This is a genomic window from Stenotrophomonas sp. YJH_SMC_54, assembly GCF_059368435.1.
In genome coordinates, this window is record NZ_JCAFRS010000010.1 from 113,880 (window position 1) to 171,550 (window position 57,671).

At 67.8% G+C, this 57,671-nt stretch carries 43 protein-coding genes (1 of these 43 only partly in view); 17 read left to right on the plus strand and 26 right to left on the minus strand.

What is annotated here, in order from left to right; all coding sequences use genetic code 11:
* From gspD to purL, 14 genes are all read right to left on the minus strand, one after another.
* Positions 1-91: the 5' portion of a type II secretion system secretin GspD gene (gene gspD / locus AC5P5S_RS13125; protein ID WP_033834384.1), read on the minus strand. Its footprint begins 2,111 nt before the window's first position; only the first 91 of its 2,202 coding nucleotides appear in the window; it begins with the start codon at positions 89-91; its stop codon lies off the left edge, out of view.
* A 9-nt stretch (positions 92-100) separates the two neighbouring features.
* Positions 101-895, minus strand: coding sequence for a type II secretion system protein, XpsN-like (locus AC5P5S_RS13130; RefSeq protein ID WP_005408032.1), 795 nt, complete (start codon positions 893-895; stop codon positions 101-103).
* Positions 885-1,598, minus strand: a complete 714-nt coding sequence (gene gspM / locus AC5P5S_RS13135) for a type II secretion system protein GspM (RefSeq protein ID WP_062607829.1) — start codon at positions 1,596-1,598, stop codon at positions 885-887. The genes AC5P5S_RS13130 and gspM overlap by 11 nt, the downstream gene beginning before the upstream one ends.
* Complete coding sequence (locus tag AC5P5S_RS13140; RefSeq protein WP_062607831.1) at positions 1,573-2,718, minus strand: PilN domain-containing protein; 1,146 nt, start codon at positions 2,716-2,718, stop codon at positions 1,573-1,575. Before AC5P5S_RS13140 ends, gspM begins: the two co-directional genes overlap by 26 nt.
* Positions 2,715-3,578, minus strand: coding sequence for a type II secretion system minor pseudopilin (locus tag AC5P5S_RS13145; protein ID WP_062607834.1), 864 nt, complete (start codon positions 3,576-3,578; stop codon positions 2,715-2,717). Before AC5P5S_RS13145 ends, AC5P5S_RS13140 begins: the two co-directional genes overlap by 4 nt.
* A complete protein-coding gene (locus tag AC5P5S_RS13150; RefSeq protein WP_062607837.1) occupies positions 3,575-4,207 on the minus strand; it encodes a type II secretion system protein J in 633 nt (210 codons plus the stop codon). Before AC5P5S_RS13150 ends, AC5P5S_RS13145 begins: the two co-directional genes overlap by 4 nt.
* Complete coding sequence (gene xpsI, locus AC5P5S_RS13155) at positions 4,204-4,629, minus strand: type II secretion system protein XpsI (protein WP_005408027.1); 426 nt, start codon at positions 4,627-4,629, stop codon at positions 4,204-4,206. Before xpsI ends, AC5P5S_RS13150 begins: the two co-directional genes overlap by 4 nt.
* The gene (gene xpsH, locus AC5P5S_RS13160) at positions 4,626-5,120 is read right to left on the minus strand and encodes a type II secretion system protein XpsH (RefSeq protein ID WP_062607838.1); all 495 of its coding nucleotides are present in this window, start codon (positions 5,118-5,120) and stop codon (positions 4,626-4,628) included. Before xpsH ends, xpsI begins: the two co-directional genes overlap by 4 nt.
* A 6-nt stretch (positions 5,121-5,126) precedes the next feature.
* Positions 5,127-5,570 carry a type II secretion system major pseudopilin GspG gene (gene gspG, locus AC5P5S_RS13165; RefSeq protein WP_004142831.1) on the minus strand — a complete coding sequence of 148 codons (444 nt, stop codon included), beginning with the start codon at positions 5,568-5,570 and terminating at the stop codon, positions 5,127-5,129.
* Positions 5,571-5,619: 49 nt separating this feature from the next.
* Positions 5,620-6,840, minus strand: coding sequence for a type II secretion system protein XpsF (gene xpsF, locus AC5P5S_RS13170; RefSeq protein ID WP_005408025.1), 1,221 nt, complete (start codon positions 6,838-6,840; stop codon positions 5,620-5,622).
* 24 nt (positions 6,841-6,864) lie between these two features.
* Entirely contained in the window at positions 6,865-8,586 is a 1,722-nt protein-coding gene (gspE, locus tag AC5P5S_RS13175; RefSeq protein ID WP_005408024.1) for a type II secretion system ATPase GspE, read from the minus strand.
* 137 nt (positions 8,587-8,723) lie between these two features.
* The gene (locus AC5P5S_RS13180) at positions 8,724-10,616 is read right to left on the minus strand and encodes a S8 family serine peptidase (RefSeq protein ID WP_012479111.1); all 1,893 of its coding nucleotides are present in this window, start codon (positions 10,614-10,616) and stop codon (positions 8,724-8,726) included.
* A gap of 157 nt (positions 10,617-10,773) precedes the next feature.
* Complete coding sequence (locus AC5P5S_RS13185; RefSeq protein WP_062607839.1) at positions 10,774-17,955, minus strand: ESPR-type extended signal peptide-containing protein; 7,182 nt, start codon at positions 17,953-17,955, stop codon at positions 10,774-10,776.
* Between the two features lie 439 nt (positions 17,956-18,394).
* Positions 18,395-22,279, minus strand: a complete 3,885-nt coding sequence (purL, locus tag AC5P5S_RS13190; RefSeq protein WP_495276324.1) for a phosphoribosylformylglycinamidine synthase — start codon at positions 22,277-22,279, stop codon at positions 18,395-18,397.
* Positions 22,280-23,119: 840 nt separating this feature from the next.
* Here purL and AC5P5S_RS13195 point away from each other — a divergent pair.
* The gene (locus AC5P5S_RS13195; RefSeq protein ID WP_043033864.1) at positions 23,120-25,219 is read left to right on the plus strand and encodes a glycosyl hydrolase family 18 protein; all 2,100 of its coding nucleotides are present in this window, start codon (positions 23,120-23,122) and stop codon (positions 25,217-25,219) included.
* A gap of 60 nt (positions 25,220-25,279) precedes the next feature.
* On the opposite strand, the gene AC5P5S_RS13200 is transcribed toward AC5P5S_RS13195, so the two are convergent.
* Together AC5P5S_RS13200 and xerD are read right to left on the minus strand one after the other, a co-directional pair.
* Positions 25,280-26,062, minus strand: coding sequence for a DsbC family protein (locus AC5P5S_RS13200; RefSeq protein WP_024958538.1), 783 nt, complete (start codon positions 26,060-26,062; stop codon positions 25,280-25,282).
* Between the two features lie 100 nt (positions 26,063-26,162).
* A complete protein-coding gene (gene xerD / locus AC5P5S_RS13205) occupies positions 26,163-27,140 on the minus strand; it encodes a site-specific tyrosine recombinase XerD (protein WP_024958537.1) in 978 nt (325 codons plus the stop codon).
* A 56-nt stretch (positions 27,141-27,196) separates the two neighbouring features.
* Between xerD and AC5P5S_RS13210 the strand changes: the two genes are divergently transcribed.
* Positions 27,197-27,688: an RDD family protein gene (locus AC5P5S_RS13210; RefSeq protein ID WP_005408017.1), complete on the plus strand. Its 492-nt coding sequence runs from the start codon at positions 27,197-27,199 to the stop codon at positions 27,686-27,688.
* A gap of 92 nt (positions 27,689-27,780) precedes the next feature.
* Here AC5P5S_RS13210 and AC5P5S_RS13215 read toward each other — a convergent pair whose 3' ends face one another.
* From AC5P5S_RS13215 to lptF, 3 genes are read right to left on the minus strand one after another with little or no spacing between them, the layout of a single operon-like run.
* On the minus strand, positions 27,781-28,653 hold the full coding sequence (locus tag AC5P5S_RS13215; protein ID WP_062607843.1) for a hypothetical protein: 873 nt from the start codon (positions 28,651-28,653) through the stop codon (positions 27,781-27,783).
* Between the two features lie 54 nt (positions 28,654-28,707).
* The gene (lptG, locus tag AC5P5S_RS13220) at positions 28,708-29,814 is read right to left on the minus strand and encodes an LPS export ABC transporter permease LptG (protein WP_005408015.1); all 1,107 of its coding nucleotides are present in this window, start codon (positions 29,812-29,814) and stop codon (positions 28,708-28,710) included.
* Positions 29,811-30,893: an LPS export ABC transporter permease LptF gene (lptF, locus tag AC5P5S_RS13225; protein WP_005408014.1), complete on the minus strand. Its 1,083-nt coding sequence runs from the start codon at positions 30,891-30,893 to the stop codon at positions 29,811-29,813. The genes lptG and lptF overlap by 4 nt, the downstream gene beginning before the upstream one ends.
* Before the next feature lie 104 nt (positions 30,894-30,997).
* On the opposite strand from lptF, the gene AC5P5S_RS13230 reads away from it, so the two are divergent.
* The 4 genes from AC5P5S_RS13230 (at position 30,998) to AC5P5S_RS13245 (ending at position 36,857) form a co-directional block, all read left to right on the plus strand.
* On the plus strand, positions 30,998-32,476 hold the full coding sequence (locus tag AC5P5S_RS13230) for a leucyl aminopeptidase (protein WP_005412193.1): 1,479 nt from the start codon (positions 30,998-31,000) through the stop codon (positions 32,474-32,476).
* Positions 32,477-32,558: 82 nt separating this feature from the next.
* The gene (locus AC5P5S_RS13235; RefSeq protein WP_005408012.1) at positions 32,559-32,984 is read left to right on the plus strand and encodes a DNA polymerase III subunit chi; all 426 of its coding nucleotides are present in this window, start codon (positions 32,559-32,561) and stop codon (positions 32,982-32,984) included.
* Positions 32,985-33,056: 72 nt separating this feature from the next.
* Positions 33,057-35,885, plus strand: coding sequence for a valine--tRNA ligase (locus tag AC5P5S_RS13240; protein ID WP_062607845.1), 2,829 nt, complete (start codon positions 33,057-33,059; stop codon positions 35,883-35,885).
* Between the two features lie 150 nt (positions 35,886-36,035).
* On the plus strand, positions 36,036-36,857 hold the full coding sequence (locus tag AC5P5S_RS13245) for an EamA family transporter (protein ID WP_043033868.1): 822 nt from the start codon (positions 36,036-36,038) through the stop codon (positions 36,855-36,857).
* A gap of 104 nt (positions 36,858-36,961) precedes the next feature.
* Here AC5P5S_RS13245 and rimI read toward each other — a convergent pair whose 3' ends face one another.
* The 3 genes from rimI to pssA are packed head-to-tail and all read right to left on the minus strand — an operon-like array spanning position 36,962 to position 38,738.
* Complete coding sequence (gene rimI, locus AC5P5S_RS13250; RefSeq protein ID WP_032964690.1) at positions 36,962-37,459, minus strand: ribosomal protein S18-alanine N-acetyltransferase; 498 nt, start codon at positions 37,457-37,459, stop codon at positions 36,962-36,964.
* A complete protein-coding gene (locus AC5P5S_RS13255) occupies positions 37,456-37,965 on the minus strand; it encodes a hypothetical protein (protein ID WP_062607847.1) in 510 nt (169 codons plus the stop codon). Before AC5P5S_RS13255 ends, rimI begins: the two co-directional genes overlap by 4 nt.
* Positions 37,962-38,738, minus strand: coding sequence for a CDP-diacylglycerol--serine O-phosphatidyltransferase (gene pssA, locus AC5P5S_RS13260; protein WP_059036242.1), 777 nt, complete (start codon positions 38,736-38,738; stop codon positions 37,962-37,964). Before pssA ends, AC5P5S_RS13255 begins: the two co-directional genes overlap by 4 nt.
* An 80-nt stretch (positions 38,739-38,818) precedes the next feature.
* Between pssA and AC5P5S_RS13265 the strand changes: the two genes are divergently transcribed.
* The 3 genes from AC5P5S_RS13265 (at position 38,819) to AC5P5S_RS13275 (ending at position 42,183) form a co-directional block, all read left to right on the plus strand.
* Positions 38,819-39,193, plus strand: coding sequence for a DUF4124 domain-containing protein (locus AC5P5S_RS13265; protein ID WP_005408006.1), 375 nt, complete (start codon positions 38,819-38,821; stop codon positions 39,191-39,193).
* A 679-nt stretch (positions 39,194-39,872) separates the two neighbouring features.
* Positions 39,873-41,576 (plus strand): proline--tRNA ligase, encoded by a 1,704-nt coding sequence (locus AC5P5S_RS13270; protein WP_062607850.1) that lies wholly within the window; start codon positions 39,873-39,875, stop codon positions 41,574-41,576.
* Between the two features lie 223 nt (positions 41,577-41,799).
* Positions 41,800-42,183, plus strand: a complete 384-nt coding sequence (locus tag AC5P5S_RS13275; RefSeq protein ID WP_005408004.1) for an H-NS histone family protein — start codon at positions 41,800-41,802, stop codon at positions 42,181-42,183.
* A gap of 80 nt (positions 42,184-42,263) precedes the next feature.
* Here the strand turns inward: AC5P5S_RS13275 and AC5P5S_RS13280 are convergent, their stop codons facing one another.
* Entirely contained in the window at positions 42,264-43,523 is a 1,260-nt protein-coding gene (locus tag AC5P5S_RS13280) for a threonine/serine exporter family protein (RefSeq protein ID WP_059036240.1), read from the minus strand.
* A 93-nt stretch (positions 43,524-43,616) separates the two neighbouring features.
* Between AC5P5S_RS13280 and AC5P5S_RS13285 the strand changes: the two genes are divergently transcribed.
* The 4 genes from AC5P5S_RS13285 to AC5P5S_RS13300 are packed head-to-tail and all read left to right on the plus strand — an operon-like array spanning position 43,617 to position 47,135.
* Positions 43,617-44,738, plus strand: a complete 1,122-nt coding sequence (locus AC5P5S_RS13285) for an ABC transporter permease (protein WP_005408002.1) — start codon at positions 43,617-43,619, stop codon at positions 44,736-44,738.
* Between the two features lies 1 nt (position 44,739).
* A complete protein-coding gene (locus AC5P5S_RS13290) occupies positions 44,740-45,567 on the plus strand; it encodes an ABC transporter ATP-binding protein (RefSeq protein WP_062607852.1) in 828 nt (275 codons plus the stop codon).
* Between the two features lie 3 nt (positions 45,568-45,570).
* Positions 45,571-46,497, plus strand: a complete 927-nt coding sequence (locus AC5P5S_RS13295; protein WP_005408000.1) for an MlaD family protein — start codon at positions 45,571-45,573, stop codon at positions 46,495-46,497.
* The gene (locus AC5P5S_RS13300; protein ID WP_005407999.1) at positions 46,494-47,135 is read left to right on the plus strand and encodes an ABC-type transport auxiliary lipoprotein family protein; all 642 of its coding nucleotides are present in this window, start codon (positions 46,494-46,496) and stop codon (positions 47,133-47,135) included. Before AC5P5S_RS13295 ends, AC5P5S_RS13300 begins: the two co-directional genes overlap by 4 nt.
* A gap of 4 nt (positions 47,136-47,139) precedes the next feature.
* Here the strand turns inward: AC5P5S_RS13300 and AC5P5S_RS13305 are convergent, their stop codons facing one another.
* Positions 47,140-47,727, minus strand: a complete 588-nt coding sequence (locus tag AC5P5S_RS13305; RefSeq protein WP_005407998.1) for an alpha-ketoglutarate-dependent dioxygenase AlkB family protein — start codon at positions 47,725-47,727, stop codon at positions 47,140-47,142.
* 125 nt (positions 47,728-47,852) lie between these two features.
* Here AC5P5S_RS13305 and AC5P5S_RS13310 point away from each other — a divergent pair, with 125 nt between their 5' ends.
* Positions 47,853-49,913 carry a glycoside hydrolase family 99-like domain-containing protein gene (locus tag AC5P5S_RS13310; RefSeq protein ID WP_062607854.1) on the plus strand — a complete coding sequence of 687 codons (2,061 nt, stop codon included), beginning with the start codon at positions 47,853-47,855 and terminating at the stop codon, positions 49,911-49,913.
* Between the two features lie 10 nt (positions 49,914-49,923).
* On the opposite strand, the gene AC5P5S_RS13315 is transcribed toward AC5P5S_RS13310, so the two are convergent.
* Positions 49,924-50,556, minus strand: coding sequence for a CoA transferase subunit B (locus AC5P5S_RS13315; protein WP_062607856.1), 633 nt, complete (start codon positions 50,554-50,556; stop codon positions 49,924-49,926).
* A 1-nt stretch (position 50,557) separates the two neighbouring features.
* Positions 50,558-51,289, minus strand: coding sequence for a CoA transferase subunit A (locus AC5P5S_RS13320; RefSeq protein ID WP_062607858.1), 732 nt, complete (start codon positions 51,287-51,289; stop codon positions 50,558-50,560).
* Between the two features lie 157 nt (positions 51,290-51,446).
* Between AC5P5S_RS13320 and AC5P5S_RS13325 the strand changes: the two genes are divergently transcribed.
* From AC5P5S_RS13325 to AC5P5S_RS13335, 3 genes are all read left to right on the plus strand, one after another.
* A complete protein-coding gene (locus tag AC5P5S_RS13325; RefSeq protein ID WP_495276325.1) occupies positions 51,447-54,764 on the plus strand; it encodes a DEAD/DEAH box helicase in 3,318 nt (1,105 codons plus the stop codon).
* Positions 54,765-54,860: 96 nt separating this feature from the next.
* Complete coding sequence (locus tag AC5P5S_RS13330) at positions 54,861-56,207, plus strand: phosphohexomutase domain-containing protein (RefSeq protein WP_012479089.1); 1,347 nt, start codon at positions 54,861-54,863, stop codon at positions 56,205-56,207.
* 11 nt (positions 56,208-56,218) lie between these two features.
* On the plus strand, positions 56,219-57,622 hold the full coding sequence (locus AC5P5S_RS13335) for a mannose-1-phosphate guanylyltransferase/mannose-6-phosphate isomerase (RefSeq protein ID WP_062607863.1): 1,404 nt from the start codon (positions 56,219-56,221) through the stop codon (positions 57,620-57,622).
* Positions 57,623-57,671: the final 49 nt, after the last annotated feature.

A 57,671-nucleotide genomic window follows, 5' to 3' on the forward strand; every position in this document is an offset into this window, starting at 1 on the left:
TGCCCTTGCGCTGCACATGCGGCGCGGACACGGTGCTGCAGCCGACCAGCAGCGCGAGGGCAAAGGACCAGGGAAGAAAACGCAGGCTCATGCATTCACTCTATCGGTTGGTGCCATCGCCCGGGGGCGGCGACGGTTGTTGCTGCTGTTGTTGCTGCAGCTGGCGGCGACGGGCCTGGATGCGTTCGCGGATGGCCTGCATCTGCGCTTCGCTGGGGCCATTGGTGTTGGCAGGAGGTGCCGCGGCGGCGGCTGATGGCACGCTGCTGGCGGGCTGCGGCTGCGCGGTTGCGGTTGCAGCAGCCGGAGGTGGGGATGGCATCGGCGGTGCGCCCGCCGGCGGTGGCACAACGACCGCACCCGCCGGCGGCGCGCCATTGGCACCCCGCAGTACGGTGGGCGGCTCGCCGCCCTGGCCATTGAACACGGCCAGTTCCAGCACCTGGCTGCCGCTTGGGCCGATCACCGTGGCCTGGCGCGGCGCAAGCCCCACAAGTTGCCAGCCGTCCACCGCTTCGCCGTTGAGGCGCAGCCGCAGCGAACGGTTCTGTTCGGTGGTGAAGGTGGCCATGCCGAAGTCGCCGGTCAGCAGCACGCCGGTCAGGCGCAGCGCGGCGCTGGCGGCCGGCTCGCTGCCACCGAGCAGGTAGGGCTTCGGCCTGCGGTCCTCGGCGAACAGCGGTCGCTCACCGATCGCGCTGTAGCTGTCGGCGCTGGGCATGCGTTCTGCGGCCAACGGCGGCAGCACCGGCAGCGAAGGCACCGCATCGGCATCGCCATCCGCACCTGGCAACTGGCTACCCAGACCGAAGCCGGTGGCCAGCCAGACCGCCGCAGCCCAACCGGCCAGGGCCAGCAGGAAACCGGTGCGCAGGCTGATCTGCTCAAGTTTCATCAGCGACCTCCTGTCCCTCGACCGGCGCCGCCGGTGCGGGGGCGGGTGGCGCTGAAGCCGGCTGCGGCGCGGACACCGGTTCGGCGGCAGGCGTCGGCGCACTGCCATCGGCAGCAGCCCCCGGCAGCAGGTAACCAGCCAGTTCGAATGACACATCCAGGCCGAGCCCGGATTCATTCGGCGACTGCTGGAAGCGCTGCGCGATCAGGTTGAGGTTGTCGACGAACAGGCGCGGGCTGCCGGTCTCCAGGCTGTGCAGCACCGTGGCCAGTTCGGCCACGCCACAGCGCAGGCGCACCTGCATGGCGACGCGCACGAACTCGGCGTCGCGGCGGTTGTCGGTGAGCGGCGTGCGGTTGCTGATGGTGCAGCTGCGGTTGCCCGGGCTGGCCATCGCCACCGCATCCTGCAGCTTCGCGCCGAGCGCAGCGGCTGCAGCCTCGGCGGTGGCCTCGCGCAGGAAGCCCGGCCGCTGCTGCAGTGCCTCGCGGGTGGCACGCAGGCGCTGCTCGATCTGCGGCTGCTGCTGCAGCTGCGCCTGCACGCGCTGCTCGCGCTCGCGCAGGGCGGCGACATCAGCATCGATTTCGCGCAGCGGCCGGGTGAACCAGGGGTGCACCAGCAGCAGGTAGGCCAGGCCCAGCACTGCCAGCAACAGTGCCAGTGCCAGCCAGCGGTCACGGCGTGCGCTTGGCATCGGCATCGGCCGCCTCCCGGTTCGGGGCTACCGCCGGCAACGGCTGCAGTTCAGCGGTCATGGTGAAGCGGTCGCGGCCACTGGCGGCGCCGTCGGCCTGCAGTACGCCGGTCAGGTTGACCTTGCGCCACTGCGGCGCATCCTGCAGCAGCTGCACCAGCTGCGAGGCCTCGCGGCTCAGGCCGATCAGCTGCAGGTTGTTGTTCTCGATGGCCAGTTTTTCCAGGTACGTTCCCTCCGGCAGGCGCCGGGTCAGTTCGTTCCAGATCTCCACCGTACCCGCGCGCTGGCCGCGCTGCTTTTCGAGGAACGCGGCACCGTCGATCAGCGCCTGCAGCTGGGCACGTTCGCTGGCCACGCCACGTGCACTGCGCGCGCTGCGCTCCACCTGGGCACGCAGTTCGTCGGCTGCCGCGCGGCGATTGTCCAGCACCTGCAGGCCAGACAGCACCAGCATCACCACCGCGGCCACGGCCAGCAGAAGGTTCCAGCGCCGCATCGGGTCGGCCTGCAGCTGACGCTGCGCGGGCGGCAGCAGGTTCACCTGCAGGATGTTGCCCTGCGCGTCAATGGCATCGACACCGGACAGTGCATCGGCCCATTGGCCCACGTTGCTGCGCCAGGCCTCGAGCTGCCGCAACGGCCAGGCCACCAGTTCGACCTGCAGCTGGCCCTCGCCCGCCGCGCCACGTTCACGCACGTCATAGCTGACCTGGCTGGATTCAAAAGGCGTCTGCCGGTCGATCTCGAAACCGACCACCGCACGCAGGCGGTCAGCCGCCGCCGCCGGCAGGCGCAGCTGCCGGCGCAGCACATCGCTTGCCGGCAGCAGCCACACCCGCGGCAAGCTGCGCAGGCGGGCTTCCAGCACGCGATCCAGTTCGGCCGGGGACAGCGGCCACGGCAGCCGTACGACCGGTTCGCGGCGCTCCCCCGCCTCACGCCAGACCTGAAGGTGGTCGCCTTCGCGCTGCAGCAGCAGGCGCGCCTGTGCCCAGCCCAGTGCCCACTGCCAACGTGCCGGCACCCAGGCCAGCAGCGATTGCCGCCACCAGCGCAGGAAACGGCCGGCGCCAGGGCCGATCCGGCCCTGTACCTGCCGCACACTGTCCTGCCATGCCGTCATCTTGCTGTCATTCCCTGCTCCCAGCGAAGCACTGTGTAGGACCGCCCGGGAACCCCGCCCGAGCCATTGCGTACCACTGCCTGCAACACCGACCGGCGTCCACTGTCGTCGGTTGCACGAGACTCGATACTATAGGTGCCGCTGCTGCTGGCAAGCGTTGTCGCACCGCCAGCGGTATCTGCGTCACGCTCCTGCTGTGCGCGCTGCGCCAGCACGGTATCCGCATCCAGGCCCAGTGCGGTCAGCACCGGCGCGGTGGCAAACTGGGGATCCGGGCGCGCCTGGCGGCTGTACAGGGTCAGGTGCGGCAGCATGGCCTGGTACAGCGGGCCGCGCATGCCGAGTACCCGCTGCAGCTCGCCCAGCGTCTCGAAACGCTTGTTGCGGGGGCCATAGGGCAGGCCTGCTGCGGCATAGTCGGGCGCTTCGGCACCGCCGCCGGGCTGCAGCAGGCTGTCTTCGTCGCGCCAGTCGACGATCGCGCCGGCCAGCTGGCGGGCCTGCGCTTCGTCCTCACCCAGCGCCTTGAGGAAGGCGCTCAGCAGGGCCACGTCGGCCAGGTTCAGGTTGATCTTGCCGTTCTCGTCCAGCACCTTGATCTCGATGCTGGCGTCATCGAACTGCCAGCGATAGACACGGCCATCGGCGCGCCAGGGCGCCCGCTGCGGATCGGCGGACAGGCGCGTCAGCGCGTACTCAAGTCCCGCCCGTGCACGCTCCTGGCCACGCGCATCATCATCCAGCGCCCGCTGCTGCAGATGCTCGACCCGCGCGCTCAACGCGAACGCGCCCACCAGCGCCGTCATCAGGGCGATCAGCCACAGGACCAGTACCAGCGCCGCGCCGTGCGCCCGGCTCATCGCGCTCCTCCACTGCCGCCCGCGCGCGGAGCGACGACCAGTGCAGGCCAGGGAGCGCCCTTGGCGGGCACGATCTGGATCTCCACCAGCATCGGCAGGCGCCGGGTGTCATCCCAGCGCGGCGTCCAATCAGTCACCTGCCCGGTGCTGGCATCGATGCCGCGATAGCGTAGTTGCACCGACTTGAGGTTCTCCACCAGCACCTCCGGTGGGCGCGGCGGAGTTTCGGAGATGCGCTCGCCCTCCTGCAGCAGCACCAGGTCGAGCAGGAGGCGTTGCTGGCCGCTGCGGCCATCCACCTGCAGTGCGTGCAGGTAGGCACCGCCACGGCCCAGATAGCCCGGTAGATCGGCCGCGAACAGCATGCGTTGCTCTTCGCCCTGGAAGAAGATCGGTTCGCGGGTGGGATCGGGCACTTCCAGCGGCGTGCGCAGCGCACCGGCCAGCTGCCGCCGCAGCAGAGCCTCGACCGCACGCATGCGTTCGCTCTCGGCGGCAATCTGCTCGCCACGCTGGCTCACCGCCATCGCCGAGCGCACGCTGGCAAAGGCCAACGCCAGGCCACCGGCCAACAGCACCGTGGCCAACATCACTTCCACCAGGGTAAAGCCTGCGGCGCGTCGCTTCATCGCGCGCTCTCCAGGTCCGGCGGCAGCAGGCGCAGGCTGCGCCAGCGCAGTTGTTCGCGTTCGCCCTCGCCCCAGCGCACCTGAAGCTGCAGCTCGGCCAGCCAGGGAGCCCCCGGCGATTGCGCCTGTGCCTGTACTGCGTTGGCGGCACGCGGCTCGACCCATGGCTGTACCTGCAGCTCCCAATGGTATCGGCCCTGTTCCCAGTCGCCCTGCTGGCTGCCCACCTGCAATGGCGCGGCGACACCGGCTTCGGCCAGCAGCGACTGCGCATGCAGCACCGCACGCGTGCGCAGCTCGGCCTCTCGGACCTGTTTCGCGCCACCTGACAGGCTGCCCAGAAGCAGCGTCAGCGCCAGGCCCAGCAAGGCGAAGGCGATGATCACTTCCAGCAACGTAAAACCACGCGCCTGCCGCTTCATGGCGCCTGCCACGGGCCGGAGCGGACCTCGCCGGTCAGCCAGCCGACATCGATGCGCCATTCGGCGCCCTCACGTTGCAGGCGGATGCGGCCACCACTGGAACCACCGTCGGGATGGAACTCGATCACGCCCTGCCCCGGCGCGGTGGCCAGCTGCGCGGCGCCTTCGAACTGCACCTGCAGCTGCGTCGGCACATCGCCCTGCCGCTGGTTGGCCCCCTGCCAACGGTGACGCGCCGGCTCGATCACGAAGCGCTGCGGCTCACCGCGCGCGATGGCCTGGGCGCGCACCATGCGCAGCTGGTTGGCGATGTCCTTGCCGGCGCTGCGCAGCTGCATGCCGGCAAAGCCGCGCGACAGACCCGCAGCGGTGATCAGGCCGATCGCGGCGATCAGCGCGATCACCAGCAGCATTTCCAGGAGCGACAGGCCCGCTGCGCGCCTGCCGTGCAGGCGCGGGCGAGGCAGCCGGCGCGGCAGGAAATGCATCATGCCTGGTTACGGCTGGTAGCGGATGTCAGCGTCGACGCTGCTGCCGCCGGCCTTGCCGTCCTTGCCCAGGCTGATCAGTTCATACGGCTGGCCTTCGCCCGGCGCGCGGTACTCCAACGCGTGGCCCCACGGGTCATTCAGGTCGGCCGGCTTGGCGTACGGGCCCAGCCAGCCACCGACACCTGCTGGTGCGGTCACCAGATCGTTGAGCGAGCCAGGCAGCTTGCCGGTATCGATCTGGTAGTTGTCGACCTTGGAGGCAACGGTCTGCACCTGGGCCTTGGCGATGTTCGCCTTGCCACGATCGGCACCGCCCAGCACGCGGCTGGCGACCAGGGTCAGCACCGCGCCGATCAGCACGATGACGATGATGATTTCCAGCAGGCTCATGCCCGACTGGTTGCGCGCGGCAGTGAAGGAAAGGCGGATCGGTCGACGGGAAGCAATCATGGTCGGTCCTTTCAGTTGCGGAGTGTCGGGGTTGCGTAGGGAGCCATCATCAGCCGATGGCATTGGTCAGGTCGTACAACGGCACCAGCACGGCCACGATCACCGCACCGACCACCGAGGCCAGCACCAGGGTGATCGCCGGCACCATCGCGGCCAACAGGCGGTCGATGCGACGGGCGCTGTCCTGTTCAAACGTGTCGGCAGCTTTCAGCAGCATGGTATCGAGGGCACCGGATTCCTCGCCGACCTGGATCATCTGCAGGGCCAGGCGTGGGAAACGCTTGCCGCGTGACAGTGCCAGCGACAGGCCGGCACCGTTCTTCACTTCGTCGGCGGCCGCTTCCACATCAGCGGCCAGCGCGCGGTTGCCCAGCACGTTGCGTGCGATGCCCAGCGCCCCGAGCAGCGGCACGCCATTGCGCAGCAGGGTGCCCAGCGTGCGCGCCAGCCGCGCGGTTTCCAGTTCGCCCAGCAGGCGGCCGATGCCGCGACGCTGCAGCAGCCATCCATCCAGCGCCAGCCGGAACGCCGGTTGCCGTACCTTGCGTTCGAAGAACAATGCCAGCAGTGCGGGCACCACCAGCAGCAGCACCCACCAGTCGCGCACGAACAGGCCCAGCTGCAGTACCGCATTGGTGAACCACGGCAGCGCCACGTCCAGGCTTTCGTACATCTGCGCGAACTGTGGCACCACGTAACCGAGCAGGAACAGCAGCGCACCGCCCACCACCACCAGCAGGATGGCCGGATAGACCAGTGCGTTGATCACCTTGCCCTGCAGCGCGCGGCTGCGTTCGAGGTAGTCGGCCAGCCGCTGCAGGGTCTCGTGCAGGCTGCCACCCGCCTCGCCGGCACGCACCATGTTCACGTACAGGCGCGAGAACAGGCCGTGCTGGCGCTCCAGCGCGGTCGACAGCGGCGCACCGCCGCGCACCACGTCGCGAATGTCGGTGATCGCACGCCGCGAGCGTTCGTCTTCCGGAAGCCCGAGCAGGATCGACAGTGCACGGTCCAGCGGCTGGCCGGCACCAAGCAGGGTCGCCAGCTGCTGGGTGAACTGCAGCAGCGCCGCGCCCTGCAACGGGCGCTGGCGCAGCAGCGTGCGCCAGCTGCTGCCGCCGACCACGCCGCCGTCGGCCAGCTGGGTCTCCATCGGCAGGTGGCCCTGATCCTGCAGGCGCGCGACCAGTTCGGCCTCGCTGGCGGCTTCCATCTGCCCGTCGAAGATCTCGCCGTGCGAATTGAGCGCTTTGTAGCGGTAGTTCGGCATGTCAGCCCCGGCGTCCTGCGCGCATCAGCTTTCCTCGGTCACGCGCAGCACTTCCTCGATGGTGGTCTGGCCGCTGAGTGCTTTGGCCAGGCCATCCTCGTACATGGTGCGCATGCCGGCTTCACGGGCGATGCGTTCGATCTCGCCCATGCCATCGCGGCGCATCACCGCACGCCGCAGCGCGTCGTTCATCACCAGGAATTCCATGATGGTGGTGCGGCCCAGGTAACCAGTCGGCGCCAGTGCCGAGGGCTTCGGGCGGTATAGATGGATCGGCCCTTCCGGCTGCAGGCGGCGCAGCTCGAAACGCTCGATCTCCTCCGGCGAGGCTTCATAGCGCTCGGCGTGGGTCGGCTCCAGCCGACGCACCAGGCGCTGGGCCAGGATGCCGTTGATGGTGGACGTGAGGAGATAGTCCTCCACGCCCATGTCGAGCAGGCGGGTGATGCCGCCGGCCGCATTGTTGGTGTGCAGGGTGGACAGCACCAGGTGGCCGGTCAGCGCCGACTGGATCGCGATGCGCGCGGTTTCCAGGTCGCGCATTTCGCCGATCATGATGATGTCCGGGTCCTGGCGCACGATGCTGCGCAGTGCGTTGGCGAAGTCCAGGCCGATCTGCGGCTTGGCCTGGATCTGGTTGATGCCCTCGATCTGGTACTCGACCGGATCTTCCACCGTGATGATCTTGACGTCGGCGGTGTTGAGCTGGCTCAGCGCGGTGTACAGCGTGGTGGTCTTGCCCGAACCGGTCGGGCCTGTGACCAGCAGGATGCCGTGCGGTTGTTCCAGCACTTTGCGGAACTGCGGCAGGAACGCATCGGTAAAGCCGAGACGATGGAAATCGAACACCACCGTTTCGCGGTCGAGCAGGCGCATCACCACGCTCTCGCCGTGCGCGGTCGGCACCGTGCTCACGCGCAGGTCCAGCTCCTTGCCCTGCACGCGCAGCATGATGCGGCCATCCTGCGGCAGGCGGCGCTCGGCGATGTTGAGGCGGGCCATGATCTTGATGCGGCTGATCACCGCTGCGGTGAGGTTGGCCGGCGGGCTTTCGCCCTCCACCAGTACGCCATCGACACGGTAACGCACCTTCAACCGGCTCTCGAACGGCTCGACATGGATATCCGAAGCGCGCAGTTCCACCGCACGCTGGATCACCAGGTTGACCAGGCGGATCACCGGCGCTTCCGAGGCCAGGTCGCGCAGGTGCTCGATATCGTCGACCGCGCCGCCCTCGCCGTCTGCGGTTTCGACAATCGCGCCCATCGCGCTGCGGCCCTGGCCGAACCAGCGCTCGACCAGATCATCGATCTCCGCACGCATGCCCAGCACCGGAGTCACCGGTACGCCAAGTGCCAGCTGCACAGCCTGCTGCGGATAGGGATCGTGGGCATCGGCCAGCCACAGCCGTACACCCTGTTCATCCAGCGCCAGCGGGCATACATGGAACTGTTTGAGGAAACGCAGGGACAGCGGCAGGCCCTCGGCCAGACCCTGGGGCGGTGAATCCGGCAGCTGCTTGCCATCCAGCAGCGGCAGGCCCAGCACCTCGGCGCTGGCCTGCGCCTGGTCACGTTCGGACACCAGCCCCAGCCGCACCAGCAGGCCAAGCAGGCTGCCGCCGGCCTCCGCGTGCAGCGGCCGTGCCCGTGCAAGATCGCTCTCCTTGAGGCGGCCACGCGCCAACAACGCATCCAGGATGCGGCCTTCGGCGTCGTCGGCAGCGGTTGCAGCAAGGGCGTTCACGTGACTCTCCTGTCAATCGGCTCGACTTTAGCAGTTACGTCGTGATTTCCGTCGCCCCGCCGCCCGCTTTCGTAAAAAGACGAAGCCCGTCACATGCGGGTGACGGGCTTCGGCCATTCAACTACCGCACTGCGCGCTTACTGCGTGGCGAGAATGCTCACACCGCTGTAAGCCGCCTCGCCCACCACCTTGATGTAGTAGGTGCCGGCAGTCGGTGCCGTCACCCGCACCGTTTCCGAGGTGCCCGGGCGGGTCGAGCGCGCATCGTTGTCGGTGGCACTCGGCTCGCGGCCCTTGGCCAGGTAGACCGACACGTTGCCGGTGCCACCATAGGTGATGACGCTGAGCTGCTTGCCTGCCGCGGCTTCGAAGCTGTAAAGCACGCTGCTGCCGGCGGCACCACTCAACCCGCCGATGGCCACCTTGTTGGTCAGCGGCTTCGCCACCGGCCCGCAGTTCTCGGTGCACGGCTCTTCCAGGGCCTTGTCCAGCGCGGCCTTGGCATCGACGATGCCGGTACCGATCGGGGTGGCGGACGGAATGCTGACCGGGAACGGACGTGCCGTTTCCTTCAGCAGGGTACGCATGCCCGCCGGCGCGAGCGGGTCGCGGTTGGCGGCGATCAGCGCGCTCTGCACCAGCGCGGCGACGGCAGCCACATGTGGCGCCGCCATCGACGTGCCGGCCTTGCCGCCAAGGGTGTAACCCTCGGTGGAACCGGCTGCCGGCGGCGACGTCTTGCTGCTGGACACCGCCTGCCAGACATAGCCGTTCGGATTGCCGTCGGTGACGCCACCGCCCGGGCCGGACAGATCGATGCGGGTACCGAAGTTGGAGTAGTAGGCCATGGCGCCTGTGATGCCGGTCGCGCCGACCGAGACCACGCCATCGCAGTTGGCCGGGCGGGCGTTGGCAACATTCATCGAGTCGTTGCCGGCTGCCACCACCACCAGGGTACCGCGGTTGGTGGCACCGGTGATGGCCGCCTGGTAGGCCGGATCGCAGCTGCCGGAGCCGCCCAGGCTCATGTTGATGATCTCGGCCGGATTCTGGTTGGCAGGGATGCCGGCCACGGTACCGCCCGAGGCCCAGGTGATGGCGTCGGTGATGTCCGACAGGGTGCCACCGCAGTAGCCGAGCACGCGCACCGGCAACACCTTGGCCTTGTAGGCCAGGCCGGCAGTATGCAGGCCGTTGTTGGTGGCCTCGGCGATGGTGCCGGTCACATGGGTACCGTGCCAGCTGCTGTCGCGTACCGGCGAACCGTCGTAGCAGGCATTGGCGGTGGGCATCCAGTCACCGTAGTCGAGTGCACCCGGCACGCGGCCATCGGCGGCACGACGCGAGCGGCTGGCCTGGCTGATGAAGTCGTAGCCCTCCAGCAGGGTGCCGGCGGCGAAATCCGGGTGCTCGGGCAGGATGCCGGTATCGAGCACGGCCACCACGACGCCCTCGCCCTGCGAGACGTCCCATGCGGCCGGTGCGTTCACGCCACCGACCGGGTTGTGGAAGTGCCAGTTGTGGCTCTGGTAGTACGGATCGTTGGGCACGAAGCTGGGCGACGCATCGGACTTCGCGACGGCGTCCGCACGCGGCGACGACGCAGCATCGATCGGATACATGATGGCGTCGGCCACCGCATATTCGACGGTCGGGTCAGCCTTCAGTTCGCCCAGCACCTTGTCCAGTTCGGCGCGCGCGATCCCTCCCTGCAGGCGGATCAGATCGGCACCGATGCCCAGCTTGCGGGCCACCTGCGGGCGCAGCGCGGCACTGCGCGCAGCCGCGTTGGTACCTGCCGGCACGGCGCGGGCGATGGCCGAGTTGACCACGGCCAGCTTGGCGTTCGCATCGGCAGCTGCGGCGCTGCCAGCGCGGTACTTCACGATGATGCCATCCACCTGCTGCGTCTTCGGGCCGGACAACGGCGCATTTGCTTTCAGGTCGGCGGCCTGTGCCAGGCCAACACCGGTCAGCGACAGCACGGCGGCTGCCAACACATTGATGCGAAGGTTCTGCTTCTTGATCACGTCGAATTCCTCTTCTGGGTCATGGATCGAACCAACACTGCGGCCATCATTCCTTGACGACTCCCGGCCGGCCCAGCCGGGATTGCCGTGACCTCCCCCCAGGCCCTCGTTGCAGGTGCTGCGCCGGCGTGGGTGGCCGCCGGCGCGATGGAGTGGCTTACCAGCCGAAGCCGGCACCGACGCCGACCGAGCTGTCGTCGCTGCTGAAGGCGCCGCCGAACGTCACCGTGGCGCGATCGCTGATCGCACGCTGGTAACCCAGCGACAGTGCCGATTCACCGCCCTGGAAGCCGATGCCGACGCCGACCCGGTTCTGGGTACGGATGCCGGCAGCACTGGTGGCCATGTTGAGCATCGCCGCGCTCATCGCGCCCTGGCGGTCGATGCGGCGATCCATGTGGCGCAGGCGTCCGTCGACCTCGCCCTTGAACACATCGAAGCTGTCGGCGACGGCCTGCACGCGGCTGTCGGTGTAGCTGTTGGCGGTAGCCATGCCACGATCGAGCTGGCCCTTGTTGACCGCATCGGTGGCGGTGGTACCGGCTGCCACGTTGGTGACCTGGCGTTCGTTGCCTTCGCTGCCCACCGAGACCGTGTTGGCACGATCAGCGACCGAGCCCTGGCCCAGCGCCACCGCGTTCGCAGCGGTGGCATTGGCACCCTGGCCGATGGCGGTGGACGAGGCGCCGCTGGCCACTGCGCCGTCGCCCATGGCGACCGCGTTGAGGCCCGATGCCGGGGTGCCCACCGGGATGCCCGCACCCGCCGCCGCAGCGGTCGGCGTGCCCTGCACGCGTGCGCTGCTGGCCGGTGCCGCATCGGCCGCCGCCGGTGCTTCGGCAACGCTGGCCAGTGCGCTTTCATCCAGCGAGGCACTCATTGCGCGCAGGCTGGCGGCACCTGCACGCGTGCCACCCGCAGTACGGCGGTCAATCTCACTGACCTTGCGGTCCAGCGCACCCAATGCATCGCCGACGTTGCTGTAGGTGGCGCCCTGGATCACATAGTTCGGTGCCACGAATACGCCCTGCATGCCGACGCTGGCACCGCCGCCGAGGAAGCTGGCGGCATCGCTGAGCGACTGGAACAGCTGGCCGCCATTGATCGCCTGGCGGCTGCCAGCGGCGATGCTGCCGGCACCGACATTGTCGATGGTGGTGCCCTGGAAGCCGGACAGGGTCAGGCGGTCACGACTGGCGTCGTCGTAGCCGACCGCACTGGCCGCCGTGGTCTCCACGGTGGCGATGCGCGAATCGAAATCACCGACGCGGGTTTCCACCGCGCCCACGCGCTGGTTGGTGACATTGAGCTGGGAACCGGTCACCGCGTCACTGCTGCCGGCAGCGATGCGGCCATCAGCCACGTTGACGATGCGGCGGGTGGCCGGGCCATCGGTGGGGTTGCCACTGCCCACCGACACAACATTGGCATCCAGCGCACGCGCTCCAGCACCGATTGCAACCGAGTTGACGCCGACCGCACCCGCACCGGCGCCAACGGCCAGTGCGCCGGAGGCAGACACCGTGGCATTGGCACCCAGCGCGATGCTGCGTGCGCCCGCCGCATTGGCCACCGAGCCCATCGCTACCGAATCGGTACCGATGGCGTTCGCGGTTCCCGTGCCATTGGCGCGGAAATATCGGTTGGTGGTGTTGGCGGTGAACGCAACGGCGTCCAGCTGCCCGCGATTCACTGCGTCATTGATTTCGGTACCGTTGGCGACATTGGTGACCTGCCGGTTGTTGACGGCACTGCCGACGGACACGGTATTGGCACGATCGGCCACCGAGCCTCCACCCAGTGCGACACTGCCGGCAGCCGAAGCGTTGGCACTGACACCCACCGCCGTGGCATTCAAACCGGTGGCCTTGCTGCCGTAACCGACCGCGGTACCCAGGCGGCCGCTGGCTTCGGCATAGCTGCCCAGCGCCGAAGCGCCATCGGCCGAGGCACTGGCGCGGAAACCATTGGCCTGCGACTGCGTGCCGGTAGCCGTGGCCTGCGCACCGTTGGCCGTGCTGTAGGGGCCCTTGGCCTGGGCCCCGGCGCCAGTGGCGCTGGCGCCGGTTTCACTGGCGCTGGCGCCGCTGCCCAGCGCAACGCTGTCGACACCACTGGCCTGCGCAGCATTGCCCAGTGCGGCAGCGTTGTTGCCGGTGGCCAGTGCATCGAAGCCAACCGCCGTGGCGTTGGTGGCCATGGCGTTGGCGCCGCTGCCCAGCGCGGTGGCGCCGTTACCGATGGCGTTGGCCGCGTTTCCGGCAGCCAGGGCGTTGTCACCGTCGACCAGTGCACCGGCCTCGCCATCGGCATTGCCGCTGGCCTGGAACTGCCGGCTGGTCTTGTCGGCGACACTGGCAACGGCGTCGAGCTGGCCCTTGTTCACCGCATCGGTGGCTTCGGTACCGGCTGCAACGTGGGTGACCTGGCGTTCGCTGCCGGCCTTGCCAACGGCCACCGTGTTGTCGCGGTCAGCCTTGGAACCGGCACCGAGCGCAACGCTGTTGCTGCCATTGGCGGTGGCATTGGCACCGAGCGCCGTGGCGTTGCTGCCTGCCGCCCAGGCATTCCAGCCGATGGCGGTAGCGTAATCCTCGGTGGCCCATGCACCGGCACCGAATGCTGCCGCACCGGTGCCACTGGCGCGCGACGGAATCAGGCCGAAGAAGGTGCTGCCGCCGATCGCCACGCTTTCCGCACCGCTGGCTTCACTCGACTGACCCACCGCAACCGCGCCGGTACCCGCCGCCGCGGCCCCGAAGCCCACCGCCGTGGTGTTGGCACCGCTGGCAGCCGAGCCGTAGCCGAGTGCGGTGCCAAGGCGACCGGTTGCTTCGGCATAGCCACCCACCGCTGTGGTGCCATCGGCGGAGGCCGCGCTGCGGAAGCCGCTGGCAAGGGACTGTGCGCCACTGGCGTTGGATTCGGTACCGTTGGCGGTGCTGTAGACACCGCTTGCCTGTGCACGCGCGCCCGCCGCGCTTGTCCCCACTTCGCTGGCGCTGGCACCGCTGCCCAGGGCCAGGCTGTCCTCGCCGGTGGCCTGTGCGGTGCTGCCCAGTGCCGCCGCGTTGGTGCCGGTTGCCAGCGCATCGATGCCGACGGCGGTGGCGTTGGCGGCCAGCGCATTGGCACCACTGCCGAGCGCAGTGGCACCGTTGCCGATCGCGTTGGCCGCATCACCTGCTGCCAGCGCATTGTCACCCTCCACCAGTGCGCCGGTTTCACCATCGGCATTGCCACTGGCCTGGAACTGCCTGCTGGTCTTCTCCGCAGCGGCGGCTACGGCATCGAGCTGGTTCTTGTTGACCGCATCGTTGCCCTGCGTGCCATCGGCCACGTTGGTGACCTGGCGGGTGTTGCCGCCGCCGCCCACCGATACGGTGTTGTCGCGGTCCGCAATCGAATCCGCACCGAGCGCCACGCTGTTGGCCGCGCGCGATTCCGCCGCATTGCCCAGCGCGGTGCTGTTGATGCCCCCCGACCAGGCGCCACCGCCCACCGCCGTGGAGTAGTTGCCCGAGGCTTCGGTCGCCAGCACGCCGAACAGCGAGCCGCCGACGGCGACGCTGTTGGTGCCGGTGGCCAGGCTGCCCTGGCCGGTGGCGGTGCTGTAGGCGCCGGACGCTTGCGAATCACCGCCCAGGGCCACGCTGTTGGAACCCGAGGCGTTGGCGAAGTTGCCGAAGGCGGTGGCATTGAAGGCCGAGGCCTGTGCGTAGCCGCCGATGGCGGTGCTGTAACCACCGGTGGCTTCGGCACCGATACCGAACGCTGCCGCAGCCGTGCCGCTGGCCACGCTCTCGCTGCCGACCGCGGTGGCACCACTGCCACTGGCATTGCTGAAGTAGCCCACGGCTACGGCTTCTTCGCCGGAGGCTTCGGACAAGGCACCGCTGGCGGTGCTGCCTGCGCCGCTGGCGATGCTGGCCGCGCCGAACGCTGCACTCTGCTCACCGCTGGCTTCGCTTTCCGCACCCTGCGCGGTGGCGTATTCGCCGGTGGCCTGTGCATTGGCGCCTACGGCACTGGCATTGGCGGCGGTCGCCAGCGCGTTGAAGCCGATCGCCTGCGCGTTGCCGGCCAGCGCATTGGCACCGCTGCCAAGCGCGGTGGCGCCATTGCCGATGGCGTTGGCTGAATCACCTGCGGCCAGTGCGTTGTCGCCCTCCACCAGCGCACCCGCCACATCGTCGCCGTTGCCGCTGGCCTGGAAGAAGCGGCTGGTGGTTGCTGCGGTACTTGCCACCGCATCCAGCTGTGCCTTGTTCACCGCATCGGTGGCCTGGGTACCGGCGGCGACGTTGGTGACCTGGCGCTCGTTGCCGCTGCTGCCCACCGACACCGTACGTGCGCGGTTGGCGACCGACCCTGCGCCGAGTGCGACGGCATTGCTGGCACTGGCATTGCTGCCCGCACCCAGCGCGATCGCACTTTCGCCGCCGGCCACCGTGTTGGTGCCGATGGCGATGCTGTTGATGCTGTTGCCCAGTGCCTGGAAGCCCAGCGCCACGCTGTTGTCGCCATAGCCGAAGGCACCACGGCCGACTGCGGTGGCGCTGGTTCCGTTGGCCCAACTGTTGTAACCGATCGACGTGGCGCCAGCGCCGCTGGCCCACGCCGCGTTGCCGAACGCCGAGGCATTGGTGGCGGTCGCCCACGCACCGGAACCAAAGGCGCTGGCGCCGCTGGCGGTGGCCCAGCTGTAGCCGCCCACCGCGGTACTGTCATCGCTGCTGGCAAACGCACTGTCACCCACCGCCACCGCATACGCGCCGGTGGCGCGCGACTTGCCGCCGGCGGCGAAGCTGTTGTCACCACTGGCCTTGGCCGCATTGCCGAAGGCGCTGCTGGCTGCACCGCTGGCCTGCGCAGCGCTGCCGACCGCCGTGGCATCGGCCACGGCCGTGGTACCCACCTGCTGCGCCTTGCCATCTGCACCGATGATGGGTTGGTTGAACTCGTCGTAGGCCTGGCCCAGGCCACCGATGGCGACACCGCCATTGCCGGTGGCCGTGCTGTTGCGGCCCACCGCCACGCTGTCATCGCCGATGGCCGACGCGGCCGCGCCATGTGCAACCGCGCCGGCACCAATCGCATTGCTCGACGAACCGGCCGCGATGGCACCCTCGCCTTCCGCCAGCGCACCGGCATCACTGCCAGCTTCAGGCTGGGCCTGGAAGAAGCGCGCGGTGCTGTCGGCGGTGCTGGCCACCGCATCCAGCTGCGCCTTGTTCACCGCATCGGTGGCTTCACTGCCGGCTGCAACGCTGGTGATCTGCCGCTCGTTGCCGGCACTGCCGACGGCCACGCTGTTGGCACGCACCGCTTCGGAGTTCGCGCCCAGCGCGACGCTGTTGGCGCCGCGTGCCGTAGCGTAGTAGCCCACTGCGGTGCTCTGCGCACCACTGGCCCAGGTCTGCGCGCCAAGCGCGCTGGCGTTCTCGCCCGGCGCATAGGCGAAGTAGCCCACCGCGGTGGCTTCGGCGCCGGAGGCTTCGCTGAGGCTGCCGTTGGCCACGGCACGGTCGCCGCTGGCGATGGCGCCGGCACCCACCGCGGTCGCGGCTTCACCACTGGCCTGTGTCTGTACGAAGAAGCCCAGGCCGGGAATCAGGTCGGCCGGGCCACCAATGGCGACGCTGCTGGTGCCCGTGGCATTGCTCTGCGTACCCAATGCCGTGGAGTAATCACCGATGGCATTGGAGACCGCACCGAACGCCGACGCCTGCGCGCCGGACGCATAGGCCCCCACGCCATAGGACGACGCGGCAAAACCGCTTGCATCGGCACTGGCGCCGACGGCCGTGCCACCCACGCCGGCACTGGTGGCGCCGGTGACCACCGGCACGCCACCACTGGTGATCAGCGGGTTGCCGTTGGCATCCACCGCAGCGCCACCGACGGCCACGCTGCCCGGTCCGTTGGCCTGCGCGTTGTTGCCGAATGCTGCGCTGTTCTGGCCCGAGGCCAGCGCGTTGTTGCCCACCGCAGTCGCGTTCTGCGCAACGGCAGTGGCACCGGCACCGACCGCCGTGGTGCCAGTGCCGATGGCATTGGCGGCCTCGCCTGCGGCCAGCGCGTCGTCACCTTCAGCCAGCGCACCGGCATCGCTGTTGCTGCTGCCGGTGGCCTGGAAGCGCTTGGCGGTGGCATCGGCCACCGCGGCAACATCCTTCAACTGGCCAACGTTGACCGCATCGGTATCTTCGGTGCCGGCGGCAACGCTGGTGATCTGGCGGGTCAGGCCATATCCGGCGGCACCGACGGACACGGTATCGACACGGTCAGCCAGCGAACCGGCGCCCAACGCCACGCTGCCGGTAGCGACCGCGGCCGAATTGGAGCCCAGCGCGGTGCTGTATTCACCGACGGCCGTGCTGAACGCACCGACTGCAATCGAGGCTTCGTTGGCAGCCGTGGCGCCGCGGCCCAATGCGGTACTGCCGGGGCCCATCGCTACGGCACCGCCACCGACGGCGGTCGCGCCATCGGCGGTGGCTTCGGACAGTGCACCCAGTGCCGTTGCTGCACCGTTTTCGCTGGCGGCGTACGCGCTGGCACCGACGGCGGTATCGCCAAGGCCGAAGGCTGCTGCGCTTTGCCCGACCACCACGCTGGCATCGCCGATCGCCAGCGCGCCCTGGCCGAATGCGCTGGCGCCGATGCCTGCGGCAATGGCCTGGGTACCGATGGCAGTGGTGGCGTTGGCCAGCGACTGCGCACCGGCACCGGCGGCCAGTGCGCCCTCGCCCTCGATCTTCGCCGCGTCGCTGTCATCGCCTGCGCCGTCGGCCTTGAAGTACCGGTTGCCGTCGGCGGCCACGTCGGCCAGCGCGGCCTGCGTGGCGCGCGCCTGCGCGTCCAGCTGCGCCTTGTTCACTGCGTCGGTCGCCTGCGTGCCTGCGGCGACATTGGTGACCTGCCGTTCCTTGCCGGCATCGCCGACGGAAACGGTGTTGGCACGCGTGGCTTTGGAGCCGGCGCCCAGCGCCACGCTGTTGGCCGCACTGGCACTGCTGTTGCTGCCAATCGCCACCGCATTGCTGCCCTTGGCCGTGGCCGAGCCTTCGATCAGGCACTTTTCGAGCAGCTTGCCGCTGAATGCCACGCAGGTGGCGCTACCGCCGATCTGCACCGACTGTGCGGTGGCAGAGCCACTCATGCCCAATCCCAATACCAGGCCCAGTGCCACCGCCAGCAGTGCGGGCGTGGCCTGTGTCGCACCGCGGCGCTGGTCGACGACCCCACCGCTGCTGCTGTCGGAGGAAGCCAGTTCCGAGGCCACCACCAACTGACCCAATGCTTTGTTCCAGACCTTGCGATAAATCCGATTCATCGGTACGGCTCCTGATTGGACTGGTTTTGGGCAAAGCAACGCCACCGCTGGGCTTTCCGGCCCAACGTCCCCTGGGGGCGTTTATTCGCGTGATTTACTGCGGGGTATTGCCGAACGGCGCGCAGCGACAGAAAACCGAGCGCGTGCGCCAACCGGTTACTGCGAAATGAATGATTCTGAAACGGGGTTCAAGTGTTAACGGCAACTTTGCAGATCGTCAAGACTTTGACACGACAAATCCTATTGCCGTGAAGCAGTTCACTCTTTTCCCTGTTTATGAAAGGATTTTGTTAGCGACGCGTGACGTAACCCTGTCGCCTGAAAATCCATGTAACTCGCGGGTACATCAGGATTTTCACACGCGCAAAGAAAAAACCCGCCGATCAACGGCGGGTTTTTCCATACGCGACGGCATTGATGCCTGCGCGGTGTGGTGCGATCAGCCGCACCACACCCGCGCGTTGCGGAACATGCGCATCCACGGCGAATCACCCTGCCACTCGGCCGGGGCCCAGCTCATGTTGAGCGCGCGCGGGGTGCGTTCCGGGTGCGGCATCATGATGGTCACGCGGCCGTCGCTGCTGGTCAGGCCGGTGATGCCGTCCGGCGAACCGTTCGGATTCAGCGGGTACTGGCTGGCCACGTTGCCGTGGCCATCGATATAGCGCAGCGAAACACGGGCCGCGGCCTGGTCGACCGCGTTGTCGAACACCGCCTGGCCTTCGCCATGCGCCACTGCCACCTGCAGGCGCGAACCGGCCATGCCACGCAGCAGGATCGACGGAGATTCCACCACTTCCAACAGCGCGGTACGGGCTTCGAACTGCTCGCTGGCATTGCGGCGGAACTGCGGCCAGTGTTCGGCACCGGGAATGATGTCCTTCAGCTGGCTCATCATCTGGCAGCCGTTGCACACGCCCAGGGCGAAGCTGTCCTCGCGCGCGAAGAACGCGGCGAAGGCATCACGCAGCGCGCTGCGCTCCAGGATCGAGGTGGCCCAGCCACGGCCAGCGCCAAGCACGTCGCCGTAACTGAAGCCACCGCAGGCGACCAGGCCGGTGAAGTCCTGCAGGGCGACGCGGCCTTCGATCAGGTCGCTCATGTGCACATCGAAGGGCCGGAAGCCGGCACGTTCGAAGATGTTCGCCATTTCGATCTGGCCGTTGACGCCCTGCTCGCGCAGCACGGCCACGCGCGGACGCGCACCGGTGCTGATGAACGGGGCGGCCACGTCTTCATTGATGTCGAAGCTGAGCTTGGGCTTCAGGCCCGGTGCGTTGAAGGCACGGGCGATCTCACGCTCGGCGTCGGCGTTGGCCGGGTTGTCGCGGCGCTTCTGCATCGCGTGGGTGACCGACCACCATGCGTCGAACAGCGACTCCCAGCGCCATTCAGCCAGGTTCTCGCCAGCCAGCGACACGCGCACCACTGGTGCGGTGGTCGGCTTGGCGATGCGCTGCGCGCACTCGGTCAGTGCATGGCGCTCGACCAGGTCGGCGAACGCTGCGCGGTCTTCGCGTGCGATCTGCACCACCGCGCCCAGCTCTTCGTTGAACAGGCTGCGGAATGGATCGTCGCCCCAGGCATCGAGGGTGATGTCCAGCCCCAGGCGCGAAGTGAAGGCCATTTCGCACAGCGCGGCGAAGGCACCGCCGTCGCTGCGGTCGTGGTAGGCCAGCAGCAGGCCGGCCTGGCGCGCATCGCGGATCAGCTCGAAGAAGCCACGCAGGCGCTGCGGGTCGTCCAGATCCGGGGCAGCGCCGGCGAACGCCGGCAGGTCACCGTGGTCGGCATGCACCTGGGCCAGGATGGAACCGCCCAGGCGCTGCTTGCCGGCGCCAAGGCCGATCAGCCACAGCTCGCTTTCCACGTCGCGGTCGAGCAGCGGGGTCAGCTGCTGGCGCACATCGGCGACCGGTGCGAACGCAGAGATCACCAGCGACACCGGCGACACGCTCTTGTGCGCTTGGCCCTGGTCGTGCCACTGCGCCTGCATCGACAGCGAGTCCTTGCCCACCGGAATGCTGATGTCCAACTGCGGGCACAGTTCCATGCCCACGGCCTTCACCGCGTCGTACAGCAGCGCGTCTTCGCCCGGGTGGCCGGCCGCGGCCATCCAGTTCGCCGACAGTTTGATCTCATCCAGCGCATCGACCGGGGCCGCGCACAGGTTGGTCAACGCTTCGCCCACGGCCATGCGTGCCGAAGCCGCCGCATCGAGCAGGGCCAGCGGGGTGCGCTCGCCGATCGACATCGCCTCGCCGGCCACGCCGTCGAAGTCGGCCACGGTGATGGCCACATCGGCCACCGGCAGCTGCCACGGGCCAACCATCTGTTCGCGTGCGGTCAGACCACCGACGCTGCGGTCACCGATGGTGACCAGGAAGTTCTTCGAGGCCACCGTCGGGTGCGCAAGCACGCGCAGACCCGCTTCCTGCAGGTCCAGGCCCGCGGTCTTCAGCGCCGGCCAGCGCGGTGCCGGCGGGTGTGCGGTATCGCGGTGCATCTTCGGCGGCTTGCCGAACAGCACGTCCATCGGCAGGTCGATCGGCGCATCGGCCGGGGTGTGGCCCGGCACGGCGCCATAGGCCACCACCAGGTGTTCCTCGGCGGTGGCCACGCCGACCGCAGCGAACGGGCAGCGCTCGCGGGCGCACAGCGCGGCGAACTCGGCCAGGCGCTCCAGGGCGACGCCGAGCACGTAGCGTTCCTGCGATTCGTTGCACCACAGCTGCATCGGCGACAGCGACGGATCATCGGTGGGCACCTTGCCCAGATCGATCACGCCACCGACCTTGGAGTCGTGCAGCAGCTCGGGGATGGCATTGGACAGGCCACCGGCACCGACGTCGTGGAAGAACTTGATCGGGTTGTTGCTGCCCATCGCCACGCAGCGGTCGATGACCTCCTGGCAGCGGCGCTCCATTTCCGGGTTGTCGCGCTGCACGCTGGCGAAATCCAGGTCCTCGGCGCTTTCGCCGGAGGCCACCGAACTGGCGGCACCGCCACCCAGGCCGATCAGCATCGCCGGGCCACCGAGCACGATGACCGCATCACCCGCCTGCAGCTGGATCTTGTCGACCTGGGTACGGTCGATGGCGCCGAGGCCGCCGGCCAGCATGATCGGCTTGTCGTAGGCACGCACCAGGTCGGCCCCTTCAGGCAGCTCGAAGCTGCGGAAGTAGCCAAGCAGGTTCGGGCGGCCGAACTCGTTGTTGAACGCCGCGCCGCCGAGCGGACCATCGGTCATGATTTCCAGCGCGGGCGCCATGCGCGGGTTCAGCGCGCGCGGCGCTTCCCACGGCTGCGGCAGCTCGGGAATGCGCAGGTGCGAGACCGAGAAACCGGTCAGGCCGGCCTTCGGCTTGCCGCCACGGCCGGTCGCGCCTTCGTCGCGGATTTCACCACCGGCGCCGGTCGAGGCGCCCGGGAACGGCGCGATGGCGGTCGGGTGGTTGTGGGTCTCCACCTTAATCTGGAACGCGCTGGGCACCTGCGGTTCACGACGGTACTCGCCGCTGGCCGGATCCGGGCGGTAGCGCGACGCCGGATGGCCTTCGATCACCGCGGCGTTGTCGCTGTACGCACTGAGCGTGTGCTGCGGGGTCTGCTGGTGGGTGTTCTTGATCATCCGGAACAGCGAGCGGTCCTGCTCCTGGCCGTCGATGGTCCAGCTGGCGTTGAAGATCTTGTGGCGGCAGTGCTCGGAATTGGCCTGCGCGAACATCATCAGTTCGACGTCCGACGGCGAGCGGCCCAGCGCGGTGAATCGTTCGCGCAGGTAATCGATCTCGTCCTGGGCCATGGCCAGGCCGAGGCGCTCGTTGGCGGCCTCCAGCTGGTCCACCGGCACGCGTTCCAGTTCGCCGCGGGCGGGCGCCGAGAACAGCGCCTGGCCCTGCTGCACGGTCTCCAACACTGACTGCGTCATCGGGTCGTGCAGCGCCTTGACCAGGGCCTGTTGCACGTCGGCATCGGCCGGCCAGCCCTGCAGGTCGATGCGCAGGCCCCGCTCGACCCGGCTTACCGGCTGGCCGGCACCGCGCACCAGTTCGGTGGCCTTGCTCGACCACGGCGACAGCGTACCCAGGCGCGGCACCACGATGCGGCTGACCGCGCCGTCGGCCACGGCTTCTGCCTGCGGCGCAGCTTCGAGGATGCGGCACAGGGTGGCGAGGTCGGGAGCGGCGCTGCCTTCGGGCTGCACGAAGTAGACGTGCCAGGCACCGCTGATGCGCAGGGAGGGAGCGATGGACTGCAGGCGGGATTCAAGACGTTCGCGGCGGAACGGCGACAGGGCGGGCGCGCCCTCGAGGACCATCATGTCCGGGGAACCGTAGTTGGGAAACGGGCCCGACATTGTACCGGAAGCGGGGGAAGGGCTCTGGCCGGGCGGCGCCCGGCACCCGCCGAGGCCAGGGCAACAGCAACAGCAACAGCAACAGCAACAGCAACGGCCAAAGCAAAAGCGGGGTTCCCGTGGGATGGCGGGGTGGGTCCGGTGGCGGGGGACGCCGTAAACCCGTCCTTGGGGGCTTGGCCGCGGCATCCATGCCGCGGACACCCCCGCCACCGGACCCACCCCGCCTCCGACAGATTTCCGCGATCTGCGGTAGATCCACGCCATGCGTGGATGCTCCCCGGTAGTGCCGGCCGCTGGCCGGCAACAAGGGAACGTCGGAAGTCAGGCATTTAAGAGCGCAGCGACCGGCTTCTGCTTTTGATTTTTTGTTCTGTCTTTCGTGGCTGACCGCGCAGGAACCTGTCCGTGGCCGGGCGGGTGGGCTGCGCAGGGGCGTGAGCCGCATGGATGCGGCGACCGAGCTTACATGGACGTACTTGCAGCGTCCCCTGCGCAGCCCACCCGCCCGGCCAACCACCAGAAATCCGCTGTCAGCGACCCACCCCAGCCACGAGGGGGCTCCGCCGATGGCCGCCGACCGCGCGCAGCGCCGCTCTCCATCCGAATCCCGGAACCATGCGCTTGCTCACGGATTGACCACGCGATTGATGACAACGTTGTCCCCACCTGGCGCCGGACTCTCTCCCCGGCCTCCCAGGTACCTCCGTCCGGCCCCACCCGTCGCCTTCCCGGGCGACGCCCGGACCTGCGTCACGCGCGGCGCCATCGGGGCCCGCGCGCCCTTTGATCGGAGACTTACCCATGTACGACCCGATTGTGCGCAGTGCCGAACGTGCGACCCGAAACTGTCGTCCCCGCCGCCTGGCCTGGCTGCTTGCCGTGGCCGCCGGTGCCGCTGCCCTGCCAGGCCTGGCGCAGGCCGCCAGCTGTGCCGGCGTGGCCCAGTGGGACCAGGCCAAGATCTACCGGGCCGGCGATACCCTGCAGAAAGGAGGCGTCCTCTATCGGGCGAACCAGGACATCTGGAACGCGCCGCCGGACCATCCGGCCGGTGCGCCCTATTACACCAACCTCGGTGCCTGCGATGGCAGCGGCGCCAACCAGCCGCCGGTGGTCAGCCTGACCTCGCCGGCCAACGGCGCCACCTTCAGCGCCGGCAGCACGGTCAACGTGACCGCTACCGCCAGTGATCCGGACGGCAGCGTCGCCAAGGTCGAGTTCTTCCGCGATGGCAGCACGCTGGGCGTGGCCACCAGTGCGCCGTATGCGGCCAGCTGGACCAATGCCAGCGCCGGCAGCCACACCCTGCGCGCGGTAGCCACCGACAACAACAACGCCACCAGCAGCACCGCGACCATCACCATCACCGTCAACGCCGCCGGTGGCGATACCACCGCACCGAGCGTGCCGGGCGGACTGGCGGTCGGCACACGTACCGCCAACAGCATCGCGCTCAGCTGGAGCCCGTCCACCGACAACACCGGTGGCAGCGGCGTGGCTGGCTATGACGTGTACCGCAATGGCAGCCTGGTCGGTTCACCATCCAGTGCCAGCTACGTCGATGGCGGCCTGACTGCATCGACCACCTACCGCTACCGTGTGCGTGCCCGCGACAACGCCGGCAACGCGTCCGCGCAGGGCACAGAGATCAGCGCCACCACGCTGGCCGGCGACGGCGGCACCACCGGCAAGCGGGTCATCGGCTACTTCACCCAGTGGGGCATCTACGGCCGCAACTACCGGGTCAAGAACATCGACAGCAGCGGTTCGGCCGCGCGCCTGACCCACATCAACTACGCCTTCGGCAACGTGCGCAACAACCGCTGCGAAGTGGGCGTCACCCAGCCGTCGGATCCGAACAGCGGTGCCGGTGGTGATGCCTTCGCCGACTACACCAAGGCCTTCAGTGCCGCCGAGAGTGTCAGCGGCAGCGCCGATACCTGGGACCAGCCGCTGCGCGGCAACTGGAACCAGCTCAAGCAGCTCAAGGCCAAGTACCCCGGCATGAAGGTGCTGATCTCGCTGGGTGGCTGGACCTGGTCGCGTGGCTTCTCCAGCGCGGCGCGCCCGGAAAACCGCCAGGCCTTCGTCGCCTCGTGCATCGATGCCTACATCAAGGGCAACCTGCCGGTAACCGACGGTGCCGGTGGTGCCGGTGCCGCGCTGGGCGTGTTCGACGGCATCGACATCGACTGGGAATACCCGGTGGCGTGCGGCATCGAATGCGGCAAGCCGGAAGACAACGCCAACTTCACCGCGCTGATGGCCGAGTTCCGCCGCCAGCTCGATGCAGTGCGTCCGGGCCTGCTGCTGACGGTGGCGGTGGGTGCCGGCATCGACAAGATCCGCGTCACCGACCCGGCCGCGTACCACCCGTACCTGGACTACATCAACGTGATGACCTACGACTTCCACGGCGCGTGGGATGCGAAGACCAATCACCAGTCGGCGCTGTTTGATTCGCCGAATGATCCGTCCACCGGCGACCAGAAGCTGTACAACAGCAACGACGCCATCGAGGCCTTCATCAGCCGTGGCGTGCCTGCCGCCAAGCTCAACCTGGGCATCGGCTACTACGGGCGTGGCTGGACCGGTGTGGCCAACGCCAACAACGGCCTGTACCAGACCGCGACCGGCGCTGCCCCGGGCACGTATGAAGCCGGCATCGAGGACTGGAAGGTGCTGAAGAACCTGGCGTGGCCGGGCTACACCGACAACACCGCCGGTGCCACCTGGATCTACAACGGCAGCACGCTGTGGAGCTTCGACACCCCGGCCAACATCACCCGCAAGATGGGTTACGTGAAGACCCAGGGCCTGGGCGGCGCGTTCGTCTGGGAGTTCAGTGGTGACGATGCACAGGGCACGCTGACCAAGGCGGTCAGTGATGGCCTGAAGTAAGAAAAAAGCCGGGGATGCGGCACGCATCCCCGGCCTCCCACCTGTAGAGGTCGGCGGCGATCAGCGCTTGGCCGACAGCTTTTCCAGCGCCGCGCGCAGCTGCGCCGGCGGCAGGTAGCCCCCCAGCTGGGTGCCGTCCGGCGCGAAGATCGCCGGCGTGCCGTTCACGCCCAGCTGCTGGCCCAGTGCGTACTGCATCGCCACCGGGTTCGTGCAGTTCTTTGCCGGCACGCTGCCACCGCGCTTGGCGTTGGTCAGTGCCTGGCGGCGATCGGCCGCACACCAGACCGAGATCATGTCGGTGTAGTCCTTGCTGCCGAGGCCCATGCGCGGGAATGCCAGATACTCCACCGAGATACCGTTGCGGTTGAGCTCGGCGATGTCCTGGTGCAGCTTGCGGCAGTAGCCGCACTCGATGTCGGTGAACACGCTGATGGTGTACTTGGCATTCGGCGCGGCGAACACGATGCGGTCGCCATGGTTGGCCTTGGCCAGCAGATCGCGACGGTAGCCGAGCAGGCCTTCGCTGTTGGCCGGGCCCTTGGCACGGGTGTCGTAGGGCTGCGACTGGAACAGGTAGCGACCGTCGTCGGACACGTACAGCAGCTGGCCGGAAACGACCACCTCGCGGAAGCCGGGGAACGGCGCGGCACCGATGTAGTCCACCTTGAAACCGGGGTTCAGGGCAGTCAACGCGGCGCGCACGGCCTGGTCGGCAGGCGCGTTGGCGGCCGGGCCGGGCTTGGCAGCAGCGGCAGGCGCCTTGGCGGCTGGCGGGGCCGGCTGGGCGCAGGCAGTCAGGCTGAGCGCACCGAACACGGCGGCGATGGCAAATCGGAGCATGGAGCAGTCCGCGACAGAAGAAGACCCCGGATTCTGACACAGCCACCGGCACGGGGCCGCGACGCCGCGCACCGCCCGGGGCCGGGGTTCAGGACACGGCTCAGCCGCGCGGATGATGCCGGGCGTGCAGTTTCTGCAGGTGCTCGCGCGCCACCAGGGTGTAGATCTGGGTGGTCGACAACGAGCTGTGGCCAAGCAGCATCTGCAGCGCGCGCAGGTCGGCACCGCGGTTGAGCAGATGGGTGGCGAAGCTGTGGCGCAGGCCGTGCGGGCTGATCCGCGCCGGGTCGATGCCGGCCACCTGCGCGTGGCGCTTGACCAGGTGCCAGAACGCCTGCCGGGTCAGCGCATGCAGCGTCGGCTCGACAAACAATGGGGTCTGCCCATCGGCCAGCGCCTGCACCTTGCCCTTGCCGACCAGCAGCGGGCGCGATGCCTGTAGATAGCGCTCCAGCCAGTGCTGCGATTCCTCACCCAGCGGCACCAGCCGTTCCTTGCTGCCCTTGCCGGTGACCCGCAGCACGCCCTGGCGCAGGTTGACCGCGGTGGCCGGCAGCAGCACCAGCTCGCTCACGCGCAGGCCGGCGGCGTACATCAACTCCAGCATGGCGCGGTCGCGCAGGCCCAGCGGGCTGTCGATATCCGGCGCTGCCAACAGCGCGTCGATCTGGCTTTCGGCCAGCGCCTTGGGCAGCAATCGTGGCAGCTTGGGCGGATCCAGCAGCGCGCTGGGGTCCTCGCCGCGTTCGCCACGGCGCACGCCATCGGCGAAGAACGCCCGCAGCGCCGACAGCAACCGCGCATTGCTGCGCGGCGACCAGCCATGACGGGTGCGCCAGGCCAGGTAGTCGAACAACCCCGGGCGCTCGATGCCGGCCAGGCCACCATCGCGCCCATCCATCCAGCGCGCCAGCCCTTCCAGGTCGCGCCGGTAGCTGTCGAGGGTGGCGCGGGCCAGACCGTTCTCGGCCCAGATCGCATCGAGGAAGCGCTGGATGCGCATACTGTCGTCGGCGCGCAGTTCGGGCAGTTGCTGGACCAGCTGGCGGCGTTCGGCGGGGGTGGAAACAAGGGCCATGCGTGCAGGATACGAGGGCCACTGCGGATGCGGCCAGCATTGCGTATGCTCGGCGCATGTCCCGCCCCGCCATTGATACGGCCCCTGCGGCCACTACCGAGCTGCCCCGCCCGCGTGCATTGCTGCTGTGGCGCGTGCTGGCGATGGTCTACGACGCGCTGCCGGTGCTGGCGCTGTGGATGTTGGCCGGCACCCTGTTCACCCTTGCCTACACCTTCAGCGGCCACGCCCAGCGCGAGAACATCGCACCGTTCAGCGCCTGGCAGTGGCTGCTGTGGGCGGTGTGCTGGCTGGTCACGGGGTGGTATGCCACGGCCAGCTGGCGCCGTGGTGGGCAGACGCTGGGCATGCGGCCGTGGCGGCTGAAACTGCGCGCCAGCGATGGCGCGCCGCTGCGGCGCAGCCAGCTGTGGATGCGTTTCACCGTGGGCACGCTGTCCCTGCTGCTGGGTGGACTGGGATTCTGGTGGGCCTGGGTCGACCGCGACCGCCTGACCTGGCACGACCGCGCCAGCGGCACCCGCGTGGTGCGCATGCCCAAGCGCTGATGCGCATCCAGTAGCGTCGAGCCATCCTCGGCAGTTTCGCGATGCACTCGAGAGCCGAGCATGGGCTCGGCTCTACACGATCAACGCAGCGATCAGCTGGCTGGCGCCGGGTCCTGCAGGATCACCGCCGGCTGCGTCCAGAGGTCGAAGAAGGCGGACGCAAACGCATTGGCCTGCACATCATCGGCCACCGGCGACTGTCCGCTCAACTGCGCACGGGTCTTCACGAAGTCCTGCCACAGCTTCAGGCTGGCCTTCTTCAGGCGCCTCTGCTCCCCCGCGTCGGTGGCCGCCAGATAGCGCGCATAGAGGTCGCGCATCGGTTTGCCCTGAGCCTCATAGGCCGCCGGGAGCGCCGGCAGTTGGGCCGGGGTGAATGCCACCGTTGCCGCCGGCACCTGGTAGCCGCCCGGCCCGAAGGCCGCCTTCAGGTCTTCCCCGGCGTCCAGGTACTTGAAGAAGCCGGGCACGTTGTAGAGCTTGGTCCGGTAGTCGGACGAGGTTTCCGGGCTGTTGGACACCACCGTATCGGGCAGCTCCCCCATCAGCCCAACGTCCCAACGGCGCGGAATGAACAAACCGGTCGCCTTCACGTAGGGGCCCTCGATCTCCACGTCGTTCAGTTCGATCTTCGACGCCAGGCCACCGGAGTTGGTCTTGCTGGTGATGTACTGCTCGGTGACGATCACGTACTCGGCCATGGCCGGGTTGATCAACCCACCGATCCCATCGGCGTAGACAACCATGCGTACGCTGCCGATCTTCTCGCTCTGCAGTCGGTACTGGCCCGGCTCCAGGACCAGGGGCATGGAGGTGTGCGGCGGCAGGGTATGCACCTGCTGGTCGACCGACAAGGTCAGCGGTGCATCCGTCGGGTTGTCGATCTCGAAGTCGACGGTGGACCGGCTGCAGCCGGCAGAAAGCAGCACGGCCGCGATGTACGGCAGAAAGCGTTGGAAGCTCATGTTCGTCCTTGAAGTGAAACGGAAACAGCCGGGCCTTGCCCGGCTCCCTGGGAATCAACCCGACTTGCGCCGGAACAGCAGTCCCGATATCGCCAGCATCACGATCGGCGGCAACGCATAGGCAATGCGGTAATCGAACTTCAACGCGCCGGCCATGCGGCCGAAGAACAGCTGCAGCAGCCAGAAGCCCAGCGCGAACAGGATGCCGAGGAACAGGCGCTTGCCCATGCCACCACTGCGCAGCGAGCCGAACGCGAACGGCACCGCCGCCAGGCACAGCGCCAGCACGTTCACCGGGTAGAACCAGCGGCTCCAGTACACATCCTCGTAGTCGCGCGCGTCCAGACCGTTGCGCTCGCGGTATTCGATGCTGGTACGCAGCTCGGCCACACTGAGGTTGCGCGGCTTGGCGATGCCGGTGGCCAGCGCGCCGGCGTCCAGCTTGGAGTTCCACGGCTCGCGCGCCACTTCCTCGCGCGTGGCCGAACGTTCACCGAAGGTATCGCGGCGCACGCCGGTCAGCACCCAGCCGTCACGGTCATGCTCGGCCGTGTCCGCATGGGTCAGCGAGGCGATCCGACCATCCTCGGCAATGCGATACAGGCGCACGTCACGCAGGATCAGCCGCGTGCCCTTGTCGCCCACCAGCTGCTCTTCGCCACCGGCGGCGCTGAGGAAGGTATCGCCCTCGCGCGCCCACAAACCGGAATAGCGGGTGGTGGAGATGTCCCGCCCCCATTTGGCACTGGACTTCAGCGCATCGGCACGGTCCTGGCCCCAGGGGCCCAGCGTCTCGGCGCTGAGCACCATCACTGCGGTAAGCAACGACAGGGCGATGGCCACCGATACGCTCAGGCGCTTGCGCGACAGGCCCAGCGCACGCAGCGCGGTCAGCTCGGAGGTCGCGGCCAGCTGGCCCAGGCCCATCAGTGCACCGATCACCGCAGCCGTGGGGAACATGGTGTAGGCACGGCGTGGCACCGTATACAGCACCCAGGCGGCCGCATGCCCCAGGGTGTAGCCGTTCTTGCCGATGTCCTTGAACTCGCCGGAAAACGCCATCACCACGTCCAGGCCCACCAGCACGGCCCAGGTCAGCAGCACCGTGGTGAACACCGACTGGCCGAGATACAGGTCGAAACGCATCGGGCGCAGTCTCATGCGCGGGCTCCCTTCGGGCGGCCCAGGCGGCCATCACGTGCATACATCCAGATCGCCAGCGCCAGCAGCGGCAGGGTCAGCCACCACAGGCCAAGCGCAGGCGGAATCTTGCCGTTGGCGATCCAGCCACTGCCGATGAACATCAGGTTGGTGCCCACCATGTAGGCCATCAGCGCCAGCATCATCCGCCCGTAGCGCTGCTGGCGCGGCGAGCTGCGGCCCAGCGGCACGGTCAGCAGCGCAAACGCCAGCGCGATCAACGGCGGGGCAAGGCGGCGATGCAGCTGTGCCTGCGCCTCGGGCCGGTCATCGCCGAACAGCTGCGTGGTCGGCATCAGTTCCGGATCATCGCCGGTACGGGTCTGCGCACCGTCGGGCAGGGCCACATCGTTGCGGGCGAAGGTGGCCAGGCGGTAATCCAGCCCCCCGGCCACCGGTCCTTCCACCTGGTGGCCATCATCCAGCTCCAGGAAGCGCTGGCGGGCGCCTTCGAAGAACATGCGCCCCCCTGCGGCGGACACGACTTCCAGGCGATCGTCCTTCTGCCGCTGCAGGAAGACCCGGCCCAGCTGGGTACCATCGGGCGAGATCGAGGACAGGTAGACCACGCCACCATTGGGCAGCTGGGTGAAGCGGCCCGGCTCCAGGCCCGCCATCAGCACGCTTCGATTGGCCTCGATGATCATCTGCTCGGCCACCCGGCCGGCCCACGGGCCCAGCCACAAGGAGCAGGCGCCGACCAGCGCCACCACCGGCACCACCAGCATCAGCAGCGGCCGCAGCAGGCGTTTGGGGCCCACGCCAATGGCAGTGATGACGGCCATTTCCGAGTCGCGGTAGAGACGGGCCACCGCCAGCAGCAGGCCCAGCATCAACGCCAGCGGCAGGATCAGTGGCAGGTAGGCGATGAACTGCAGGCCCAGCTGGGAGAACAGCAGCTTGGCCGGCAGGCGCCCGTCGGCGATGTTGCCGAGGATGTCCACCAGCACGCCGCCCACGCTGACCACCAGCAGGACGATCAGGGTAGCCAGGAAACTCTGGACGAAATCGCCCAGCAGGTATCGGTCGAGCTTCAGCATGGGGCGGTGGTTTAAACTCTGGGGTTCGTTCGCGGTGCCGCCCAGTCTACTGTCTGGGCGTAAACGGCCTGCGATTGTACGGACTCGCCAATGGAATCTGCTCAATGGCCCTCGAATTCACCCTGAACCACGTTGCTCCGGCCGCCGCCGCCGTTGATTGCCTGGTGGTCGGCGCGTATGCCGACCATACCCTGACCCCCGCCGCACAGGCCCTGGACGCCGCCAGCGGCGGCCGCCTGGCCTCGCTGGCCCAGCGCGGAGACCTGTCCGGCAAGACCGGCGCCACCACCCTGCTGCACGACCTGCCGGGCGTGTCCGCCCCGCGCGTGCTGGTGGTCGGTCTCGGTGACGCCGCCCGCTTCGGTGTGCCGCAGTACCTGAAGGCCGTTGGCGACGCCGTGCGCGCGCTGAAAGCGGGCGCTACCCGCAGCGCACTGTTCACCCTGTCCGAAGTGGCCATCAAGGACCGCGACGCGGCCTGGGCGATCCGCCAGGCGGTGATCGCCGCCGATCACGCTGCCTACCGCTACACCGCCACTCTGGGCAAGAAGAAGGCCGACGACGCCGGCCTGGCCCAGCTGGCCATCGCCGGTGACGACGCCCAGGCCCTGGCCCAGGGCCAGGCCATCGCCGCCGGTGTCGAGTTCGCCCGCGAGCTGGGCAACCTGCCGCCGAACTACTGCACCCCGGCCTACCTGGCCGAGGTGGGCGTGAAGTTCGCCGGTGAGCATGACGGTGCCGAGGCCGAGATTCTCGATGAGCACCAGATGGAAGCGCTGGGCATGGGCTCGCTGCTGGCCGTGGCCCGTGGTTCGGCCAACCGCCCGCGCCTGGTGGTGCTGAAGTGGACCGGCGGCGGCGACGCCAAGCCGTACGTGCTGGTCGGCAAGGGCATCACCTTCGATACCGGTGGCGTCAACCTGAAGACCCAGGGCGGCATCGAAGAGATGAAGTACGACATGTGCGGTGGCGCCAACGTCATCGGCACCTTCGTCGCCGCGGTCAAGGCCAAGCTGCCGCTGAACCTGGTGGTGGTGGTGCCGGCGGTGGAAAACGCCATCGACGGCAACGCCTACCGCCCGTCCGACGTGATCACCTCGATGTCGGGCAAGACCATCGAAGTGGGCAACACCGACGCCGAAGGCCGCCTGATCCTGTGCGATGCGCTGACCTATGCGCAGCGCTTCGAACCGGCCGCGCTGGTCGACGTCGCGACCCTGACCGGTGCCTGCATGGTCGCCCTGGGCCACCAGACCGCCGGCCTGATGAGCAAGCACGACGACCTGGCCAATGAACTGCTGGCCGCCGGCGAGCATGTGTTCGACCGCGCCTGGCGCCTGCCGTTGTGGGACGAGTACCAGCCGATGCTGGATTCGACCTTCGCCGACGTCTACAACATCGGCGGCCGCTGGGCCGGCGCGATCACCGCGGGCTGCTTCCTGTCGCGCTTCACCGAAGGCCAGCGCTGGGCCCATCTGGACATCGCCGGCGTGGCCAGCGATGAAGGCAAGCGTGGCATGGCCACCGGCCGCCCGGTCGGCCTGCTGAGCCAGTGGCTGCTGGACCAGGCCGCCCGCGCCTGATGCCGTACCCGACCCTGGCCGGCCCCCGCTGGCCAGGGCCTCGCCCGGCACCGCCGGGCCCCTGCCTGACCCGGATCCTGCCATGCCCCGCGCCGACTTCTACCTGATCGCCAAGCCCCGCTTCCTGACCGAGCCGCTGCGCCTGGTCTGCGAACTGGCGCGCAAGGCCAACGACGCCGGGTTGTTCACCCTGGTGCTGGCCCGCGACCAGGCCCAGGCCGAGGAGCTGGACGAGCTGCTGTGGGCGTTCGACAACGACGCCTACATCCCGCACCAGATCGCCGGCGAAGACATGGACGAGGAAGAGGCCCTGGTGCTGATCGCCGTACCCGGCACCGACGCGCCGGCACGCCCGCTGGTGATCAACCTGCGCGATGAACCCTGGCTGGGCCAGTGCGAACGCGTGCTGGAAGTGGTCCCGGCCGATCCGGAAGCGCGCGAACCGCTGCGCGAACGCTGGCGCCAGTACAAGGCCGCCGGTTACGAGCTGAACAAGCACGACATGTAAGCGCACCCCGGCCCCCTTGATGGGCCGCCGCCGCGCCCTGATCCTTCAACGATTACCTCCTGGTTCCCCCGCATGACCCAACTCGCCTCCAGCTACGACCCGAAGTCCTTCGAGACCGACCTCTACGAGGCCTGGGAGAAGGCCGGCCACTTCAAGCCGTCCGGCACGGGCGAGCCGTATACCATCCTGCTCCCGCCGCCGAACGTGACCGGCACGCTGCACATGGGCCATGCGTTCCAGCAGACCCTGATGGACGCGCTGGTGCGCTACCACCGCATGCGCGGCTACGACACGCTGTGGCAGGTCGGCACCGACCACGCCGGCATCGCCACCGAAATGGTGGTCAGCCGCAACCTGGCGCTGGAAGGCAAGGGCGAGACCCGTGATTCGCTGGGCCGCGAAGGCTTCATCGGCAAGGTCTGGGAGTGGAAGCAGCAGTCCGGCGATACCATCGAGCGCCAGATGCGCCGCCTCGGCACCTCCGCCGACTGGTCGCGCAGCACCTTCACCATGGACCCGCAGCCGTCGGCGGCAGTGAACGAAGCCTTCGTGCGCTGGTACGAGCAGGGCCTGATCTACCGCGGCCAGCGCCTGGTCAACTGGGACCCGGTGCTGAAGACCGCCATTTCCGACCTGGAAGTGGAGAGCGCCGAGGAAGACGGCTTCCTGTGGTCGATCGCCTACACGCTGGATGAGGGCCTGAGCTACGAGCACGTCGAGCGCGATGCCGACGGCGTGGAAACCCTGCGCGAAAGCCGCGACTACCTGGTGGTCGCCACCACCCGCCCGGAAACCCTGCTGGGCGATACCGCGGTGATGGTGCACCCGGAAGACGAGCGCTACGCGCACCTGATCGGCAAGAGCGTGGTGCTGCCGCTGACCGGCCGCCGCGTGCCGGTGATCGCCGACGACTACGTGGACCGCGCGTTCGGCACCGGCGTGGTCAAGGTCACCCCAGCGCATGATTTCAACGACTACGAAGTGGGCGTGCGCCACAGCCTGCCGATGATCAACCTGTTCACCCCGGTGGCAGCGCTGAACGAAAACGCGCCGGAGCGTTTCCAGGGTCTGGACCGCTACGCCGCGCGCAAGGCCGTGCTGGCCGAACTGGAAGACCTGGGCATCCTGGTCGAGACCAAGGCGCACAAGCTGCAGGTGCCGCGCGGTGACCGCACCGGCCAGGTGATCGAGCCGTACCTGACCGACCAGTGGTTCGTGAAGATGGACGACCTGGCCAAGCGCGGCCTGGAACTGGTCGAGGACGGAAGCATTTCCTTCGTGCCGCCGAACTGGATCAACACCTACCGCCACTGGATGAACAACATCCAGGACTGGTGCATCAGCCGCCAGCTGTGGTGGGGCCACCGCATTCCGGCGTGGTTCGACGAAGCCACCGGCAGCTGCTACGTCGGTCGCAGCGAAGAGGAAGTGCGGGCGAAGCACAACCTGGGCAGCGACGTGGTGCTGAACCAGGAAAGCGACGTGCTGGAGACCTGGTTCTCCTCGCAGCTGTGGCCGTTCTCCACCCTGGGCTGGCCCAACGAGCAGGCCATGGCCGAGCGCGGCTTTGATCGCTACCTGCCGTCGTCGGTGCTGATCACCGGCTTCGACATCATCTTCTTCTGGGTGGCGCGCATGATCATGGCCACCGACAACCTGGTCGGGAAAATCCCGTTCAAGGACGTCTACTTCACCGGCCTGATCCGCGACGGCCAGGGCCAGAAGATGTCCAAGAGCAAGGGCAACGTGCTCGACCCGCTGGACATCATCGACGGCATCACCATCGACGACCTGGTCGCCAAGCGCACCGGCGGCCTGATGCAGCCGAAGATGGTGGAGAAGATCGAGAAGGCCACCCGCAAGGAATTCCCGGACGGCATCGCCGCCCACGGTGCCGATGCGCTGCGCTTCACCATCGCCGCGCTGGCCACCCACGGCCGCGACATCAAGTTCGACATGAACCGCGCCGAGGGCTACAAGAACTTCTGCAACAAGCTGTGGAATGCCAGCCGCTTCGCGCTGATGAACACCGAGGGCGCGGCGTTCACCGGCGTTCCCAGGCCGCGTACCGATGCCGAGCGCTGGATCCTCGCGCGCCTGGCCGCCACCACCGCCGAAGCGCAGGGCCATTTCGCCGCCTACCGCTTCGACCTGCTGGCGCAGTGCCTGTACGAGTTCGCCTGGAACGCGTTCTGCGACTGGTTCCTGGAACTGAGCAAGCCGGCACTGAACGGTGCAGACGCCGCCGACGCCGAAAGCACCCGCCACACCCTGCTGTACGTGCTGGAAGCGCTGCTGCGCCTGCTGCACCCGCTCACGCCGTTCATCACCGAACAGCTGTGGCAGCAGCTGGCCCCGCGCCTGGGCCTGGCCGAAACCACGCTGTCGCTGCGCCCGTACCCGACCGCCGCCGAGTTCGAAGGCGATTTCGCCCAGGCCGAGGCCGACGTGGAATGGCTGAAGGCGGTGATCAGTGCCGTGCGCCGCGTGCGAAGTGAGCTGAACGTCGCGCCGTCCAAGCTGGTGCCGCTGCGCCTGCAGGCCGGGCTGGAGCAGGACCGCGTGCGCATCGAACGCTTCAGCGCCTCGCTGTCGTTCCTGCTGAAGCTGGACAGCATCCAGTGGCTGGCCGAAGGCGAAAGCGCACCGCCTGCCGCCGCCGCGATCGTGGGCGAGCTCAAGCTGCTGGTGCCGTTGGAAGGCCTGGTCGATCTCGATGCCGAGCGCGTGCGCCTGGACAAGGAAATCGCCCGCGTCGAAGCGGAGAAGGAAAAGAGCGAGACCAAGCTGGCCAAGTTCACCGACAAGGTGCCGCCGGCCGTGGTCGAGCAGGAGCGCGTGCGACTGGCCGACTGGAACACCCAGCTGGCCGGCCTGCGCGAGCAGCGCGCGAAGCTGTAAGCGCCGCGCTCTGGTGCGTGCCAACCAGGGTTGGCACCTGCCCTGCCTCGCTCTGGTGGGTGCGGACCTTGGTCCGCACTGAGCGACGTGCCAACCAAGGTTGGCACCCACCAAACCCGGAACATTTCCCCGGCATGGCATCATCGCCCGATGCCTCTTTCCATCTTCCTGCTGGTCCTCGCGGCTGCGGCCCTGCATGCCAGCTGGAATGCGATCGTCAAACGCGGGCCGGACAAGTTCCTCGGCACCGTGCTGGTCACCGGCAGCGCCGCGCTGCTGTCGGCGGCCGCCCTGCCCTTCCTGCCGTTCCCGGCCGCGCACAGCTGGCCCTGGCTGGCTGCATCCGTGCTGCTGCAGGTGACCTACTACGGACTGGTGGCACGCTGCTACCAGCAGGTCGACATGAGCCTGGCCTATCCGCTGATGCGTGGCAGCGCGCCGATCCTGGTTGCGCTGGCCGGCACCCTGCTGGGCGAGCAACTGCCCCCGGCGGCGTGGCTGGGCGTGGTCCTGGTGAGCAGCGGCATCCTGTGCATGGCACTGGGCGCACGTGGCGGCCAGCTGCGGCTGCCGCTGCTGACCGCGGCGATGATCGCCACCTACACCCTGGTCGATGCGCAGGGCGCGCGCCAGTCCGGTGGTGCGCTCAGCTATACGCTATGGCTGTTCCTGCTGTCAGGCATCCCACTACCCCTGTGGGCGTTGTACACCCGCGGCGGCGCAGTGCTGGACTATGCGCGCCAGCACTGGCCGCTGGGACTGGCCGGTGGCGTCGGCACCACGGCGTCCTACGCGATGGCATTGTGGGCCATGACCCAGGCGCCGGTGGCGATGGTCTCGGCGCTGCGTGAATCCTCGATCCTGTTCGCGTTGCTGATCTCGGTGTTCGTGCTGCGCGAGCGGATTCCGCGTGCGCGCTGGCTGGCGGCGGCGCTGATCGTCGGCGGTGTGTTGGCACTGCGGCTGGCGTGAGAAAAGCGTGCCAACCAAGGTTGGCACCTAGCACGGCAGGTGACGTGTCGATGACAGCGGAGATCCACCGGTAGTGCCGGCCGCTGGCCGGCAACCCTTCTCCGTTACAACGGCGGCATCGTCTGCAGGTCGCCGTCGACCAGTTCGATCGCCATCACCACCGCATCCTCGCGGCCCTGTGCGGCCGGATAGTAGCGCGGGCGGCGGCCGATCTCGTTGAAGCCTTCGCTGTGGTACAGCGCCAGCGCCGGCGTGTTGGACGGACGCACTTCCAGGAACACACGCTGCGCACCGCGGTTGCCTGCCAGCTGCACCAGTGCGCGCAGCAGTTGGCGACCCAGCCCACGCGACTGCGCCAGCGGATCGATGCAGATGTTCAATACATGTGCCTCATCGGCGGCAATACTGAGCACGCCGTAGCCGATCAGCTGGCCATCGCGCTCCATCGCCAGGCCGGGATAACCGGCACGCAGGCAATCAACGAAGATGCCGCGGGTCCATGGGAACGGATACCCACGCACTTCAATCGCCATCACCGCATTGAGGTCGCTCTCGCGCAATGCGCGCAGGCTGACCGGGCCGGGCTGGCTGACCGCACTCATGGTGCGCCCCGCTTGCGCAGGGCGCGCAACTGCGGCCACAACGCGCGCTTGGCGGCCGGGTCCTGACGCAGCTGGTCCAGCGGCCAGCTGTCCATCAGCGCCTGCGTGGCGGGGTCGTTGGGATTACAGCCGGAGGCACGCAGCAGTGCGATCTGCAGGCGATCCGGGAGCCGCACCACCGGCTGCCGCGCATTGCCACCCGGCAGCGGGCGGCCAGCGGCGGGCGCGGTGTCCGGTGCGGTGACGGGGGTCTCGCGACGCGTAGGTGCCGGGCGTTCCTGGCGGGAACCCGGTGTGGCTTCAACCGGAGGCTCGCGCGCGGGGGCGATTGGTGCCCGCACCTGCTCCACCGCTGGAGCGGCAGCCGCATCGGCTTCGGCCACGCTCAACTGCAGCGCGGCATCCAGCTCCGCAGCCAACTGGCCGTCGTGATAGACGGTGTAGCCCATGGCCTGCAGCCAGGCCTGCTGGGCCGGTGACCACAGCACGGGCAGTTCCTGGCTCACGCGGCCTCGGGCTTCTTGCGCAGGCGCTGCGCGGCCCACATCACCGGGCCGGACAAGGCGTACAGGATGCCGACCGCGAACAGCACGCGCGGCAGATCAATGACCGCGATGGCGATGGCGACCGGCACCAGGGCCAGCACCAGGAACGGCACGCGGTCGGAACGGGTGCCCTTGGCGCCGCCACCCTTGAAGCTCCAGAATCGGATACGGCTGACCATCAACAGCGCCGCGACGATCGTCACCGCCAGCGCCACGTAGCGCAGCTGGTTGCCGTCCCAGCCCAGGTTGCCATCGGCGAAGGCCCAGACGAAGGACATCATCAGCCCGGCCGCGGCCGGGCTGGCCAGGCCGACGAACCAGCGCTTGTCGACCACCGCGACCTGGGTGTTGAAGCGGGCCAGGCGCAGCGCCGCGCAGGCGGCATACAGGAAGGCCACGGCCCAGCCGACGCGGCCGAGCAGCGGGTCATCGAACTTCAGCCACGACAGGGACCAGTGGTACATCACCAGCGCCGGGGCCATGCCGAAGCTGACCAGGTCGGCCAGCGAGTCGTACTGGACGCCGAACTCGCTACTGGTACCGGTCAGGCGCGCCACGCGCCCGTCCAGGCCATCCATCACCGCCGCCACGAACACGGCGATGCTGGCATTGACGAAATCCCCGTTGGCCGCGGCGATGATCGCGTAGAAGCCGGCGAACAGGCCGGCGGTGGTGAACAGGTTGGGCAGCAGGTAAATCGTGCGCGAACGCGGCGGCGGTGTGATCGGGTCCATGGAATCCAGTTTAATCGACTTGCCAGTGCTCGGCGCCAATGCTGCAATCGGCGTTCTACGCCCATTCCGCGGAGTTTGCCATGCGTGCCCTGTCCTGCCTTGGATGCCTGCTGCTGTTGGCCAGTGCCAACGCCGTGGCCGGCCCGGTCTATAAATGGAAGGACGCCCATGGCGTGACCCAGTATTCGGAGACCCCGCCGGCGGGCAAGAAGTTCGAGACCCGCGAGCAGGCCCGCACCCCGCAGGCCGCGGCCAGCGCCGAAACCCCGGCCGCGCCGGTGCCGGAGCAGTGCAGCACCGCCCGTGCCAACCTGGCCCTGCTGGAAGGCTCCGGCCAGGTGATGCAGGACACCAATGGCGACGGGAAGGCCGATACCGCGTTGACCGCGGAACAGCGCAGCGCGCAGAAGGGATTGGCTGAAGCGGCCATCAAGGCGTACTGCCCGGCGGAGTGAGGGTATCGGCAGGGCTTGCAGCCCTGCACCTACTTCAAGCAACGGCAACGTCAAATGCCAAAGCGGCTCTGGTTTTCTACTGGTTTGGCGGGGCGGTGTGGGCTGGCAGGACACGCCGTAAACCCCCCTTCCGGGGTCCGGCCCAGCCGCTGGCGGCTGTGCGTTCGGGCGCTTGCGAAGCAGTGCTTCGCAAGCAAAGCGCCCTCACCCCTGGGGGCTCGATGGCGCCATCCATGGCGCCAACGGTCCTGCCAACCCACACCGCCCCACCCCCGACAGGTTCCTGGTGACGGTGGTAGATCCACGCCATGCGTGGATGAAATCTGTCAGATCTCGAATTGAATCCGGGGTCAGATCCGTTTTCCTGCGGAAAACGGATCTGACCCCAGGAGCCATTCCGACAGCTCGCAGGAAACTGTCGAAGGCGGGGTGGGTCCGGTTGCGGGAGTGTCCGCGGCATGGATGCCGCGGCCAAGCCCCCAGGGATGGGTTTACGGCGTCTCCCGCAACCGGACCCACCCCGCCTCCCACGGGAAGCCCGCTGTTGCTTCGGCAGTTGCTTCTGAGGTTGCCGGCCAGCGGCCGGCACTACTGCGGGTGCAGGGCGCAGCCCTGCCGATACCCCTCTCCCCGGCCGGGCTGGCAGAATAGGCGTCTCTGCCGTTATCCGAAGCCGACGATGCGCCTCTCCCAGTTCCACCTGCACACCACCAAGGAAACCCCCAGCGACGCCGAGCTCACCAGCCACCGGCTGATGCTGCGCGCGGGCATGATCCGCAAGCTGGCATCGGGCCTGTACACCTGGTCGCCGCTGGGCCTGCGCGTGCTGCGCAAGGTTGAACGCATCGTGCGCGAGGAAATGGACCGCGCCGGTGCCGTGGAATTCCAGATCCCGACCATCCAGCCGAAGGAACTGTGGGAGCAGACCGGCCGCTGGCAGAAGTTCGGCCCGCAGCTGCTGAAGATCAAGGACCGCAAGGACCAGGTGTTCTGCTACAGCCCGACCGCCGAAGAAGCCGCCTGCGACTTCGCGCGCAGCGAGCTGTCCAGCTACAAGCAGCTGCCGGTGAATTTCTACCAGGTACAGACCAAGTTCCGCGACGAGATCCGCCCGCGCTTCGGCGTGATGCGTTCGCGCGAATTCCTGATGAAGGATGCCTATTCGTTCCACCTGCACGATGAGTGCCTGGTGCGCGAATACGAGAACATGAAGTCGGCCTACAGCCGCATCTTCACCCGCCTCGGCCTGGACTTCCGCATGGTGCAGGCCGACTCCGGTGCGATCGGTGGCGATGCCTCGCAGGAATTCCACGTGATCGCCGATTCCGGCGAAGACGCGCTGGTGTTCTCCACCGGTTCGGACTACGCCGCGAACATGGAAGCGGCGATCGCCGCCGATCCGGCACCGCGCGCGGCTGCCAGTGAAGCCATGCGCAAGGTCGACACCCCTACCCAGAAAACCTGCGAGGACGTCGCGGCGCTGCTCGGCATCGAGCTGCAGCGCACGGTGAAGTCGGTGGCGCTGATCGCCGGTGAAGGCGAAGCACGGCAGTTCGTGCTGGTGCTGGTGCGCGGCGACCATGAGGTCAACGAAATCAAGCTGGCCAAGGTTGCCGGCCTGGACGAACAGCGCTTCGCCAGCGAGGCAGAAATCGCCGAGTACCTGGGCAGCGTGCCGGGCTTCCTCGGCCCGGTCGCCCCGGCCAAGGCCATCCGCGTGGTCGCCGACCGCGAAGTGGCCGCGATGTCCGACTTCGTCGTCGGCGCCAACGAAGCCGGTTTCCACCTGGCCGGGGTCAACTGGGGCCGCGACCTTCCGGAACCGGAAGTGGCCGACATCCGCAACGTGCGTGCCGGTGACCGCGCGCTGGACGGTGGCGAACTGAAGATCGCCCGTGGCATCGAAGTCGGCCACGTGTTCCAGCTAGGCCGCAAATATGCCGAAGCGCTGGATGCCACCGTGCTGGACGAGAACGGCAAGGCGGCGGTGATGGCGATGGGCTGCTACGGCATCGGTATCTCGCGCGTGGTGGCTGCCGCGATCGAACAGAACCATGACGATGCCGGCATCATCTGGCCGGACGCAATGGCGCCGTGGCAGGTGGTGGTGTGCGTGATCAACCCGAAGGGCGACGCCGCCGTGGCCGATGCTGCTGCCAGCCTGCTGCAGGAACTCCGCGACGCCGGCCTCGATGCCGCGCTGGACGACCGTGGCCTGCGCCCGGGTGCGATGTTCGCCGACATGGAACTGATCGGCATTCCGCACCGCGTGGTGGTGAGCGAGCGCGGCCTGGCCGCTGGTACCTACGAGTACCGCTCGCGCCGCGCCAGCGAAGCGGAAAGCCTGGACAAGGCCACCCTGCTGCAGCGACTGCAGGGCTGATCAGGAGAAGACCGGGGCATGCCCCGGTCTTTTTTTTGCCTGTCGCCCAGTTGAGCAATATTGCAGCGGACATAATCCGGTCAAAATCGACGCAATGCAGCCGGGATGTTGCCAGGCCATGACCCGCCTGCATTTGTGCTGTGATTAATTCATCTTTATTCTGTCCCGCGACGCCATGGACTGGCTCGTCCCGTCCACATTTTAGTTTCCGGAGTAACCGTAAATGAGCATTGACCTGACCGGCCTGTCGGCACGCGAGCTGGGCGCCCTGATCCGTACCGCCAAGAAGCAGCAGACCATCGTCGCCAAGCGCCGGCCAATCACCAAGGTCCGGGCCCAGCTGACCAAGCTGGCCAAGACCGAGGGTTACACCATCGAAGAACTGTTCGGCGGCGCCCCGGCACCGCGCGCGCGCAAAGCCGCCCCGGCAGCCAAGGCACCGTCCAAGACCGCCGGCCGCAAGCTGGGCAAGGTTGCCCCGAAGTACCGCAACCCGGCCAACCCCAAGGAAACCTGGACCGGTCGTGGCAAGCAGCCGCGCTGGATGGCCGAGCTGACCGCCAAGGGCAACAAGAAGCCGGAAGATTTCCTGATCAAGAAGGCCTGAGGCCGGATCGGGATGCAATGAAAAACGCCGGCGGAAGCCGGCGTTTTTCATTCTTCGGTGTGCGGGCCAACGGTCCACACCTACAGGGTTTTGCGCGCCGGCATCAGCAGGTTGCCGAACAGCAGGCCGGCCACCAGCGCCATCACCACGTTGAGCACGGTGAGGAACACGCTTTGGCCCGCGCCAACGTCCTGCTGCTGGACCAGGGTCAGCACGCCGCGCAGGCTGGTGCTGCCGGGCACCATCATGATGATGCCGGGCAGGCGGATGATCGCTCCTGGGCGGCCAACGAGGCGGCCGAACAGATTGCCACCGGCGGTCAGCAACATCGCTGACATGAAGATGCCGGCCGGCGCGCCCCAGGCGTGCCCGCCGAACTTGGAGATCGCGTAACCCGCCACCGAGGCCGCGATCACCCACGGGTAATCGCGCCGGTTGGCCTTGAACAGCATCGCGAAGGCGAATGCCGCGGTCAGCAGCGAACCCCACTCCACCCACGGCCCCTGCGGCCGCGTGGCGCGGATCACCGGGTCCAGGCCGAGTACATCAGCCAGGGTCACCGCGATCATCGCGCCCACGCTGAGCTTCATGATGGTGGTCAACGCGCCGGCAAAGCGCGCGGTACCCGAGACCCAATGCTGGCTGGCGAGTTCATTGACCGCATTGGTCAGCGACATGCCGGGCAGCAGCACCACCAGCGAGGCGATGATCACCGTGTTGAGGTTGAGTGCGCCGACGAAGGACGCAACCAGGGTTGCGACCATGCCGGCCAGCAGCGCCGCCAGCGCCTCGGCCGCTTCGCGGGTGGCCGGGCGACGGTCGGTGACCATGCCGAGCAGGCCGATCATCAGCCCGATGACACCGGCGGTGGCGATGTCCAGCCACGGCAGCTTCCACATGCCGGCCACGCCGGCCGCGCCGAGGGTGAATGAAAGAATGGTGCGCAGCTTGCCGCGCCGGCCCGGATCCTTGTCCAGCTGGCGCAGCGCGGTGTGGCCCTGGGCAATGCTCATCCGCCCGTTGGCCACTTCCTCGGCGATATGGTCGGCGACGCTGAGCTTGTGCAGGTCGTTCTCGCCGGGTGCCAGGCGGATCACGCGGGTGATGTCGCTGGAGCCGATCGCCTGTGCCGGGTCGCTGAAACTGAGGATGATACCGGTGGGATTCGACCACGGTTCACAATCCAGATCGAGCTGGCGGGCCAGTGCCACCACTGCCGTTTCCAGGCGCTGGGCCGTGGTGCCGTAGCTGTGCAGGCGTCCGGCGATCTCGGAAACAAAGGCCACGCGCTGCGCGTAGGTGGCCTGGGGCGTGGGGATCGTGTGAGCGTCTGCGGACATGCGCCGTAGTATTACCTACTGCCGGGCCGCACTGGATAAATTCATCCGGGTTCGACGCGATGCCCCAGACAGAACGGTTATGCTGCGACCCGAATGGCCCAAGTGACCCCGAACCACGCCCCCCAGCTCGAACAGGATGCCCATGACCCGGGCCTGATCCGCCTGTCCGGCACCTGGACCTTGAAGACCGCGCTGGCCGCGGCCGAAGTCCTGCGCGGCGTTCCCGACACGCTGACCGGCATCGACGCCACCGGCATCGAGAAGATGGATTCGGCTGGCGTGCTGCAGGTACTGCGCGTAGCGCATCGCGCCGACCTTGGCGAGGACGCGTTGCAGTTCCGGCCGGACCACCAGGCGCTGGTCTGCACCATCGAGGAAGTGGCTGACGACCGGCCCCGGCCCAAGCGCGATTTCGGCGTGCTGGCGGCGCTGGAACGGCTCGGTGTCAGCGTCCATGCCACTGGCCACAACATCAAGGCGCTGTGCAGTTTCCTCGGCGAGAACCTGGTCAAGGCAGCACGCCTGGTCAAGGAGCCCCGCCGTTTCCGCCTGACCGCCACCGTCCACCAGATGGAGCAGGTCGGGCTGGACGCAGTGCCGCTGGTGGCGCTGCTGTCCTACCTGGTTGGCGCGGTGATCGCCTTCCTCGGCTCGACCATCCTGCGCGACTTCGGCGCCGAGATCTACGTGGTCGAGCTGGTCAACATCGCCTTCCTGCGCGAGTTCGCCGTGCTGCTGACCGCGATCGTGCTGGCCGGCCGCACCGCCAGTGCGTTCACCGCGCAGATCGGCGCGATGAAGGCGCGCGAGGAAATCGACGCGATGCGCACGCTGGGTCTGGATCCGATCGACCTGCTGGTGCTGCCACGCCTGCTGGCGCTGCTGGTCACCCTGCCCCTGCTGACCTTCATCGCGATGATCGCGGGCCTGGCCGGCGGCATCACTGTCGGCGCGTTCGACCTCGACATCCCGCCGCAGATGTACATCGCGCGCATGCACGAGACGATGGAAGTGCGGCACATGCTGGTCGGCCTGTCGAAGGCGCCGGTGTTTGCGCTGGTGATCGGCCTGATCGGCTGCCTGGAAGGGCTGAAGGTGGAAGGCACGGCGCAGTCGGTCGGTGAACGCACCACCTCCAGCGTGGTGCAGACGATCTCGCTGGTGATCATCATCGACGCCTTCGCGGCGTTGTGGTTCATGCACATGGACTGGTGACATGAGCATGCATCCGACTCCCGAAGAAATACCCATGCAGGACGGCGACGGCCACGACCTGGCTATCCGCGTGCGTGGGCTGGTCAACCGCTTCGGCAGCCAGATCGTGCATGAAGACCTGGACCTGGACGTGCGCCGTGGCGAGATCCTGGGCGTGGTGGGTGGCTCGGGCACCGGCAAGTCGGTGCTGATGCGCTCGATCCTGGGCCTGCGCACGCCCGACGCCGGCCAGATCGAAGTGCTGGGCCGCGATGCGCGTGCCGACGACGCCGAGAGCCGCCTGCACATCGAACGCAATACCGGCGTGCTGTTCCAGGACGGCGCCCTGTTCTCTTCACTGACCGTGGGCGAGAACGTGCAGGTGCCCTTGAAGGAACACCACCGCGAATTACCCGAGCGCTGGCACTACGAGCTGGCGCTGCTGAAGGTGAAGCTGGCCGGCCTGCCCGCCGATGCGATCAACAAGCTGCCATCGCAGTTGTCCGGTGGCATGCGCAAGCGCGCCGGCCTGGCCCGCGCGCTGGCACTGGACCCGCCGCTGCTGTTCCTGGATGAACCGACCGCAGGCCTCGACCCGATCGGTGCGGCCGCGTTCGACCGCCTGATCAAGACCCTGCAGGAGGCGCTGGGGCTGACCGTGTTCCTGATCACCCACGACCTGGACACGCTGTACGCCATCTGCGACCGGGTGGCGGTGATCGCCGACCGCAAAGTGGTGGCCAACGCGCCGCTGCCGGACATCGAGAAACTGGATCATCCGTGGATCCAGGAATACTTCCACGGACCGCGTGCGCGTGCCGCGCGCGGCGAACAGATCGAGAGTGCCTGAGCCATGGAAACCAAAGCCAACTACGTGCTGATCGGCGCGTTCACCCTGATCACCGGCCTGGCCCTGCTGGCCTTCGGCCTGTGGGCGGCCAAGTACTCCTCCGACCGCACCTGGCAGGAATACCGCGTGGTGTTCCGCGAGGCCGTGACCGGCCTGTCGGTGGGCAGCCCGGTGCAGTACAACGGCATCGCGGTCGGTTCGATCATCGAACTGAACCTGGTGCCGGACGACCCGCGCCAGGTGGTCGCACGCATCCGCCTGAACTCGACCACCCCGGTCAAGACCGATACCCGTGCCAAGCTGGCGATCACCAGCCTGACCGGCCCGTCGATCATCCAGCTCAGCGGCGGCACGCCGCAGTCGCCGGCGCTGACCACGGTCAACAAGGACCCGGCCCCGATCATCCCGACCACGCCGTCGGCGCTGCAGAACATCACCGACGTCGCCAACCGCATCGTCGAGCGCATGGACCAGATCCTCAGCGACCGCAACGTGGCCTCGATCAACGCGACGCTGGCCAACCTGGAGACGATCAGCGGCGGCCTGGCCGACCGTGACCAGGGTACCCAGGCGCTGCTGCTCAGCGCGCGCGATGCCGCCCGCAGTCTGGACACCACGCTGAAGACCACCAACGGCACCATCGAGCGCCTGGACAGGAACCTGGTGCAGCAGCTGCCGGGCATCATCGACAAACTGGATGGCACTCTGGCCAAGCTCGACTCGGCCGCCGGCAACGCCGATTCGATCCTTGGCGAGAACCGCGCCGCGATCAACAGCTTCGCCAATGATGGCCTCGGCCAGCTGGGCCCGACGCTGACCGAACTGCGCGGCCTGATCCGCGACCTGCGCCGGGTCAGCGACCGCCTCGAGAACAATCCCGCGCGCTACCTGCTGGGCCGCGACGCACCGAAGGAGTTCGAACCCAAATGAGCCCGATGCCCCTTCCGCGCCTGCTGCTGGCCGCTTCGCTGGTCACCCTGCTGGGCGGCTGCTCCATCCTTGGCAGCAGCGAGAAAACCGCAGTGACGCTGTACTCGCCCGCCGTGCAGGTGAAGGCCGATCCGGCGTGGCCGCAGGCCAGCTGGCAGCTGGTACTGGCCAAGCCCAGCGCCGCACGCATGGTCGACAGCCCGCGCATCAACGTGCGGCCGACCCCGTCGCAGCTGGAGATCTACAAGGGCGCCAGCTGGGCCCAGCCGGCCACCGACATGATCGAGGACACCCTGCTGCGCGGCTTCGAGGATTCCGGACGCATCCACGGCGTCGCCCGCAGCACTGCCGGCATCCGCGCCGACTACAAGCTGTCCACCGACGTGCGCCGCTTCGAATCGGACTACCAGGGCCAGGCCACGCCGACGGTGGTGATCGAGGTCAACGCCAAGCTGATCCACGTCGCCGACCAGCGCGTGGTCGCCGACCGTACCTTCCGCCAGGCACAGCCGGTCGGCAGTACCGACGTGCCGGCCGTCACCGCCGCCTTCGAACGTGGCCTGCAGCAGCTGGCGCAGGACGTGGTGGGCTGGACGCTGGTGAGCGGGCAGGCCGACCAGCCGACCGTCACGCGCTGATCGATCAGCGTGGCGCAATCCAGCGGAACGTCAGGTTGATCCGCTCGCCCTGCACGCGCGCCATCTTCGGCAGAGCGTGCTGGTAATAACGCTGGGTCTGCCCGGCCATTACCAGCAGGTCGCCATGGCCGAGCAGATACTCCGCCTTGCGCGCCGGATCGTCTCGCCGGCGCAGCAGGAAACGCCGTGCCGCGCCCAGGCTCAGCGAGGCGATCACCGGCGCCGGGCCCAGTTCGGGTTCGTCATCGCTGTGCCAGCCCATATAGTCGCCGCCGCTGCGATAGCGGTTCAGCAGCACGCTGTTGAAGCGGCCGAAGCCATCGTCCTGCAGGCGCTCGCGCATGCCCTGCAGGGACGGCGGCCACGGGTGCGGCACGAATTCTGCCCCCGAGTAGCGATAGCGCGCCTGCGGATCACCTATCCAGCAGCTCAACCGTGGCGAATCCACCCAGCTGCCGAACATGCGGATGCGATGCACCTCCCACGGCACGCCGGCTTGCAGATCGCGCTGCAAGGCATCGGCCTCGGCGGGAGACAGCCAGGCCGGGAGGTGGCGGACGTCGGCATCGGGAAGGTCGTGGGGGAACAGCATGGCGGCACAGTAGCACCTGATGGATTTGATGGATTTGCCGTTGCAGCGACGATTACCGGAAAATGGCTGCAGTCCCACCGTTGGTCCCGAATCATGCGCCGCCCCTCTTTTCCCAGGTTCCATCCATGAGCCACGCGGCGCCCGGCATCCGCCAGCTCACCTTCTCGGTCCTGCGCGCACTGTTCCGTGCCCTGCCGATGCCTGCGTCGCTGCGTGATCGGCTGCGCAACCGGGGCCTGGATCGCATTGGCAGCTGGAGTCCCCCTCCGCCGCGTGGTCGCATCGGCGCCGCTGCCGACGGTACCCGTCCACTGCAGCGCGCCGATGAACGGGCGATCGGCTACGCCGCCGAAGATGACGCGCCATTGCCTGCCACGCTGCCAGCTACGCTGGTGGCCTTCTATCTGCCCCAGTTCCATCCGTTCGAAGAGAACGATGCCTGGTGGGGCAAGGGCTTCACTGAATGGCGAAATGTCAGCCGCGCCCTGCCCCAGTTCGAGGGCCATGTACAGCCACGCCTGCCCGGCGACCTGGGCTTCTATGACCTTCGTGTTGGCGAGACGCTGCGGGCGCAGGCCAAACTCGCTGCAGACCATGGCATCGGCGCTTTCTGCTTCTACTTCTACTGGTTCAGCGGCCACACGCTGATGGAGCGGCCGCTGCGGCAGTGGTTGGGCGACAGCACGATCGAGCTGCCGTTCTGCCTGTGTTGGGCCAACGAGAACTGGACCCGGCGCTGGGATGGGCGCAACCAGGACGTACTGATCGGGCAACAGCACAGTGCCGAGGATGATCTGGCGTTCATCGCCCACGTTGCCGATTACCTGCGCGACCGGCGTGCGTTGAAGATCGAGGGACGACCGGTGTTGCTGCTGTACCGGCCACAGTTGCTGCCCGACCCCAAGGCTACGGCGGCGCGCTGGCGTGGCTGGTGCCGTGACAATGGGATCGGCGAGATCCATCTGGCCTACGTGCAGAGTTTCGAACGCCCGGACCCCCGCGACATCGGCTTCGATGCCGCAGTGGAGTTCCCACCGAATATTGCCGCCCCGCGCCAGCTGAACACCACGCAGTTCCTGCTCAATCCCGATTACGAAGGCGACGTGCGCGACTGGCGCGAGCTGGCGACACAGATGCGCCGTGCACCACTGGCGGACTATCCGTTGTATCCAGGTGTCAACCCTGGCTGGGACAACGAAGCGCGCCGCCCGGGACGCGGCCGCGTGCTGCTGCACGCGTCGCCGCGTGGCTACAGCGACTGGTTGCACGACACGGTGCACCAGCGCCTGCGTGATGTGGCGCCTGCTCGGCGCCTGGTATTCATCAATGCCTGGAACGAATGGGCCGAAAGCGCTGTTCTTGAACCCGATGCCCGTCTCGGCCATGCCTGGCTTCAGGCCACCCGGCGCGCGCTGTTCCCCTCGCAGGCCGCTCCGTCGCGTCCCTGCATCGTCATCCACGCGTGGTACCTGGATGCACTGCCGGAGCTGTTGCAGGCGGTTAAGGACAGCGGGCTACAGGCACGCCTGGTCATCACCACGACAGGCGAGCGTCAGCCACAGGTGCAGTCGATCGTCGATGCGCAGGGCCTGACCGCTGAAATCTGGGTCTACGGCAACCACGGCCGGGACGTCCTGCCGTTCCTGCACGCCGCCGACCGATTGCTGCAGCAGAACGAATCGCTGGTGCTGAAGCTGCACACCAAGCGCTCCACCCACCGCGACAATGGTGACCAGTGGCGGCGCGAGATGGTCGATGCGCTGCTGGGCACTGCGCAGGCTGCGGCGAACCTGGCCCATCTGCTGGCAAATCCCAGCATCGGCCTGATGGCTCCGGCGGGCCACCTGCTGAAGGTAGCCGACTACATCGGCGGCAATGCGCAGCGCATGGAGCGGCTGTGGGCATTGCTGGGCCTGGACAGCGCGCCCGGTGACGGGCAGTTCGCGTCCGGCAGCATGTTCTGGGTACGCCTACCGGCGCTGCGCCCGCTGCTCGATGCCCATCTGCTGCCGAGCATGTTCGACACTGAAGCGGGGCAGATCGATGGCACGCTGGCGCATGCCATCGAGCGTGCGACTGGAGCCGTAGTGTCCGCTGCCGGGTTCACCGTGGCCGACACCTCCGAGGTGGAAGGCGCTCCCCCGCGCGCTTCCTCCTCGGAATATGCTTACGCCCGAAAGCGCTGAGGCTCCGGCCTCAGCTGCGGGCGAACGCCACGCCGGTTTTTTCCTTCAGTTCGTCATCGCTGACTCCCGGTGCGGCTTCCACCAGCTGCAGGCCCGCGTCGGTGACATCGAACACGGCCAGGTCGGTGATGATGCGGTCGACCACGCCGACGCCGGTCAGCGGCAGCGTGCATTCGGCCAGGATCTTGTGCTCGCCGTTCTTGGCGGTGTGCTCCATCAGCACCACCACGCGCTGCACCCCGGCCACCAGGTCCATCGCGCCGCCCATGCCCTTGACCATCTTGCCGGGCACCATCCAGTTGGCCAGGTCGCCCTTGTCGGTGACCTGCATGGCACCGAGGATGGCCAGGTTGACGTGGCCACCGCGGATCATCGCGAAGCTGTCGTGGCTGCCGAAATAGCTGGCGCCGGCGCGTGCGGTCACGGTCTGCTTGCCGGCATTGATCAGGTCGGCGTCCACTTCCGCGTCGGTCGGGAACGGGCCGATACCGAGCAGGCCGTTCTCCGACTGCAGCCACACGTCCACGCCTTCAGGGATGTGGTTGGCGACCAGTGTCGGCAGGCCGATGCCCAGGTTCACGTACGCTCCATCGGTCAGTTCGCGGGCGGCGCGTGCCGCCATCTCGTCACGGGTCCACGCCATGTCAGTTGCCCTCCGCGCGGATGGTGCGCTGTTCGATGCGTTTTTCAGGATGTGCGTTGTGCACGATGCGGTGCACGTAGATGCCCGGCAGGTGCACCTGGTCCGGATCGATGGCACCGACCGGTACCACCTCCTCTACCTCCACGATGCAGATCTTGCCGGCCATCGCACAGGCAGGGTTGAAGTTGCGCGCGGTCTTGCGGAACACCAGGTTGCCGGCCTCGTCGGCCTTCCACGCCTTGACCAGCGCCACGTCGGCGCGCAGCGCGGTTTCCATCACGTAGTGCTTGCCGTCGAACTCGCGGGTTTCCTTGCCTTCGGCCACCACCGTGCCGTAGCCGGTGGCGGTGAAGAACGCCGGGATGCCTGCACCGCCGGCACGCAGGCGTTCGGCCAGGGTGCCCTGCGGGTTGAATTCCAGCTCGAGCTCGCCGGCCAGGAACTGGCGCTCGAACTCCTTGTTCTCGCCCACGTAGGACGAAATCATCTTCTTGATCTGCCGGGTTTCCAGCAGCTGGCCCAGGCCGAAACCATCGACCCCGGCATTGTTGGAGATCACGGTCAGGCCCTTGGCACCACTATCGCGCAGCGCGGCGATCAGGGCCTCGGGAATGCCGCACAGGCCGAAGCCGCCCACGGCCAGCGTCTGGCCATCGGCGACCACGCCCTCCAGCGCCTGCGCTGCGGTGGCGAAGCGCTTGCCGCGCTTGTCGGTGGAAGTCGATTGCTGCATTGCTGTACTACCCTGCACGTTGAGGATGACCGCATTCTAGCTGGAGGGCGGCGAAGGGCCTGGATGCGCCGCAGCATTGCACGGGCATCGCACTGGGTTCCGTAGAATGCCCGGTTCCCCTGCCATGGCCGGCCCCGTGCCCGGCCCACCCTCGTTGATGGCCCAGACCTACACCGAAGAAGACCTGCTCCGCTGGATGGACGCGTGGACACTGGAAAAGAGCGAACGTTGCCTGTCCGGTGTCCGCAACATGCATCTGACCAGTGGAATGCTCATCGCCGAAGTGAAAGGCTCGGCCAGATATCCCTACCGGGTGGAAATCGATCTGGAAGCCAGCCTGCGCCATCCTCGCAGCCGCCTGCAAAGTGAATGCTCGTGCCCTGTCGGCCATCACTGCAAGCACGTGGCGGCAGTGCTGGTCGCCCACATTCTGGACGCAGCAGACCTGGGCGATGACGATCCAGCGTCGGAGCACGAACCGGTCCAGTCGCCACGCCGCGAACTGCTGGAACAGCTGTCACGCTGGCAGTCCGTCAGAGCCCAGCCTCCCCGGTCGCGTAGAAACGGCATCATCTTCGAGCTGTCCACGTTCAATCACCGGCCTTCCATCCTGCTCCGCCGCGTCAAATACGCCCTCGATGATACGATCGAGTTCGACAAGTGGCAGGAAATCACCCCTCAGCTGTTGCTGGAACCGCCCGCCTACCTGACGCAGGCCGACCTGGCCGCGGTGGCGCAGCTGTGGGCCCTGCATCAGTCGGTAAAACCGCCGGAGTGGTTCGACGTCGGCACGATCCTGCAGTCTATCGTGTCCAGCGGGCATGGCTGGGTGTCATGTGGCATGCATGATCGCGTGCCGGCCAGGCCCGGCGCACCACGTCGCGGTAAGTTGGGGTGGAGCGCAGAGACGACTCACGGCAGGTTGCTGCTGGCGCCGGCACTGAGCGTGGAAGGCGATGCGGACGGCCTCGTACTGGGATCTAGTGCCGGTTACCTGGATCCGGTCTCCGGTGAAGTCGGCCTTCTCCTGCTGGACGTCAAGCCGGAGGACGCAGACGCGTTCCTCGCCCTTCCCCACCTGCTCCCCGATGAGGAACCGATCGTGGCGCAGCTGCTGCAACAGATCGACCCCGCGCTGCCGCGCCCCGGTGCAGGCGACACACTGCCTACGCTGCAGATCAGCGCCATGACCCCCGTGCTGCGCCTGCATACGATCAAATTCCGGCCGCCGTGGCTCGGCCCCCGCGACCCTTCGCAATGGGCCGATATCGCAACCGTGGCCTTCGAGTACGACGAGCACGTGCGGTTCCTGGATGATCCGAGCCTGTTCGCCCACGATTCGGAGGGCCAACTCGCACTGCTGCCCCGCGACCTGGGTGAGGAATCACGGCGCGAGGCCGAACTGCGCACGGTGGGCTTGCATCGCGACACGGCTCCGCGGGCGCCACTGGAAGGTGCCGGCCCGCAGTTCCAGCTGCGTACCCATGACTGGACACGGTTCCTGCTGGACGACGTGCCGCGCCTGGAAGCCTTAGGCTGGAAGGTGGAGGCGGACGAGGATTTCCGCCATCGCATCACCCGGGTGGAGGAGATCGACCTGGACATTCAGGCGGACCCGGAAGACGCGGGCTGGTTCAACCTGGGCCTGGACATCCAGGTGGAAGGCCGCGATGTGTCGATGGTTCCGCTGCTGCAGCAGGTGCTGCAGGCCGACCCTCGCTGGATGCGTGGCCAGCTGGATGACATCGGCGACGACGAGAACATCCTGTTGACGACGGGCGACAACACGCGCCTGGCACTGCGGGCCGCACGACTCAAGCCGATCATGGCCCTGTTGGCGGACCTGTTTGCCCAGCGTGGCGCGCCGCTGCGCCTGTCTGCGCTTGACCGTGGCCGCCTGCAGGCGCTGCAGGACACTGCGCGCCTGCAGTTCCGTGGCCGCAAGGATACTCAGGCGCTCGTGCAGCGGCTGCTGCAGGCACCCGCATTGAGCGAAGTACCGCCGCCGGCAGGGTTGGTGGCAACGCTTCGCCCCTATCAGCTCGAGGGCCTGTCGTGGCTGCAGTACCTGCGTCAGCAGGGCTTGGCCGGCGTACTGGCCGATGACATGGGGCTGGGCAAGACTCTGCAGACTCTGGCGCATCTGCTGGTCGAGAAGGAAAGTGGCCGCCTGGACCAGCCGGCGCTGCTGGTGGTGCCGACCTCGCTGCTGCACAACTGGCAGAGCGAAGCGGCACGCTTCACCCCTGCCCTGCGTGTGCTGACCCTGCATGGACCGGCACGTGAAGCGCTGTTCGAGGCCATCCCCGAACACGATCTTGTACTGACCACGTACCCCCTGCTGTGGCGCGACGAGCAGGCGCTGCAGGCATATGCCTACCATCTGCTGATTCTGGATGAAGCCCAGCAGGTGAAGAATCCGAAATCACGCGCTGCCGTCACCCTGCGTACGTTGCAGGCCCGCCATCGCCTGTGTCTGACCGGCACGCCGCTGGAAAACCACCTGGGCGAACTGTGGACGCAGTTCGATTTCCTGCTGCCCGGCCTGCTCGGCACCGAGAAGCAGTTCAACCAGTATTGGCGCCACCCCATCGAACGCGGCAGCGACCATCGCCGTGCCCAGCTGCTGGCGCAGCGGTTGCGCCCGTTCATCCTGCGCCGACGCAAGGACCAGGTCGCGTCAGAGCTTCCGCCCAAGACCCTCATTACCCGTGCGGTCGAAATGGAGGGCGGCCAGCGTGATCTCTATGAAACCGTACGTGCAGCGATGGAAAAGCAGGTGCGTGAGGCCATCAGCGGCAGCGGGCTGGCGCGCAGCCATATCGTGGTGCTGGATGCATTGCTGAAACTGCGCCAGGTCTGCTGCGATCCGCGCCTGCTGCCGGGCAACGCACCGGCACGGGCTGCAGGCTCGGCCAAACTGGATCTGTTGCGCGAGATGCTGCCGCCGATGGTCGAGGAAGGTCGTCGCATCCTGTTGTTCTCGCAGTTCACCGGCATGCTGTCGCTGATCGCGCAGGCGCTGGACGATCTGGGACTGGCCTATGTGACCCTGACCGGTGATACCCAGGACCGGGCCACGCCGGTGCAGCGTTTCATGCAGGGTGAAATTCCGGTGTTCCTGATCAGCCTCAAGGCAGGTGGCGTGGGGTTAAACCTGACCGCGGCCGACACCGTCATCCATTTCGATCCCTGGTGGAATCCCGCTGCCGAGAACCAGGCCAGTGACCGCGCTCACCGGATCGGCCAGCAGCAGCCGGTGTTCGTCTACCGGTTGATCACTGCAGGCAGCATCGAAGAGCGGATTGCCGAGCTGCAGGAGCGCAAGGCTCTGCTGGCCGAATCGATTCTCGAAGGCGGTGGCAGCGCCGGGCCGCGCTTCAGCGAAGAAGACGTGCAGGCACTGCTGGCGCCACTGCCGGGCCTGCCGGCCAGACGCACCCGCAGGCCGGGCCGGCGGCCGCCGCAGCACTGACCGGAACACCCAGTCAGGTGGCGTTTCCCGATGGAAACGATTCCCATACGGGACTGGGACTACAATCGAGGGCTGAGCTCACAAAGGATCTGATCGATGCCCCTGCCCGCTTTCAAGGCCTACGATATCCGCGGCCGTGTGCCGGAAGAACTGAACGAGGACCTGGCCCGTCGCATCGGCGTCGCCCTGGCCGCACAGCTCGCTCCAGGCCCGGTGGTCCTCGGACATGATGTGCGCCTTACCAGTCCGGCACTGCAGGATGCGCTGGCCGCAGGCCTGCGTGGGACCGGCCGTGAGGTGATCGACATCGGCCTGTGCGGCACCGAAGAGGTCTACTTCCAGACCGATCACCTCGGCGCGGCCGGCGGCGTGATGGTGACCGCCAGCCACAACCCGATGGACTACAACGGCATGAAGCTGGTGAAGGAGAACGCGCGGCCGATCAGTTCGGATACCGGCCTGTTCGCGATTTCCGACGCGGTCGCCGCCGATACCTCCGAGGCCCAGCCGCCGCGTGCCGGGCAGACCGCCCAGCATGACAAGCACGCCTACATCCAGCATCTGCTGAGCTACGTCGATGCCAGCAAACTGAAGCCGCTGAAGCTGGTGGTCAATGCCGGCAATGGCGGCGCCGGCGCCATCGTCGACCTGCTGGCACCGCACCTGCCGTTCGAGTTCATCCGCATCTGCCACGAGCCGGACGGCAGCTTCCCTAACGGCATTCCCAACCCGCTGCTGCCGGAGAACCGCGCCGCCACCGCCGACGCGGTGCGCGAACACGGTGCCGACTTCGGCATCGCCTGGGACGGTGACTTCGACCGTTGCTTCTTCTTCGACCACAGCGGCCGCTTCATCGAGGGCTACTACCTGGTCGGCCTGCTGGCCAAGGCGATCCTGGCGCGCCATCCCGGCGGCAAGATCGTGCATGACCCACGCCTGGTCTGGAACACGGTGGACATGGTCGAGCAGGCCGGCGGTGTCGCGGTGCAGTGCAAGAGCGGCCATGCCTTCATCAAGGAAAAGATGCGTGCCGAAGACGCGGTGTACGGCGGCGAGATGAGCGCACACCACTATTTCCGCGAGTTCGCCTATGCCGACTCGGGCATGATTCCGTGGCTGCTGATCGCCCAGCTGGTTTCCGAGAGCGGCCGTTCGCTGGCCGACTGGGTTGAAGACCGCATGGCAGCCTACCCGTGCAGCGGCGAGATCAACTTCAAGGTGGCCGATGCCAAGGCCGCCGTTGCGCGCGTGATGGAACACTTCGCCGCGCAGTCGCCCGCGCTGGACCACACCGATGGCATCAGTGCCGACTTCGGCAACTGGCGCTTCAACCTGCGCAGTTCCAACACCGAGCCGCTGCTGCGCCTGAACGTCGAAGCGCGTGGTGACGCCGCACTGATGCAGGCGCGTACCGACGAAATCTCCCGTCTGATCCAGCAGTAACCGAGGCCCGCATGAGCAGCATCCAGCCCGTCATCCTGTCCGGTGGGTCCGGTACACGCCTATGGCCGCTTTCGCGCGAGGCCTACCCGAAGCAGTTCTTGCCACTGGCCGGCGAGCTGACGATGCTGCAGGCCACCTGGCAACGCGTCGCCCCACTGGCGGCGCGTGGCCCGCTGGTGATTGCCAACGAGGAACACCGCTTCGTTGCCGCCGAACAGCTGCAGCAGGTCGGCGCCGAGCCGGCCGCGATCATCCTGGAACCGGTGGGCCGCAACACTGCACCGGCGATTGCCGTGGCCGCGCTGGAGGCCACCCGTGACGGTGCCGACGCGCTGCTGCTGGTGCTGCCCTCCGATCATGTGATCACCGACGAGGCGGCCTTCCGCAACGCGGTGCAGGCCGCCGCCAGTGCCGCTGAAGCCGGCAAGCTGGTCACGTTCGGCATCGTGCCGACCGGCCCGGAAACCGGCTACGGCTATATCAAGGCTGCCGACGGCCAGGGCCTGCGTGCCGTCGAACGCTTCGTCGAAAAGCCCGACCTCGACACCGCCACGGGTTACATCGCCAGTGGCCAGTACTACTGGAACAGCGGCATGTTCCTGTTCAAGGCCTCGCGCTACCTGCAGGAACTGGAGTGCTTCCAGCCGGCGATGCTCGCCGGCAGCCGCCAGGCCTGGCAACAGGCGCGCCGCGATGCCGACTTCACCCGCCTGGACAGGGATGCCTTCACGGCGGTGCCGTCGGACTCGATCGACTACGCGGTGATGGAGAAGACTGCCGATGCAGTCGTGATCCCGCTGGATGCCGGCTGGAACGATGTCGGCTCGTGGACCGCACTGCGCGATGTCTCGCAGCAGGATGGCGACGGCAACGCCCACCAAGGCGATGTGATCGCCATCGACTGCCGCAACACATACGCCTATGCGCAGCGCCTGGTGGCATTGGTCGGCCTGGATGATGTGATCGTGGTCGAGACCGACGATGCGGTGCTGGTCGGCAAGGCTGACCGCATGCAGGAGGTCAAGACCGTGGTGGCCAAGCTGAAGGCCGAAGGCCGCAGCGAGGCGACCTGGCACCGCAAGGTGTACCGCCCCTGGGGTGCCTACGACTCGATCGACAACGGTGAGCGCTTCCAGGTCAAGCGGATCACGGTCAAGCCCGGCGGCACGCTCAGCCTGCAGATGCATCACCACCGCGCCGAACACTGGATCGTGGTCAGCGGCACCGCCGAGGTGACCCGTGGCAGCGAGGTGATCCTGCTCAGCGAGAACCAGAGCACCTACATCCCGCTGGGCGTGACGCACCGCCTGCGCAATCCGGGCAAGCTGCCGCTGGAACTGATCGAAGTGCAGTCAGGCAGCTATCTGGGCGAGGATGACATCGTGCGTTTCGAGGATACGTACGGGCGCAACTGACCCAGCGCCCGCTGGAGGCTGCCGGCCGCGGGTCGGGGTGGGTGCCGAC

Coding starts and splice junctions, on each gene's coding strand:
- AC5P5S_RS13130 (WP_005408032.1), bottom strand. CDS start 895: ATGAAACTTGAGCAGATCAGCCTGCGCACCGGTTTCCTGCTGGCCCTG.
- gspM (WP_062607829.1), bottom strand. CDS start 1,598: ATGCCGATGCCAAGCGCACGCCGTGACCGCTGGCTGGCACTGGCACTG.
- AC5P5S_RS13140 (WP_062607831.1), bottom strand. CDS start 2,718: ATGACGGCATGGCAGGACAGTGTGCGGCAGGTACAGGGCCGGATCGGC.
- AC5P5S_RS13145 (WP_062607834.1), bottom strand. CDS start 3,578: ATGAGCCGGGCGCACGGCGCGGCGCTGGTACTGGTCCTGTGGCTGATC.
- AC5P5S_RS13150 (WP_062607837.1), bottom strand. CDS start 4,207: ATGAAGCGACGCGCCGCAGGCTTTACCCTGGTGGAAGTGATGTTGGCC.
- xpsI (WP_005408027.1), bottom strand. CDS start 4,629: ATGAAGCGGCAGGCGCGTGGTTTTACGTTGCTGGAAGTGATCATCGCC.
- xpsH (WP_062607838.1), bottom strand. CDS start 5,120: ATGATGCATTTCCTGCCGCGCCGGCTGCCTCGCCCGCGCCTGCACGGC.
- gspG (WP_004142831.1), bottom strand. CDS start 5,570: ATGATTGCTTCCCGTCGACCGATCCGCCTTTCCTTCACTGCCGCGCGC.
- xpsF (WP_005408025.1), bottom strand. CDS start 6,840: ATGCCGAACTACCGCTACAAAGCGCTCAATTCGCACGGCGAGATCTTC.
- AC5P5S_RS13185 (WP_062607839.1), bottom strand. CDS start 17,955: ATGAATCGGATTTATCGCAAGGTCTGGAACAAAGCATTGGGTCAGTTG.
- purL (WP_495276324.1), bottom strand. CDS start 22,279: ATGATGGTCCTCGAGGGCGCGCCCGCCCTGTCGCCGTTCCGCCGCGAA.
- AC5P5S_RS13195 (WP_043033864.1), top strand. CDS start 23,120: ATGTACGACCCGATTGTGCGCAGTGCCGAACGTGCGACCCGAAACTGT.
- AC5P5S_RS13200 (WP_024958538.1), bottom strand. CDS start 26,062: ATGCTCCGATTTGCCATCGCCGCCGTGTTCGGTGCGCTCAGCCTGACT.
- xerD (WP_024958537.1), bottom strand. CDS start 27,140: ATGGCCCTTGTTTCCACCCCCGCCGAACGCCGCCAGCTGGTCCAGCAA.
- AC5P5S_RS13210 (WP_005408017.1), top strand. CDS start 27,197: ATGTCCCGCCCCGCCATTGATACGGCCCCTGCGGCCACTACCGAGCTG.
- AC5P5S_RS13215 (WP_062607843.1), bottom strand. CDS start 28,653: ATGAGCTTCCAACGCTTTCTGCCGTACATCGCGGCCGTGCTGCTTTCT.
- lptG (WP_005408015.1), bottom strand. CDS start 29,814: ATGAGACTGCGCCCGATGCGTTTCGACCTGTATCTCGGCCAGTCGGTG.
- lptF (WP_005408014.1), bottom strand. CDS start 30,893: ATGCTGAAGCTCGACCGATACCTGCTGGGCGATTTCGTCCAGAGTTTC.
- AC5P5S_RS13230 (WP_005412193.1), top strand. CDS start 30,998: ATGGCCCTCGAATTCACCCTGAACCACGTTGCTCCGGCCGCCGCCGCC.
- AC5P5S_RS13235 (WP_005408012.1), top strand. CDS start 32,559: ATGCCCCGCGCCGACTTCTACCTGATCGCCAAGCCCCGCTTCCTGACC.
- AC5P5S_RS13240 (WP_062607845.1), top strand. CDS start 33,057: ATGACCCAACTCGCCTCCAGCTACGACCCGAAGTCCTTCGAGACCGAC.
- AC5P5S_RS13245 (WP_043033868.1), top strand. CDS start 36,036: ATGCCTCTTTCCATCTTCCTGCTGGTCCTCGCGGCTGCGGCCCTGCAT.
- rimI (WP_032964690.1), bottom strand. CDS start 37,459: ATGAGTGCGGTCAGCCAGCCCGGCCCGGTCAGCCTGCGCGCATTGCGC.
- pssA (WP_059036242.1), bottom strand. CDS start 38,738: ATGGACCCGATCACACCGCCGCCGCGTTCGCGCACGATTTACCTGCTG.
- AC5P5S_RS13265 (WP_005408006.1), top strand. CDS start 38,819: ATGCGTGCCCTGTCCTGCCTTGGATGCCTGCTGCTGTTGGCCAGTGCC.
- AC5P5S_RS13270 (WP_062607850.1), top strand. CDS start 39,873: ATGCGCCTCTCCCAGTTCCACCTGCACACCACCAAGGAAACCCCCAGC.
- AC5P5S_RS13275 (WP_005408004.1), top strand. CDS start 41,800: ATGAGCATTGACCTGACCGGCCTGTCGGCACGCGAGCTGGGCGCCCTG.
- AC5P5S_RS13280 (WP_059036240.1), bottom strand. CDS start 43,523: ATGTCCGCAGACGCTCACACGATCCCCACGCCCCAGGCCACCTACGCG.
- AC5P5S_RS13285 (WP_005408002.1), top strand. CDS start 43,617: ATGGCCCAAGTGACCCCGAACCACGCCCCCCAGCTCGAACAGGATGCC.
- AC5P5S_RS13290 (WP_062607852.1), top strand. CDS start 44,740: ATGAGCATGCATCCGACTCCCGAAGAAATACCCATGCAGGACGGCGAC.
- AC5P5S_RS13295 (WP_005408000.1), top strand. CDS start 45,571: ATGGAAACCAAAGCCAACTACGTGCTGATCGGCGCGTTCACCCTGATC.
- AC5P5S_RS13300 (WP_005407999.1), top strand. CDS start 46,494: ATGAGCCCGATGCCCCTTCCGCGCCTGCTGCTGGCCGCTTCGCTGGTC.
- AC5P5S_RS13305 (WP_005407998.1), bottom strand. CDS start 47,727: ATGCTGTTCCCCCACGACCTTCCCGATGCCGACGTCCGCCACCTCCCG.
- AC5P5S_RS13310 (WP_062607854.1), top strand. CDS start 47,853: ATGAGCCACGCGGCGCCCGGCATCCGCCAGCTCACCTTCTCGGTCCTG.
- AC5P5S_RS13315 (WP_062607856.1), bottom strand. CDS start 50,556: ATGGCGTGGACCCGTGACGAGATGGCGGCACGCGCCGCCCGCGAACTG.
- AC5P5S_RS13320 (WP_062607858.1), bottom strand. CDS start 51,289: ATGCAGCAATCGACTTCCACCGACAAGCGCGGCAAGCGCTTCGCCACC.
- AC5P5S_RS13325 (WP_495276325.1), top strand. CDS start 51,447: ATGGCCCAGACCTACACCGAAGAAGACCTGCTCCGCTGGATGGACGCG.
- AC5P5S_RS13330 (WP_012479089.1), top strand. CDS start 54,861: ATGCCCCTGCCCGCTTTCAAGGCCTACGATATCCGCGGCCGTGTGCCG.
- AC5P5S_RS13335 (WP_062607863.1), top strand. CDS start 56,219: ATGAGCAGCATCCAGCCCGTCATCCTGTCCGGTGGGTCCGGTACACGC.